The following is a 55874-nucleotide window of genomic DNA, read 5'->3' as shown; positions in this document are numbered from 1 at the left end:
CAGTAGCATCGTTTACCGTAACCGGTAATGGATTTACATGGGGGTAATTGCCTACCCAATTAATAGCGCATATCCATTGGCAAAGGAGGTAGTATTCCCGGGCATTGTTTTGGTTTATTGAATAAATCCGTTCATAGCTAAGTTAACCATTGATTTTTATTCTCCGGAAAAATGGGCTGATTCTATTTTAACCGGGTGTTTTGGCAGATCTCACCTGTTTAGGCTCCTGTGCCCACCTGGGCAAGCTCACTGAAATGGGCTCGGTGAGCTGGTGATCGAACTTCCTGAACACTGCTTCCCAAAAACTGTCCAGGGAATCCTGTTTAATGGTACGCTGGGAAGAAGCGACCAGGGTAATTTCAATATCCTTGTAGGTCGAAAAAGTAGCCGTTGGTTTGGGCATCGCGTCAAGTATTTGAAATGCCCGTGTAAAATCACCACGATCTATATTGACCCTGCGATTGTTATAAGCGCAGTCTTCCAGCAAATCGGAAAGAATAACGATCTTAACCGGTTGATCGATCTTACCTGGTCCGATATCGCGGGACATGGAATTGGCTACTTTTCCGATCGCCCTGATGATGCAGGTATTAAGGGAAGAAGGGAGGTTACAGATCCTTTCCATCCTTCGATGGAGTGTATCGCCTTTGACCGCTATTTCCTGTTCCCTTTGCCTGAGCTTCGTTCCCGTTACAAAGGAAGGTTGTACAATGCTGTAATCAAAAAAGGGCTTTTCATATTGGGCTGCACTAATATCGAAATAAATGATCCGCGCATGTTGCCGGCACATGACCTTGAACAACGAGTCGGCATTTTGTATAATTGCCTGCCGGCTTTGATTTCCCTGGCTGGCCGAGAAGTCACATAAAACATAATAAGTTGGTTCTGTTCTTTTCACCGGCTGTTGTACAAGATCATCCCCTCCACAGGCCGTTAATAAAAAGAAGGCCATAAGAAACGATAGCAGCTTAACTTTCATGGATTTATTTTTTTATGGTTAATGTTGGACAGGCCAATATGGATATTGATCCTCCTGGATACGGCCAGGCTACGCCATTCCAGTATTTTATTATAAAAGTCCTCTCCACCGGCATATTTATCGGGCTGCATACCCCCAATGGCATAACCACGTTCATAAAAGGCAACCAGGTAATCCTTGTATTCTTCTACAAAAAGGTTTTCATTGATCAGTTTTTCATCAGCCGCAAACAAGTCATAGTACTTTTTCTCCACGATGGTAAATTTCTCCACCGACCTGATCCATTTACGCCTTCTGTGCTCGCTGTTGTATTTGGCGCTCCATAACCGGGTTAGGTTTTGAATATTGTTCAATGAATGAGATAAACAAATACCACCGACGAGTGGAAACAATAAGGTAATGGCCACAAAAGCAGCTCCGCTGAAAAAGGTTACTTCAAATTGGTCTTTGGCAGCCGTTTGCAACCGGAAAAAGACAAGGCTACAATAGAAAGTATGGTAATAAAAACACGACGGTCTTCAGGATACCTTTCATACGGTGTTCTTTGAGCACGCTTTTCTCATCATCTTTGGAATCGAACCCGTTTTCCGACAAGAACCGCTTAAAGGTCATGAGCCTATTGGCATAGGGTGTACCTACAAATTCATCGTAGTATATTTTGATATAAATAGTACATAAAGCAATACCTGTAGCGGTAAAAACCGTTTCCCAATTGGCAAACAATATAGACTTGAAACTGCCCAGGAACAGGTTGGGGAACTGCAGTTCCGGCTCACCGGGGCTTTCCAGGTCAAACCCTCGCTGGATAAGTCTTAGTGCCAGGGGATATCGGCCAGGATCAGCGCTACCGCCAATAAAAAATAAAGTACAAATAGTAAAAGTGAATGGCTACGCGGAAAAACCGGTACTGGTATTTCGCATAATCATAATAAGCCTGTTCCCTTTATACAAGGTTTCGTCATACAGTTTGATATTGTTAGCGACTTCAAACTCTGCTTTTAAAGTGGCCAACTGGCCGCGTATGATCACATAAATATGCCTGAACATTTCCAGGGCATTGGCGCGTGCAATATTCAACAAATTGTCAAGTGTAACACCAAGCGATCCATCCCGCCGGCCCATTTCATACATGTATTCATGGCTGGCTGCAATTCTTTTGTGCAATCCCAGCTTTACGATCACGTCGTCGAGACCATCAATTGCCCGTATATAATTGCCATAAGAGTTATCTTCATCCAACCCCGGCTTTTTAGTATTTGTATCGTTGTCGGGCTGTCCACCACGCTTACCTCTTACGGTTTTCTTAACCAGGTACCAAATGCTTTCAGGTTGGTGGCAACCCGGGAAATCCAGGAATGAGATTGAACCTTTGACATGGTAGTTATTTATTAGAGGTGATTAATAGTGGTTGTGCAGGCTGCCCATTCGGTGCGCAATAATCATAATACCCTGGCCGGGGACCAATACCATTTTCCCGGTAATACATACCCAGGTGAAAGCCATCCTGCAGGTCGGTAATGACAGCATGGTAAGTATTCTTAATGGTGTGGCTTTGCTCCGCCTTTTCCTGTAAGGTTTTCCTGATCTGGCTGTGGTGCTCATCAATATTTTTCCTGCATTTTTCTATGTCGCTTTCATATCGCCGCTGTTCTGTAGCCCTGGCCGTTTTATGATCGTCGATATTGTCTTCTGCTTTCTGAACTTTGGCCTTTCTTTCACGGTATTCAAATTCCACTGCTTTCACTTCATCGGTAAGATGTGGGAAATACTTTTCTTCCCAGGGCAGTAAGGGAACTACCGGCGGCGGGTCCTGTACTTTTGGTTTATCCACCAGTTTAAGCGCAATAGCTACTTTCTCGAAAAAGGTGAGCGGCCTAACCCTTACCCGCTGGGCCGACGGGTTGGCAATATTCAGGGAGGCTTTGAACAGCAATTGCTTTAATACATGTTGCACTACATTACCTTGTTCTTCTGTTAGACCATTGTGCAGCGATGGTGATCTAGGTGCAGAACAGCGGGCAATGAGGTCATTGAGCCTTATCAATATTACTTCCAGCAAGCGGCTGGTTTCAATTAAACCATGACTGCGCACACTGTAAGCAAAAGCAATGCTGCCGCCCAGCGCAACACCAATGAACAACAAAATAGAAAAACGGGTGCGATGATCTACCTGAATGATGTTGAACTCCTTTTCGGGGTGATAAGGAATGGCAATAATACAGATACAGAATAAGAGGAAAATGCCAATGACCACTACCAATTCCCAATTGGCTCTGCCCCAATTGACGTGTACACCGGGATTGGCCGTGTATTTCTTTACCAGGCGGGGTTCTACAATTTTAACAATATACAGGTAAATGAGACCAGCCAGGGCGATAGCCATACTGGTTCCAGCTATTAGCCCTTCCGAACTGGCATTAATGGCGCTAATACTATCAGGATGCGCTTTTAAGGAAATGCTTAGAATGAGTAATCCCGCAATGAATACGCCGGGTATCAGCTGCAGCCAGAAGGCGTACCAGTTATTACTTTTTACTTTCGCATGAAAGTTTGCATTTTCCTCTTCTTCACTCACCTCACCACCCAGCATTACCTCACTCAATATTTCCTCCTCACTTTTCCTTTTCAGGCGGTTCAGCAGGTAATTACACCCAATACTGATAAGCGTTACCAACACGATCAACCCCAGCAGTACGGCAATTTTATAATAAAAGAGCCTTTTTGTTGAGCAGTATCAATTAAACCCTGTAAAACAAAATTCAACATACCCTGGTTGCCAAACCCCGTGGCACCGGCAAAGGTGGAAAAGAAAAAGCCAGCAGCTGCAAATGATACATTACCCACTGTAATAAGGATCCTCGTGGTTGCCGGGTTGATGCCATCCACATCCAGGGTGCTTAAATGCAGGTTGATCTTCCTATAACGCTCTTCGTAAAAAACAAGCAAGGCCTGGTAGCATTTGGACAGCCTGGCCAGGTGGTCTTTTTCGTCGATAAACTTCTTATGGTTCATTTCGTAGGTCTCGTCATAGATCGTCTTTTGAATACTCAGGGCTTTTTTACCTGTGCTTCTGCATCAGCCAGGCTCCTATCAATTATCCCCGCCTTGGCCTCTCCCAGTTTTATCCTGACATCCGTGAGCCGGTCACGCAGGGCCGACAACTCCTTCTCCTGACTATCCTTTTCGGCTATTAACTTCTTTAGTACCTCATCCTCCTCTTCCTTATACAGATCGGCCAGTTTTAGTTTCTCCTTCAGCTCATCGATCCTGGATTTGCCTATCCCGATCTGCTCATTCAGGTAATTGATATGCGCATCCGAGGCATCCGTCACCTCTTTGATCCTTACAATGGCTTCCTGTTTAAATTCTTCCAGTAAGGCAGTCATTCTTTTATGGGGCATTCGATATGGCTTACCGACTCAAAGAACCCCCTGCGCCGCATTAACTCGGAATAGGTAATCTCACGGTATTCCTTTTTAGGATCCTTGTCGACCTTCGTTTCGGGTTCCTTTGGAGGGTTCTTTTCATCTTTATCTTTGTCTTTATCAGCCGGCTCCTCATTCTTTTGACCTTCGTTTTTATCTGCAAACCCCCATTGGTTGGCGGCAGTTTTGTGTTCATCACCCATGGTAGTTATTTTAGTGGTTTATATTTTGAATGGTCTTTTTTTAACGAACTGATCGGCACCTGGTCCAAATTTGAATAGATTGGGTTTGGAGCTGGGAGGCATGTGGTTGGATATCCTATTGTGCAGCTCACGGTAGCTTTCGCAGAAATCATACTCTTTCAATACCTCTAGCAACCAGTAGGTATACAAGCTATTCTTGAGATTATAGCCTGTAAAAGCCTCCTGGTAATCCTGGCAGGCCGCCAGTAAAAGACAGGAAGCCTGTACATCGTCAGTTTTTGCTATAGGAAATTGACTGGCAGTTACAGGATTAATGGACTTACTATTTTTGGTGGAGGTACCGGAGTGGCAGCTATCGGCAATAACCAGCACCCTTACCCCGGGCCGGAACTGTTTCAACCTTTCATACAAGTCATCGTCAACGAGCATCCTGTCGTACAGGCACCAGGTTTGGTCCATTCCTCCTTTTTCATCCTTATTGTAGTCGATCACCAGGCCACCATGGCCGGAAAAGGTCAGGAAGAAGAAGTCGCCATATTCGAGGTGGGCGGCTGCAACATCCAGGTCCGCAAGCAGGTTGTTCACTGTGGCTTCCTCGTTGAGGTGGATGGCAGTATTGAATTGGAAGCGAGTGGCCAGGGCCATGTAAGCAATGGCGTCGCGGTCGCAATTGGGCAATTGACTTAAGGAAAGATCATTTTCTTTGTAAGCTGCATTGTCATAGTAATTAACCCCCTATATGTAGTGAAATTCCGTTAGGCATATGCAATTAGTTTCGGTGCCGTAAAGTTGTTTCAACAGGCCAATGCAGGCAACGGGGAATAACTTAAATCCGTTTAGGGGTTTTCCTGTATCTTAGTGAAACTCCGGCTTTATGAGGCTAGCACCTACTAATCAATCAGTTAAAGCATGCTCCTTTTTGGGTGAATTCACTATTGTAAGGGATTTACCGGGAACGTTATTTTGATCATCTAATTTTTAATCCAAAAAAACTGTTTATGTCACGTAACAGATCTGCCAAGCCTCTACCAGAGATTTTTATATCCAAGGAAGTGGTCAATGAAAGGGTACAAAACTTCGTAGATGGCAAATACGCACTGCTAAGTGCAGATATGGGAGACCCGAAACCAGGGCTGCCTGGTATTCGTTAGAGCAATTTGAACAGCTGATGCGCGAATTTTATTACCTGAATGCCGATGGGCTAAGGATCTATTTTGGAGCATATGGGAAAGAAGACCTGATGTATCCCAACCACATGACCGTTATTTTTGTTCCCACCTACCTGGATGAGGAAACGGGTAAACACAAAGACATCATAATCGATGATGATAATGATGAGGAATACCTAAAACGGGCAGCCAATAAGGTTTCCAAGATGGGCATCACTAAAAATCTTGACTCCATTGGCTTATGCCCGCCCGGTTGTGATGGTGAAGGAGATTTATCGTACCCCTATACCCAGAAATAACTCCTAACTATGAATAAATGGTTCTTATACATCTCACTATTATCCGTTTTAATAAGTTTTATATCCAGCCTGAATGCCTTCAGGCTGGATATGCCTAAACCTTTTAAGTATTTTTCCTTTTTCTCCTGTTTGTACTGTTATCAGAAATATTTGGGGTGGCCTGGGCAAAGAAATTATATCAGTACACTTCGTATTCCAGGAATAACCAATGGTTTTATAACCTGTTTCACTTTTGCAGTTACTTGTTTTACCTGTATTTCTTTTATGCGGTAATACAACTTACCACGCTTAAAAAATGGATTAAGCGGTTGGCCATTTTCTATATCCTGTTTGCCGCAACCAACCTGCTTTTTTCCAGGGTTGGCTGTACCTGAATACTTATACCGAGTTGGTAGCCTGCCTGATCATGGTATTCCTGAGCATTGCCTATTATTTTCAGTTGCTGTACGACAAAGAGATCATATCCCTGAAAAGAGATAGCGTGTTTTGGATCAGTACGGGCTTACTGGTTTATCACCTGGGAAGCACCCTGGGTCTTTTACTGATCAATGTAATGCATATCATTTCGATCGAAAAGGCCAGGAATATTCTGTTGATCATCCAGTCATCAGCGATCATTATGTACATAAACTATTCAATTGCTTTCTTATGTGGAAGGAGAAAGAAATCTGGTATGCTGTAATTTTTGGAACGGTACTGCTATTGGCATTGGGGGTGTAATCATTTCCTTTGTTTTCCTGCACCAGCGCAAAAAATACCGCCACAAACAGGAAGTAATGCAAATACAGGAAACCTTCACCCAGGAAATGCTGCATTCAAAGGCAGAGATACAGGAACAAACACTGCAACATATTGCTACTGAATTGCATGACAATTTTACGCCTACCCTTTCGGTAATCAACATCAACCTGGCCAGTGTAGCTCCTCTGACGGAGGATCCTGTCAGGGAAAAATTACGGACACCAAGGCATTGGTCAAACAATTGATGGCCGAAATGAAGGCTCTATCCATTAGCCTGAATACGGACCAGATATCCAGGATCGGGTTTTCCCGGATCTTGCAGCAACAGATTGACAACCTGCGCAAATCGGGTTTCTATAGCATTGCTTTTCATGAGGAGGGCGAAACATTCAGGTTATCACCCCATAAAGAGATCATTCTTTTGCGGATGTGCCAGGTAATACTTGACAACATCGTTAAACATGCCGAAGCCAAAAGCATCCATATCCGGCTCATTTATGAAGCCAGTACACTCAAGGTAGAGATCATTGATGACGGAAAAGGGTTTGATGTTGAAAGCATTGCCAACCATCCTCAGAAACAGGACAGTAGTGGCTTGCGGAACCTGCACAAACGGGCACTGGCCCTGAATGCAGAACTGACTATCAAAAGCCAGCCAGGCCAGGGAACCCATATTCTTATATCCACTCCAATCTAATACCAACCTTATTTATTATGCAACTACAAGAAACAAGGGTAAAGATAGCTATAGCCGACGACCATGCTTTGTTCAGGAAGGGGCTCGCGGAACTGCTGAAGCCCGACAAATATGAATTGCTGTTTGATGTAGAAAATGGCAAAAACTCGTTGATACCATACAGAGCAATGAAGCCATGGTACCCGATATTGTAATAATGGACATTGCCATGCCCGGCATGAATGGGTATGAAGCAGTAGCCTGGCTACGAGACAATTACCCCGATATCAAAACGCTGGTCGTATCCAGTGTGAATAATGACGAAGACATTGTCAGGATGTTGAAGCTGGGGGTAAAGGGCTATTTAACCAAAGAAATGGAGCCTGAAGACCTCCATGCCGCCCTACAATCCATTGCACAAAAGAGTTATTATTATACCGATTTTGTGACCAACAAGTTGATCCACTCCATTCAAAAAGAAGCAGCCGACAACAACGATACCATAATATACCACAAACTATGGGAGAGCCTGAATGTCAAACAGAAAGAATTTATCCGGTACGCCTGTACAGAATTGAACTACGTGGAAATTGCGGACAAGATGAATGTAGCGCCTAAAACGGTAGATGGTTACCGGGATGCGGTATTTGAGCGCTTTGAGATCAAAAGCAGGGTGGCCCTGGTACTGTATGCCATCAAAAATAAATTGGTTACTATTTAATCAACAGGTTTCCATTAATAAACAGCCATGTGGGAAAGCAAGTGTTAAATATAAACTACTGGCAACTGTAGTTTTCTTGCCGCATACCATAGCAGGGGAATAAAAAAGCCTTCCAGTTCAACGATCTGGAAGGCTTTTAACTAATTACACATTACCTGGCAAAAACTTTTTTTCACCTCGGCTTTTATCTCTTTATTCATTTTGTCAAGGGTAATACCGTTTAACTCGGCCACCATACGCACTTCTTTTTCATATTGCAAGTGTAGTGGCGCAGCATTCAACTTCATCGCCGGAATATGCTCCTTGAAGCGGTAGAGTGATATTTTAACCTTGGGCAGGTCCTTTCGGCAATGAGATTGCCTGGTATCCTTACATTGAAATCAAAGCTGGGAAGGATGGTAATATGGTGTCCTTTAGCGCCTTTGTCGCCAGGCATGGGAAAACTTCTTTGTTCGCCAAAATCGGGAATGGAAGCGATGTTCAGCCGGTTCTCCTGTAAGGTGGCTTCATAGGTAAGGCCGCCCTGTACAAGATCTTCATGCCTTCCAAGGTGCTATCCACTCTTTTGGCACCAGTTACTGATATTTCGCCATTCTGTACATGCATACGGAAAACCAAATAGTGTTCACCGGCAGCTTTGCGAACTGCCCTGGCTTTTTGCTCACCCGAATGGGGCTGAATACTTTTCCTGTCAATTCCGGCAAATACGGCCATCTGTTTACCTTCATCAACAGCTTTTTTAGAAGGAGCTGCCGTATTTTCTTTCACCTCCTCCATCAGTTGGAGCTTCTTTCCTTTTTCAGGTGTAGGTAACGCGGCCTTTTTAATAGCCGCATCATCCATTACAGGAAGTTTATTGTTTTCCACTATGGGATCGGTGGCTTGCTGATTCATGGTTTTACCATAAATGCCTTTTGTTGTTTTTCGTGTCATAACGTACCTCAATTATTTTTACCAATTCCTACCATGGCGGTAGTTGTGAATCCATTTATAATATAATTTCTGCAGGCTAAGAGTGGGTGTGGCTTTGATCATGCCAAACCAGTTCGTATTGTGTACAAACAGGTCGCGTTTTCCGGCGGCTCCTTCAAAGTTACAAGGTATAAACCGATCAACGCTGCCCAGGTTCCACTCTCCTACCCAATTCTCCTTCCAGGCACAGGAAAGAGCGCTACCATTGGAAATCATGGTACCCAAGTACTCGGTGCTCCAATCCAGGCAGTTGTATACAAACAGGTCGGCTTTTTTATCACCATTGATATCCCCAACAAAATGCAGATCATTTTTCCGCATTTGCCAACCAGGGGCATTGCCATCATACCGCTTCACCATGGAAAGGGCTGTGCCCGAACTACTTAGCATACCCAGGTAGGCAATACTCCAGTTTTCGCCATTGAATACATAGATATCAGCTTTTCCATCGCCATTGAAATCGCCTACATAAAATTTATCGCCTTTCGTCATTTGCCAGCCGGGCAGGTTCTTATCATACCTTTTGGCCATTTTGTATTCTGTCCCTGTACTGCGCAGCATACCAAGGTAAGGGATGGACCAGTTATCACCATTGAATACGTAGAGATCATCTTTGCCGTCGCCATTCAAATCACCTACAAAGAATTTATCCCCTTTGGTCATTTGCCATCCGGGCAGATTCTGATCATATCGCTTGATCAGCGTAAACCCGGTACCCGACGAACGCAGCATACCCAGGTAAGGTATTGACCAGCTATTACCGTTGAATACCAGCAGATCCTTTTTCCCGTCGCCGTTAAAATCGGCCACAAAGAATTGATCGTCTTTTTTAAAATCCCATCCCGGCATGGAATTGTCATAACGGGCAATCAGTTTCAGACCATTGTTGCCGTCATCGGCCAGTAAACCAAGGTATTCCATTACCCAGTCGGAGCCATTGAATACGGCCACTTCATCTTTGCCATCGCCATTAAAATCACCAATATAAAACCGGTCATTGGGTTGGAACTGCCAGGAACCCGGCACGCGTTCTACCGTACTGAATACCACATCCAATTGTGAACCATTAGAACGGTAGATCATGATGGAGTTGCCATTGTGCACCAACAGATCGGACTTACCATCGCCGTTAAAATCACCAGCATAGCATTTCAAGAAATTTCGACCGGTATAGCTGTGCATCCTGTTCTTCATTTCGGTATAGCACACCGGACAAAATTCGGGCGAGTTACCCCGCATGCGACAATTGATCACTGGCCGGTAAATACCGGAGTTCTTGGTACCACCACCTTCAAACAAACCTACATCATGGTTGGTGGACCACCCAGGAGGTTGGCTACCTGCATTATAGCCCGCACAATTACCTGTACCGGTAGGCACCGGTGTAGCAGGAGCTACAAACTTTTTCCATTTCAGGGTATTGCGGTTGGTATTGGTTGTAAGGTTTACCGAACCAGGTTCGGGCCCGGAATATACATTGGTAGTACAATATTCGTCGGCCAGCCCACCTGTACCGTGGCCAAATTCATGAGCCAGCACCGGCCAGGTCACTCCCCTTGGTATGATCTGAAAACCACCACCGCCACAACCACCATAATTGGGATTGTTGAGGATAACCACTACCAGGTCATAATCCGGCACCCAGGTAGTAAGGGCTGCATTGACCAATGCGCCGGTTTGTGCAGTACCTTCCAGCCAGCAATGCGCCCAGGAGCCGCTGAAGATATACTTCAAGGCCGTATCGCGCATGGTAGTACTGATAATGGTATCATCCGAAGCATCATCTGGTGTACCATGTTCATCATACTGACGGGTGCTTACTCCCGATTGATTGGAGATCAGGTTGACCCTGAAAACATTAAAAGCTTGCTTATCTTCATAAAAATAATCATGACCAAACACCCCGTCCATTAATAAAGATTGTACGGTATCATTATAAAGTGTTTGATCAGCCGCCGCGAAGCCATCGCCCAATATGGCGATATTCAATTTTGACCCAACCGGACCGGCTTTTTGAATTTGCGTTACACTGTCAGCCATAAAGTCATGTTGTATTCCAGCGCATCCGGCAATACATTGCCAGTACACCCTGGAGGGTTAATAAATAATAATCAGTAAGCTCTGAAAGCCTAATAGAAGGAAGAATAGTTTTGAACGATGTAACCAAAAATACTAATCAGAAGTCCGACACAAAGGTTCGGGATTAAGCGGCAGGAAACATTTAGTAACTTTTATACTAAATATGACACCAAGTTAGTTCAATGCACAGAAGAAAACAATACCACTTTAGTGGTATCTTATGATTATTGGTTTATTTACTCCCTAAACAAGCACACGCACCTCGCTGTTTCCGGTCATTCAATCAATTTTTCTCCATGTAAATGGTGCCAGCTATGGGGTTATGGCGATAGGCATCAATGGTATAAAATCCCAGAGAACGATATAGGTTATGGGCTTTTTCCTGTCCGGGTACCGTATCTAATCTAATGAACTGGTAGTGTAGCGCTGTGGATGTTACGATCGCTAGCTCTAACAATTGACGGCCAATCTTAAAACTCCGGAAGGCAGGTTTTACATACAGTCGTTTTAACTCGGCTGTAGAGGCTGCCAGTTGGCGGATACCGGCACAACCCACCGCGTCATGCCATTCATTAAAGCATAACAGCAATGCCCCCATAGGAGCCTGGTATTGCTGCTGCATCACACTCAGTTCATGCTGAAATCCCTGGAACCCAAGATCAAAATCAAGTGAAGCTGCATACTCCTCAAAAGGGCCTTACCTGCTTCAAATTCGCCGGGTGTTTGTGCAATACTAAAATTGAAACGCTCCATCTGTAATTGTTTGTCTTATCACCTTTTTCTAATAATTGCTTCACTTGAACCATCAGGCTGGCCAATTGCACACACTCCTCACCATCCAGGTGTTTCACCAGGTTCTCTACCTGCTTATCGGACTGACGGTTGATATCTGCAGCTATCTGCTTTCCCCTGGCAGTAAGGTCCAGCGCAAAGACCCGCTTATCTTCTTTGAATTGTTTTTCACCATGATCCCCTGTTTTACAAACCGGGCTACCATACGGCTCAGGTAACCCTCATCTAACTGCAATTTTTCTTTGATGGCCCTTGCTGTGATACCCGATTCGTTATACACTTCATAAATGATCCGGGCCTCAGTAAGCGAGTAATTGCTTTCCAGGATATGATTGTTCACAATACCCAGGATGGCTGTATAAAAACGGTTAAAATCGCGCAGGGTATGGATCAATTCTTTTTCATAATACAAAGATAAGGGACAATACTTGACTTGATCAAGTATTTAATCCCCATCGGTCAGCACCGCCTTTTGGGGCAATCCATCACGCCTTGATTTCCTTAGCTTTGACAAATGAAAAAGAACCAGACGGTGGAGGCGTATTACCGCGACCGGGGAATTGAGGAAGCTACGAGCGGCCAATTTAAGGTGTACGAAAGTGGTGCGTATTGCAGCAAGCCCATGCAGTTTAACAGGCGGGATTTTTACAAGATATCCTTATTACTGGGCAGCAGCCAGGTAAGCTGGCATCACCAGGATATTGTGATCGACCGGCCAGCTTTGGCCTTTTTCAATCCACTTACCCCTTATGCCTGGAATCCTGTATCTGAGCAACAAAACGGGTACTTCTGTTTGTTCAAAAAAGCGTTTTTAGGCGACCCCTCACGGAATGCAAGCTTGCAAAACTCGCCCTTATTCAAAACAGGCGGTAACCCTGTATTCTTTCTGAATAAAACGCAACAGCAATATATTGGGAGCATCTATCGCAAAATGTTAATCGAATTGAGATCGGACTATGTGTACAAATACGATCTATTACGTAACCAGTTGCACCTGATCATTCATGAAGCTATGAAAATGGAACCAGCCCTCCCGGGCATACGGCAAAAGAATGCAGCCGAGCGCATTGCCATTCAATTCCTGGAACTACTGGAAAAACAATTTCCCATTGACACCCCCGAGCATTTACTTACACTTAGAACAGCAGGGGACTACGCCAGTTCGCTGGCCACACATGTAAACCACCTGAATCATGCGGTAAAGGAGGTTACTGGCCAAACCACTTCGGAGCATATTGCGGATAGGATACTGGCCGAATCAAAAGCACTCCTCAAACATACCGACTGGCCTGTTGCTACCATTGCTTATAGTTTGGGGTTTGAAACCCCAATTATTTTTATCATTTCTTCAAAAAGAGAACCGGAAATTCCCCCAAAAACACCCGTACTGCCGCACTTTGATTTTTATAGTTTTTCCTTTGAATTGTATACTCCCTGCATTGTTTGACCCGGTAGTTTTGCTGTCTAAAGTTTTGACTATATGGCAGGAAATAATACTGAAAGCAGGGAAACTGGTTCTACAATTGTCACCGCCTTTGCGGTGAAAACACCGAAAGGCAAATTGGAAAAGTTCAAATATGAATTGCCTCCAATTGGACAGGAGCATGTAGATATCAAAGTGGCTTATTGCGGTCTTTGTTTTTCCGATATAAGCATGATCAATAATGATTGGGGGATGACTCAGTACCCCATGGTGCCTGGTCACGAAATTGTAGGCGAAGTGATCAACGTTGGCAGTCAGGTGAAGGGTATTCGCGTGGGCGACAAGGTGGGCTTAAGCTGGTTTTCCCAATCCTGCATGCATTGTGCCCAGTGTATGACGGGCAATCACCAACTCTGCGCTGATGCTGAACAAACGCAGGTAGGCCGCCATGGGGGATTTGCCGATATGGTACGCGGTCATTGGTCATGGGTAATTTCACTTCCCCAGGGCATTGATATGGCCAAAGCTGGCCCCTTGCTTTGTGGCGGCATGACGGTTTTTAATCCACTGATCATAGAAGGTGTTAAACCCACGGACAAAGTGGGCGTAATTGGCATTGGCGGTTTGGGCCATATGGCTATCAAGTTCCTGAAATACTGGGGCTGCGAAGTAGTAGCCTTCAGTTCCAATCCTTCTAAAAGGAAGAGATTATCAGTATGGGAGCCTCCCGGGTGATCGACTCTACTGATCCTGCTGCCCTGCAAACAATAGCAGGTCAACTAAACTTTATTCTCAGCACTGTAAATGTATTGTTGGATTGGGATAAATATATCGGCTGCCTGGCGCCAAAAGGTAAATTCCATACCGTGGGCATTGTACCTGAGCCCATTAGTGTTGCGGCCTTTCCTTTAATTGCAGGCCAAAAATCGGTCGGTGGCAGTCCGGGTGGTGGGCCGGCCATCATCAAGACCATGCTTGATTTTTGTGTACGGCATAACATCTATCCAACCGTGGAAGAGTTTCCAATGGAACAGGTCAATGAAGCCATCAGCCGGCTGGAAGCTGGTAAGGCGAGGTATAGGATCGTGCTGAAGAGGGTATAGAGAACTGGCCGGGATATTCACTGGACATTCACTACCTATTCACTACAATTAGTATTAGCCCAATATAGGCATCAAACTTCTACTTCGTCAGCTAAACGGTCAGTTTCAAATCCATGTGGCCGCTCAATTTTTTCTATTGCAACCACCATCTGTAAGGTCAATTTAAAAGTAACTGTAAGCCCTCCAGCTTTATAGATCCCGGCTTTTAGTATTTCAACCTCCTTCTCCCCAATAACAGCATCCAATGGACGGTACTCTTGCATGACTTCTGCCAGCGCCCAATTGATCAGGGCTAATTCACTGGCCGTTTGCAGAGGAGTTTTACAAATAGCATGACGCTGGCCATCGGGGGTAATGATACAAAAAAAGGCATTTGATGCGCTTCACAAATAACCTCACCACCCGGAGGAATGGGACAAGAACACCTGTTTCCTTGTGACATATACTACGTTTTTATAATTGTATATACATTATTGGTAACCTCTACTGTATAGGCAGGCAAAACAGTTGACAAATATGCCAATTGGGCAATGGCCTCTTCTACCGAAGTAGCCTGTACCTCCTTACCCTGCAGGGGTATCGCTAATTCTGCTGGCGTAAAGTTTTTAAATACACAGATACCACTATTAACATCTACAACCGTTTCAACCACAGCTTGGAAAGGCGTGTTATCCAGTACTTTAAAATTAATTCCTGCAGCAGGACTATCAGGCTTAGGCTCCTCTCCTTCCCCAGGCTTGGGTGGCGAAGGAAGAAAATATTCTGCGAGGTTCTCAATGGCTCTTTTAAAGAAAGTTACAATAATAGCAGCAACAGCACTTAGCACTAAGAACCATAGACCAGTACGCGCTAAACTTCCACTGATTATCTTATCGAATTGGGTAGGTATCAATTCCTGGTTTTCTACCAGGATGGAGGAAGCCTTTCCTGATCCCACTAATTTCAGTTGCCAGAACTTTGCTTCATTGTTAAAGTCAAATCCGGTAATAGCAAACTTACAACCGCCGGATTTAATTTTCACCATGATCGGCATATCCTTTGGTTGGTTGGGAGCATCCAATCCTTCAATCTTTATGATGGGGTTAATACAGGAGTTAATAGTAAATACAGAATCCGTGGGTATGTCAAAATCAACCAGGGTATGTTTTGGTGTTATATTTTGGCTGGGTAGTTTAGGATTAAAATACAACACACTCTTTTTAGGTAAAGTATCGGGTTGTGCAATAAATTGAGCATTGACAAGTCGATTGCCCGAAGGTTTTACCTGGAGTCGAAAAGTTTCTTCTTTACTAAATTTTTCAATGACCTGTTTATCCTGTATGATCAGCCTGTTTAATTCTTTAAAATTGACCTGTTCACTTACTACCTTGATCTCTGCATATAAATTCTTCTTCGTATTAATCTCAAGTGCCGGCATATTAGATTGATCCATTAAACAACCACTAAGCAATGTTCCTTCGGGCAGTATTAGGAAATTCCCTTCTCCTGTTTTCCCGGCAACCTCCGCAATCAACGAGGTTTGATCAGTATGCCTAACCTTATTGACTGATATTTCCAGTTCTTTATTACTCAATGCAAGGGAAGATTTGCCGGCTGACAAAACAGCACTTTCCAAAGGACTTACCTGTACATCAAACCCACGTGCATATAAAATCGAAATAGGAGGAAATTGAAGGCTATCTTTTTGGGGTATGCTGAAGCTTTGACAAGTACCGGAAAAGTAAACATTTTGTGTAACCCTGTAATTTGAAAGCAGGAAGAGACCCAAAACCAATAGAGTCAGAATCAACAGAAATCCTACAGGCAGCACCCAATATCGCTTGCGTGCTTGTCCTGGCGCTTTTTACCGGCATTTGGTTTATCCGTCATTCCACTACTTTAAATGGTAAACAAACATCATTTACTTGTTCATTCTTATTGCGGGCAGTGCACCGGAAGCGCACATAATAATCCCCTGGCCTGATCTTTTTCCCATTATTGCGCTGAAACATCCATTCATATATCCGGGTCCCAGCTGCCATGTCAACCTTACGATCAGTAAATACAGGGCTTGCCTCTTCAATATCCAGGGAAGTATTTCAATCTTCACGTTTGCATCTGCATCAACGCGGTATAAAAACTGCATGGCCCCTTTCTTCAGGCTGGCAGGTACGGGAATGGCTACCGACCGGGGAGTTCCAGCACCCCTTTCTTTCGGGAGGTGCCAAATTCACTGCCCCAAATATTACCACTGTCAGATACTACTCTCAATTTCACGGAAAGCTGCATAGGTGTCTTTTTCCAATTCTTCCTGTATTCCATTGAGTTCACGGGCCATAGGATCCATTGGGAGGTATCGCGAATGCGCAAACCCTCATAGGTATTTTTTTCTTCTTTAACATCCACCGCTTCGGCCGCCACTATGGAATGTAAACTATCATCTTCAATAAAAATAGTGGCAGATGCTTTAATCGGTATCCTGCAGGCTATAAGAATACTATCATTGTTTTTAACGATTTCGGATAGATCAACTTTGGGCAGGTTAATGATTCGTAACACGTGTTGGATCCTGGGGAGGTTAATTAAGGAGTCTTCTGCGATTGGATCCTGATCTTGTTGTGAAGGACTTTACAGCCCCCACCCACAACATATCCCCCCAACAATATAATGAGCGGCAGTGCGTATTTCATACACAAGGTTTAAGCGTTTGATTTACTTATACAAGTGGGATCATTGGGGCAGCAGGTACACTCTAAAAATACTTCTTTTGGCTTTATTTTCCTCAATTTCACTGGGCTGACAACAAATTCTACCCTACCCTTAGTAAGTGCGCTTTAACCCATAACCTTTAGCTTACCTTAAGGCAACCTCAACATCTAAAGGAGCCCCTATCCAGGTAATCGGTCAGCAGGAATTGGTTGTTCATGGGCCAGGCCCTAGTGTGTAAGAAACTTACCGTATATTAAGGGTATAAACTCAACACTTATGGGAAATCCCCTGCCTGCAAAGACCGGGCATTTTTGTATGCTATTGCTTTACTGGCCATTGGGGCCATCCACCTGGTCACCCAACATTTCCCTGCCGGCCTTTTACCGGTACCAGCTACCCTGCCGGGTAAAATAGTTTTAGCAAATATCAACGGCGTGGCCATGGTCCTGGCCGCCATTTGGATACTGTTAAAACCCCATGACTACCGGGGGCGCTGGCCGCCACCCTCATCTGGTTATTGTTGTTGGTATTGGTACACCTGCCCATCTTACTACCCCAATTGGACAATGGAGGCGAATGGGCTGCCGCCCTGGAAGTAATTGCCTTTTGGGCGCCGCGCTGGTTATGGTGGGTATGAATAAGCCGCAATGGGGCATCACGATCATAAAAACCGGGCAATACTTATTTGCAGCAGCACTCATGGGGTTCGGCATCCTGCATTATATATACAACAACTACATTATCACACTGATCCCCACCTGGTTGCCTGCCAAAACCTTCCTGTCATGGCTGGTGATGGTCGCTTTTTTTGCTTCAGCCATCAGCCTTTTTATTGGTAAACAAGTAAAATTGGCCATGTACCTCCTGAGTGCAATGTTCTTCCTTTGGGTATTAATATTGCATTTGCCCAGGGCCCTGAGGGAGAATGCCGAGCCCGAATATACCAGTCTTTTTGTGGCACTTGGAATGAGCGGCATGGCATTATTGATGAAAACCGTGCAGAAAGTTGATAAGTGAACAGGTTACAGCCTGTGCTTCCTGTTACTTTTGGTAAGCCTTCTTCGTATCCGGCTAAGAGATGGTTGTTTAATGCCTATATAGGCATTCGATTGGCCAATAATAGTATTACACGCTACCTATACCAAGTACCGGTAAAGGCATTCCGGCGTTCACCACTGGCTTTAATTTGGTACCGATCAGCTCAATGGCGTGCATCAGCTTTTCATGCGGCAACGAAGCAGTGTCCATCTGGAAAGTAAGCCTTGAGATACCTCCCAATGCTTCGCTGTGCCGAAGTATCTTGGCAGCCACTTCTTCCGGACTTCCAATTAACAAAGCTCCCTGGTCGCCCATTTGTGCTTCAAAACGTCCTCTGGTCATTGGAGGCCAGCCACGCTCCTGCCCAATGCGGGTCATACTGGCTGCATAACCTGGATAAAATTCTTCAATGGCTTGTTCTGTAGTACCGGCTATATAACCCAGGGAGTGTAGCCCAACCGTGAGTTGTTCTGGTGAGTAACCTGCCTTTTTACCAGCCTGTCTGTACAGGTCGATCAGCGGCCGGAAACGATGTGTTTCGCCACCTATAATGGCCACCATTAAAGGTAGTCCCAGCGTACCGGCACGTACGAATGATTCGGGTGTACCACCTACCCCCAGCCAAATGGGTAAAGACTCCTGCACCGGCCTGGGATAGATGGGTTGGTTACGTAATGCCGGGCGGAACTTTCCCGACCAGGTAACAAATTCGTTCTTGCGGATATTGAGCAAGAGGTCCAGCTTTTCCGTAAAGAGCTCGTCATAATCCCGGAGATTCAAACCAAATAAAGGGAATGCATCCGTAAATGAACCGCGTCCTACTACCATTTCGGCCCGGCCCTGTGAGATCAGGTCGAGCGTAGCATATTCCTGGAATACCCTTACCGGATCGGCAGCACTCAATACTGTGACTGCACTGGTAAGGCGGATCTTATTGGTACGGGCGGCAGCAGCAGTAAGTATCAATGCTGTCGCCGAATCTAAAAAGTCTTTGCGGTGATGCTCTCCAATACCAAATACATCCAGGCCCATTTTATCCGCATGTACCATACGCTCCAGTAATTGGGCCATCGCCGTGGCATTATCCCTGGCAATACCTTTACTACCTGCCATTTCAGCGGCAAAACTATCTATTCCTATTTCCATAATAAACACCTTTGTAATGTTGAAATGCAAAGATAATACAATGGAAAGCCGGTTCCTATTAGTAAGCAGTATACAAAAGTATAGTACCCTGAAAAAGTGAAGTATTTGTCAATGCTTTGTGAAAAACTGTTAAGGCCTATGAGTGGGCAGAAAGCTCTTCGTTGAGGCAGGAAGAATGCCGGGTATCCTTCATAAACAGATATACCAACAGCGAAATAGCAATGCACCCCGTTATATACCAGTAAAAATAGGTTTCATGGCCGCTTTTTTTCAACCAAAGGGCTATGTACTCGGCACTACCACCAAAAATAGCTACGGTGAGGGCATAAGGCAATCCTACCCCCAGCGCTCGTACTTCGGCTGGGAAAAGCTCGGCTTTCACCACGGCATTAATACTGGTGTATCCACTTACAATGATCAGCGCGGCCATGAGCAACAGAAAGGCTACCCACAAAGAGCTGGTATTGCTTAATGCGGTAAGCAGCGGTACTGTACACAACACACCCAATACACCGAATCCTATCAGCAAGGGCCTGCGACCAATCTTGTCGGACAAAGCACCCAATAGAGGTTGTATCAACGCAAAGAGCAATAAGGATATAAAGGACAGCCGGGTAGATTGTTCTTTAGTAAGGTGAACGGTATTCACCAGGAATTTCTGCATGTAGGTAGTATAGGTATAAAATGCCAGCGTTCCTCCCAACGTCAGTCCCACGACCGTAAGGATCGCTCCAGGATGTTTTAGTAATTCCCGGATCGTACCCTTTTGTGTTGTCTTTTGTTTTTGTTGTCTTTCAAATGAAGGTGTTTCCTGTAATGAACTGCGTAGGTAAAGCGCAATGATGGACAACAGGGCGCCGATCACAAAAGGAATTCGCCATCCCCAGTTATGTAATTGTGTTTCGCTTAAAATCCGTTGTAGTATTAATTGAATACCCAGGGCGATCAACTGCCCGCCGATAAGGGTTACATATTGAAAACTGGAATAAAAGCCCCGCCGGTTACGGGTAGCCATTTCACTAAGGTAGGTGGCTGATACGCCATATTCACCACCAACACTTAAGCCCTGCAGCAGGCGTGCAATCAACAAAATTACCGGTGCCAGGATACCAATGGTGGCATAGGTGGGCGTAAAAGCAATCAGCAGGGACCCAAACGACATGAGCAGTACTGACCAGGTCATTGATTTTTTTCGCCCCATCTTATCAGCAACATATCCAAACAACCAGCCTCAATGGGACGCATCAAAAGCCCAGGGCAAATACACCTGCCGTATTGAGTAATTGCGCAGTTGCATTGCTCGCCGGGAAAAAGGAAGCCGAAAAATACAAAGCAAAAGCAGAATAGGCATACCAGTCATACCATTCTACCAGGTTTCCGATAGCGCCACCAACAATGGCTTTCAGGCGGGAAATAGATATGGCTTCGGAGGGCTGTTGTATAGGTTTCATCCTGCTAATGGGTGTAGTTTTCCAAATAAATGAGCTTAATAATAAAAAGGAATAATATCCACACTTACACACTTCTATCTGGAAATGGCCCAAAAGATAAACAGAAAGTCAATAATGTTCAAAAACAGGCTATAATTGTTTGCAGAAAAAATCTATCTATGCTAAAACAACAGATCCAGGCACTGGCAGGAAAGAAAGAGGGCCCTTGTATTACCCTCGCCCTGCACACGCACCGCACCCATCCCGACAATCAGCAAGATCCTATTCAGCTGAAGAACCTGCTCACTGAAGCAACAAAACGCCTGTTGCAGGTATACGACAAAAGAACGGTAGCCAACCTGCTCCAGCATATACACGCGGTTGAACAGGACATAGACCATAATTATAACCTCGATGGGCTTTATATATTCCTTGCTAACGACACAAAAACCTATATCCGCACCATTTGGCCGCCAACAGAGAACAAGGTTTACTTAGATGATCAATTTGCCCTGCGCGACCTGGTCAAAGCTTATAACCGGACCGCAGCCTATTATATTTTATTGCTGGACCCTGACGGGGTACAGCTCTTTGAAGCCTTTGATGAAAAAGTACAGTCAGCAGTACACGATCATGGATTTCCAGCCAAAGAGAATACTCATTACCTGACGGATCAACTTAAAGCCAGTGACCCTAAGCAGGTAGACAATCAACTAAAAGAATTCCTGAACAGGATTGACAAGAATATGGTAGCCGTTCACCGTCAAACGCCTTTACCGGTGATCGTTGCCGCCAATCGTGTTAATTACGACCTGTTACTCCAGGTGGCTGATATAGCCTCTATTTATGCCGGCCACTTCCCTATTGACCATCACAACAAAGATGTTCATCACCTAGCTGAAAAAGCATGGCCCCTTATTAAAGACCTTCAAACAGCCAACAGAACTGCCGCCATCAACGAATTATTTGCCGGGGTATCCGCAGGCAAAGTAATTACCGACCTGCAGGAGATTTGGCAAGCCGCTAAAGAAGGGCGCGGCGAACTACTGATGGTAAAAACGATTATGCCCAGTCCATTGGCATTACCAATACAGGTTTTGAATTCACCAATGATGCCACTGTTCCGGGTATTACCGACGATATTGTGAATAACATTGTGTGGGAAGTGGTTGAGAAAAAAGGGCGGGCTTATTTTACTGACCAATCTTCGCTTAATGAATTGGGCGAAATAGCCTTACTTACGCGATATTAAAGGGAATTGGCTGGGTGAGGGAACCAAATCATTACCTGCAGGCGTAACCTACACAAGACGTTAAAATAGCTTACAATTTAGATTATACGCTAGCTTTTAGGGTACCGGAAAATAGGGTTATTGGTAATATTGTTAACCAAAATTTTTGCAAATGCTATACTAGCATAGCAGGGATGATAATACCCTAACCCGATCAACCTGCTATCCCAATTATCTCCATTTTTTTGATGCTAACCTGATGCATTGGGTAATCCCATTCCACGACCGGCCAGGGCGTGGGAAGAATATCCTGTAGAACAGATCAAAAATTATTTCATGTACCAGCACTATAAAAACAAGGGAGGGGATGTATGTATCCCTCCATTATTTTATATTAAACGCTACTGATCACCTCAATGATGGAATCCACCACCTTCGGCCTGGGTCAAAGGTACAGCCACCGGATGTTTCTCAAAATGTTCTACACAACGCTGATAATCTTCGATCAGCATATCTGCCATATCCCGGCTGAATCCATGACGGATCAATACCCGCTGTACTACAATATCACTGGCTGAGCCTGTTAAGGGGTAGGAAGCAATCTGCCAGCCCCGGGAGCGGATCTTTTCAGTTATATCATACAAGGTAAACCCATGTTTGCTTTTCTTTTTAAGCGTCCAGCAGGCGCCAGGCAAACCACCGCGTCCATCATACAGGATATCAAAATGGTCCATTTTACCTATGGCATCGGCAATATAAGCGGCATGATCCAGGCAAGCCTGCTGAAGCTTGGTATAGCCTTCTTTTCCATGCCGGAGCAAGTTATAGTATTGGGCCACGATCTGGCCTCCCGGGCGGGAGAAATTCAAGGCAAAAGTGGGCATATCCCCTCCCAGGTAATTTACCCGGAAGACCAACTCTTCGGGCAGATCATGTTTTTCACGCCATATTACCCAACCTACTCCCAATGGGCTAAGACCATATTTATGTCCCGAACCATTGATCGATTTCACACGAGAGATCCTGAAATCCCAGACCAGTTTGGGATCAATAAATGGAGCTATAAAACCGCCGCTGGCGGCATCCACATGGATGGGTATATCCAATCCTTTTTGCTTCTGCAATTTATCCAGGGCATCAGCAATGGCTTTTACTGGTTCATAGGTTAGCGTGAAGGTGAGGCCCAAAGTAGGCACCACGCCAATGGTATTTTCATCGACCAGCTCCAGTACTTTTTCAGGCGAAAGTTCAAGCCGTCCATGCTCCATACCCACTTCCCTTAACTCTACATCGAAATACCGGGCAAACTTATGCCAGCAAACCTGAACGGCACCACAGATCAGGTTGGGCTTGTCTACCGGTTTCCCCTCCTTTAATCGTTTCAGCCGCCATTTCCACTTCAGCGCAAGCCCGCCCAGCATAGCAGCCTCGCTGGAACCAGTAGTACTGCATCCAATAGTATCGGCACTTGCCGGTGAATTCCAAAGATCGGCCAGTATATGCACGCAGCGGTTCTCTATTTCGGCTGTTTGCGGGTACTCATCCTTATCGATCATGTTCTTGTCTAAACATTCATCCATGAGTTGGTGAACATATTCATCAAGCCAGGTTTGACAAAAAGTGGCCAGGTTCATCCGCGAATTACCATCCAGCATCAACTCATCATGCACCAGGTGGTAAATAGTACGCATGTCCTGCGCATTCTCGGGCATCCTGTATTTGGGAATACTGTGCGTTGAACTATCCATTGCATACATTCCTAGTACCGAACGGGCAGCATCCTTCTTCTTTGTGTAAAGTGGCATGGGCAAAAGTTTTATGAATAGAATATTTAACCGGCAATCCATATACGGGAGCAGGCAGGGGGAATGATCATTCAAACAACGTAGCTAACGCTGTTCTGCATTGCCTTAACTGATGGAGGAGTGAAGAGGTTGGCAGGTGTATAGTTTGAATACTAAAACTATTCAGATGGTAGACGAAAGTTACATAAAGACATGGTATTTAAAAATATTTTTATTTGCATAATATTTTAAATATTATTATTCAAAGAATTTAGAAACCGAAAAAGCTTTACCTTAATTGAATATTCAACCCACACCAGCCGGTGAAACACCCCCAGCAATCATTCACGTAAGGACTTATTGGCCCCTTTCAAACACCGATACCAACTTACTAACTACAGACTCATGCAAATAAAAGGTCAGGTGGCACAAAAAAAATACATATGCTTTCTGGGTATTACACTCTGTATTACATTATTATTACCAGCGCAGGAAAAGAAGCCCGACCAGGAAAAAGGAAAGGGCATCACCCGCAACGATATAGAAAGTGGCTCCTATGAAGGATTGGTATTTACAGATGTCAAAGGAGTTCGTTTACGTTTCAATGGTTTTGTACAGGGTGACGCCATCCATGATCTATATGATATGAGCAATAAATATGGTTTTCAACCATCCAGCATCACTATTCCCGCACTATATGACGCCAATACGGCCTTTGGCATCCGTCAGTCACGCTTTTCCTTTACAGCCCTGGGGCCTACCGACAGCAGAGCACGTATATTAAAGGCCGTTCTTGAATTTGATCTTTGGGGCAATAACAATGGTAATCCCCGTTTGCGCCACGCTTATATCCAGCATGGCAAATGGATACTGGGACAAACCTGGAGTAATTTCATGGACGCCAATATATGGCCCAATATTGTTGATTACTGGGGCCCCAATGGCAGCATCCTGGTAAGACAACCACAAATACGTTTTACCCAAACCACTCCCCACCAATACCTTCTTTCCTTTTCAATAGAACAGCCGAACGCAGATATTACCATTCCCGATACCTGGTTAAAACGATCTGTATACCCCGATCTCACCGCCGCTATCCAGAAAAACTTTGGCCATGACAGTGCGAGCCACTTGCGCCTGGGAGCTGTTTTACATCCCCTGGATTATAAGAATGCTATGGGCAATAAAAAGACCACCCTGGGTTATGCGGGCAACTTTGCAGGCAGCATCAATTTGGGAGGAAAAGATGATGTACGGTTCCAGGCAGCTTATGGCAGCGGTTATGCACGATACAGTGAAGGTATTGGTGGTCAGGGTTATGATGGATATGCAAAAGGAACAGCGCTAGAACCCGTAGATATGTTTTCTTATTGGGTATTCTTCGACCGGTACTGGAACGAAAAATGGGGATCGGCCATTGGTTGGAGTTCGGTAAGATTGTACGATACGGAGGATCGCCCAGCAAGCGTTGAAGCAAGCCAACTATGCTGCTCTTAATACGACCTATTACTTTACCAATTACTTTAAACTGGCCGCAGAACTATTGTATGGACAAAGGGAAAATGCGAATGGGGAATCAGCCAGGAATGTGCGGGTACAATTCACCTCCTTTTTCCGGTTTTGAACCGTTATGCATTAATTGCTTTGATCACATATTTGATAAAATCTTCTATCCCGCCAAAAACGATCTGTCCGCCAATACAAAGTAAAATAAAAGAAAATATCTTCATGATCACCTTGCGCATTTGCAGGGATAGGCGGCCCATCACGAAATCGGTAGAGCCATAACAAAGGTAAATGGTGAAAGCAATCAGTAAGATGGAGGTGATAGCTCCGGCATATTGCAACATGCTATGCGTGCTGTTTCCCCGGTGTACCAGCGACTCGGCACTGATGGTCAGTGCTACAGAAATAGTCCCAGGCCCTACCGTAAAAGGAAAAGTGAAAGGATAGAACAGTTTGCTTTTATAAGCTTCAAACCCACGGATACTGTTGGCCAGCTTGATCTTATCATCACTGTCATTAACATCCTCGTCTTTTTGCAGGGAACGCCATCCCATGGCCAGGATAACCATCCCTCCGCAGATCTTTACAATGGGCACCGTAATACCAAACAATTTAAGAATATAGACCCCACCCATCAATATAATGATGAGCATAACAGCGGCATTGATAGCTATCTTTTTCGCCAATCGCCTGCGCTCGTTGCCATCTGCTCCAGGTGTTATATTATAGAACAGTACACCCGATCCAATGGGGTTGATCACATGAAACAGGGCTACATACGTCAAAGGAATAATACTTACAAAATACTCCAGTTGTGTAATAAAGTTTCCCGGCATGCCCCAAACCTAACAAAAGGAGTAAACTATCCACCAATTGGTTTAAAAATTAGCAATTGGAGGACCAGTTTACTTATACAACAGTCCAACTACTTATTGCAGGAAACCTGGCTGCGCATACGCCAGGTCGGAATATTGCCTCTCCTGTAGCAATACCCGGCTTGCGCTTATGCGCTCCTATCTCACAGTTCAAGACTCTCTTCCCCATCAACCCCTTCCACAAACTATAACACATCAGGATGAGCAATATGCCAAAAGGCAATCCTGTAATGATCGTGGCCGTTTGTAATGCCTGTAAGCCCCCACCCCATAACAATACCATGGCAATGGCGCCCTGCAAAATGGCCCAGTACACACGTTGACTGGATGGTGTATTTGATGCGCCACCAGAGGTGATCCTGTCTACCACCAGGGAACCCGAATCGCAGGAGGTAACAAAGAAAAAGGCAATCAGTACGATACTCACTACCGAAACAATGATACTCAATGGAAACTGTTCCAGGAATATAAATAGACTCACTGCCACATTTCCCTCCGCTGCATTGGCGACAGCAGTATTCCCCTGCAATAGCTGGCGTAGCGCCGTGCTGCCAAAAACAGTGAACCACAAAAGGCCAATAAAGCAGGTACCAGCAATACCCCGGTTATGAATTCGCCAATGGTACGCCCCTTCGAGATAGTAGCAATGAATATACCTACAAACGGGCTCCAGGCGATCCACCAGCTCCAATAAAAGATCGTCCAGTTATTTTGCCAGCCTGTATCGCCAAAACTATCACTCCAGGTACTCAGGCTGATCAGGTCATTCAAGTAACCGCCCATGTTCTGGAAATAAGACTTGATGATAAAAGCAGTAGGTCCCAGTACAAGAACGATCAACATCAACCCCAGGGCCATCAATATATTTAGCTTGCTAAGCTGCTTAACTCCTTTATCAAGCCCACTGGCTACCGAAGCAATGGCAACAGCCGATACGACTACAATAATAACAGATTGCGTAATGGAGTTATCTGGCAATTGCGTTACCTGGTTAATACCTGCACTCATTTGCCGGGCCCCAAATCCCAACGTGGTGGCCAAACCAAACAAGGTGGCCATTGCTGCCAGTATATCTATAGAATGTCCCAGCCACCCATGCAGGCGCTCTTTCCAGAGCGGATAAAATAGCCAGCGGAAGGTTAAAGGCAATTGACGGTTGAAGCAAAAGAAAGCCAGCGCCAACGCTACCATGGCATATATAGCCCAGGCATGGATGCCCCAATGCAAAAAAGTAAATGACATGGCCTGCCGGGCCAGCGCCGCTTCACTTTCTTTGGGTAAGGGAGGATGCTTAAAATGTAGCAATGGTTCTGCTACCCCATAAAACAAAATACCAATCCCCATACCAGCACTGAATAACATCGAAAACCAGGCCCCCATACTAAAGGCTGGCCTTGCATGGGGACCGCCCAGGCGGATATGCCGGAACCTGCTTTGAACCAGGTAAATGGAAAATATTACCAGCAGGTCTACCGCAATGATCAGGATCCACCCCAACTTAGAAGTAATATACAGCTGTACCTGAGCCAGGTTCTTTTCAACAGCCGCATTGGACAGGCGGCAGATGATCAAAGCAATAATAATTACAGCTGAAACCGTCCGGAATACAGGTTTATTGATCACCCAACTTTTCATAAATGCCATAGCGGCTTATTTTGTTATGGTATAACAATACAGCAATTGGACAGGGAGGGGTGCTAATTATACATGATCGGGGGATCTTTCAGACAGGCAGGAATAAAGATACTGTTTTTCGGCCTCCCCATCGGAGGTCGATAATTATACCCCACAATGTCGCAATTCCCCTTCTTCCATCGGTGCAAGAGTTTATAAGTTTGCTAAAACATTATCACCATGTCATTCCAAGCCTATTTAGACAATATTAAAACAAAGACAGGAAAGAGCGCAACCGATTTTGTGAAGCTGGCAGAAAAGAAAAAGTTCATACAGAAGGGTGAACTGGACCCCAAAGTGAAAGCAGGGCAAATTGTAGAGTGGCTGAAAGCAGATTTTGAACTGGGCCACGGGCACGCCATGGCTGTCTATGCCTATTTTAAGGGAAAGCGTGATTGATCTCCTGGAGTTCAGGCATCTCCTCCCTACTTTCGTTGGTTCCCCAGTCACTAGGCAGAGCCCCTGGATGATAGGTACTGCACTAATAGCAAATCAACCGTTTACAGTAGGATGCAGCGTATATCCAGTGATGATCCAGCCCAGATGCAACGTTCGTATTAAGAGACGCTGCATCTAGGCTTACACATCGTTGGCCTTGCGTTTACATTATCCTTGATAAATAGACCAAGTGAATAGAAGCAAGCCTTTATCTTCCTGTCTTCCCAGGGTATGCCCGGGCACAATCTTACTGACACCCCCGGCAGCCATACCATTTCTTAATTGCCAGTATATAATTGTAAATCAATACATAATGGCCTAAAACAGCAAAGGCGACCCCAAAAGGGTCGCCTTTGCGTCTATGTTTTTTAACTTATAAGAATTTCAATACTTCATTGCCAATCGCTACCGTACCCAATATTTTATCGGCAGGCGTTTGCGCATCAGCAATATCCCTGGTGCGGAAACCTTCTTTCAGCACTTTATCAACGGCACTGATCACCAGTTCCGACTCGGCTTTCATGCCGAAGGAAATGTCCAGCAACAAGGCAGCCGACAAAATAGACGCCAAAGGATTGGCCACGCCTTTACCCGTAATATCGTGGGCCGAACCATGAATGGGTTCATATACACCTGTACCATCGCCAATAGAAGCTGAAGCCAGCATACCCATGGAGCCGGCAATTTGAGATGCCTCATCTGTAAGGATATCACCGAAGAGGTTGGCGGTAACCACCACATCAAAACGGCGGGGATCTTTGATCAGCAGCATGGCAGCCGCATCTACAAACTGGTGTTCTACTTCGATATCGGGATATTCCAGGGCTACTTTTTGTACCACTTCTCTCCAAAGCCTGGAAGTTTCTATTACATTCGCTTTATCTACTGAACACAATTTCTTTCTCCGTGTACGGGCGGCGTCAAATGCCTTGCGGGCAATGCGCTCAACTTCGTACCGGCTGTATTCCGCAATATCATAAGCCGTATCACCATTGTTTTTCCTGCCTTTTTCACCAAAGTAAATATCGCCGGTCAACTCACGGAAAAACAGGATATCGGCACCTTTTAATATTTCGGGTTTGATACTGGAAGCACCCAGCAATTCATCAAACAACTTAATCGGGCGCAGGTTGGCATATAAGCCCAGTTCTTTGCGCATCTTCAGCAACCCTTGTTCGGGTCTTACTTTAGCCGAAGGATCATTATCGTATTTCGGATGGCCTACAGCACCAAACAATACGGCATCCGACTTCCTCATTTTTTTCCAGTGACTCATCGGGCAAAGGATTGCCTGTTGCTTCAATGGCCACATGCCCTATTAATGCTTCATCATAAGTAAAGGTATGCCCGAATTTCGAAGCGATCCTATCCAATACTTGCTTACCAACTGCTGTTACTTCCTGCCCTATTCCATCGCCAGGAACGATGAGGATGTGCTTATTTGCCATGAAAGGTTATTATGATATGAATATTTTTTTGAGGCTGCAAAAATAATTACCAAATGCAGGTTCCCCATTAAATCAGATTGAGCATTTTAGCAGTAGCCTTAATAGCAGATACCGTTTGATCACTATCCAATCCCCGGGTAATAAATTCCTTGTTGTTATAACTCCAGGTAATGATCGTTTCGCACAAGGCGTCACTTTTACCGCCTGGAGGGATACGAACGGCATAATCTGTAAGGGAGGGCAGGTCCTGCTTGCGTTTCTTATACACTTTTTCAGTGCATTCATGAAGGCATCGTATTGCCCGTCGCCCTGTGCATGCTCTTCAAACAACTCCCCTTCAATAGCTATTTTAAGCGTCACAGAAGGATTGAGGTTTTTAGAATGCGTGAGCACATAGTTTTCAATGGTTACCTTTTCCTCGATGGCATTGCTGTTCAGTACATCTGAAATGATATAAGGAAGATCGGCTTGCGTAACCACTTCTTTCCGGTCGCCCAGTTCAATGATACGTTGCGTTACCTTTTTCAGATCGGGCTCCGAAAGGTGCAATCCCAATTGTTGCAGGTTATTTTCAATATTGGCCTTGCCGCTTGTTTTGCCCAACGCGTATTTGCGCTGACGACCAAAACGCTCCGGCATCAGGTCACTGAAATACAGCTTATTCTTTTTGTCCCCGTCGGCATGGATACCGGCGGTTTGCGTAAACACGTTTTCCCCTACTACCGGCTTGTTTACCGGGATACGGAAGCCCGAGAAACTTTCAACCAGCTTGCTCACTGTATACAATGATTTTTCGACTACCGAGGTTTTAACCCCTGGCATAAAATCATTCAGCACAGCTATGGCGCTGGCCAATGGAGCATTCCCCGCCCTTTCGCCCATGCCATTGATCGTAAGGTGGATTCCATGTGCGCCGGCTTTGATACCTTCCAACACATTGGCTGTACCGAGGTCATAATCATTGTGTGCATGAAAGTCGAAATGCAAGCCAGGGTATCGTTGTACAATGGAGGAAATGAATTCATACACTTCCGAAGGGATGAGCACGCCCAGTGTATCGGGCAACATCACCCTTTTACCGGCTGATCTTGCAGGAAATCGAGGTATTGAAATACATAGTCTCTCGAATGACGCATGCCATTACTCCAGTCTTCCAGGTATACATTGCATTCCAATCCTTTTTCCGGGCCAATGCTATCACAGCCGCTACTTCGGCAAAATGCTGTTCGGGTTTCTTTTTTAATTGGTGGGTAAGGTGGTTGAGCGAACCTTTGGTAAGCAGGTTCATCACCTTGGCACCTGCTTTTTGCATCCATTGTACCGACACATCGCCATCAACAAAGGTGAGTACCTCCACCTTATGCAGCAAGCCATTGCCTTTGGCCCATTTGGTAATGGCTTTTACAGCAGCAAATTCCCCGTCCGATACGCGGGCCGAGGCAATTTCAATTCGATCCACTTTTACATCTGTCAGTAAAAGCTGGGCAATGGTTAGCTTTTCCGATGCCGAAAAAGAAACACCGCTGGTTTGTTCACCATCGCGGAGCGTGGTGTCCATTATTTCAATATACCGGGAAGCAGGAGACATAACTGATAATGACGGTTTAATTAATACATGCTTTGTGCTGCAAATGTCTGGATCTCACTTTTCATAGCCTGTAAGTAATCTATATCATCATAACCATTGATCATGTTGTGCTTCTTATAGCCATTGATCTCAAATGATTCTTTTTCGCCGGTAGCCAGGATGGTAATGGATTGTTCGGGCAGGTTAATTTCCACCTGCGTATTGGGATCGGCTTCAATAGCCTTGAAGATCTTATCCAGGAAAGCGGGACTTACCTGTACCGGCAGGATGCCGATATTCAGGGAGTTGTTCTTGAAAATATCAGCAAAAAAGCTGGATACCACACAACGGAAACCATAATCATAGATGGCCCAGGCGGCATGTTCCCGGCTGCTGCCGCTTCCAAAATTGCGACCGCCTACCAGGATCTTGCCTGAGTAGATGGGGTTGTTCAACACAAAATCCTGCTTGGGGCTGCCATCTGCATTGTAACGCCAGTCGCGGAACAGGTTATCACCAAATCCTTTCCGTTCAGTGGCTTTTAAGAAACGTGCAGGAATGATCTGATCTGTATCTACGTTCTCAATCGGCATGGGAACCGCTGTACTTGTTAATACTGTAAATTTATCGTAAGCCATGTTATATTAGCTGCGAGCTACGAGCTTTGAGCCACGAGCTCTTTTTAATGAATATTGTTAATATACAGTCTTCTCTGCCCCTCTTCAATCTTCTGTATTCTGTCTGCTGTATTCTGTATTCTACTCCTTAAATCAGGTCCCTCGGATCGGTCACTACGCCTGTAACAGCAGCAGCGGCTGCCACCAGCGGACTGGCGAGGAGGGTTCTGGCACCGGGGCCTTGCCTTCCTTCAAAGTTCCGGTTACTGGTGCTCACAGCGTATTTACCGGCAGGGATCTTGTCATCATTCATGGCCAAACAGGCGGAACAACCAGGTTGACGCAATTGGAAGCCGGCTGCTGTTAAAATGTCCAGGATACCTTCTTCTTTGATCTGTTGTTCTACAATATGAGATCCGGGAACGATCCAGGCGGTAATGTGTTCGGCTTTCTTTCGTCCTTTTATGATGGAAGCAAAAGCGCGGAAATCTTCAATACGGCCATTGGTACAGCTACCGATGAAAACATAATCCACTTTTTTACCCAGCATTGCTTCATCTTCATGGAAACCCATATACTCAAGCGACTTATCATAGCTGGCTTTGCTGCCACCTGCCTGCTGGGCGGTAGGTATATGTTTGGTAATCCCCATGCCCATGCCCGGATTGGTGCCATAAGTGATCATGGGTTCTATATCAGCTGCATTGAAATTATGTTCCAGGTCGAAGGTGGCGCCTGTTTCTGTTTTCAATGTTTTCCAGTAAGCCAGTGCTTTTTCCCAGGCTTCGCCCTTGGGAGCTTTTTCACGGCCCTTGATGTAAGCAAAAGTGGTTTCATCCGAGCGATCATACCGCCACGGGCGCCCATCTCAATACTCATATTACAAACCGTCATACGACCTTCCATCGTCATATTTTCAAATACTTCGCCGGCAAATTCTACAAAGTAACCGGTAGCCCCTGCTGCGGTGAGCTTTGAAATAATGTACAACACCACATCCTTGGGGGTAATACCCTTGCCCAGCTTGCCATGCACGTTGAGACGCATTTTCCTGGGTTTGGGCTGCATGATGCATTGAGAAGAAAGCACCATTTCTACTTCGGAAGTACCAATACCAAAGGCAATAGCGCCAAAAGCGCCATGGGTAGAAGTATGTGAATCGCCGCAAACAATGGTCATACCCGGCAGGGTGATGCCATTTTCGGGGCCTACTACGTGTACAATACCATTTTTAGGATTGCCCAAACCCCAATGTGAAATACCATATTTGGAGGAATTGGATTCCAGGGCTTTCAGTTGGTTGGCCGAAAGAGGATCCGCAACCGGCAAATGCTGGTTAATGGTGGGCGTATTATGATCGGCTGTAGCAAATGTTTTTTCAGGGAATATGACCTTTAATCCCCGGGTTTCCAGGCCAAGAAAGGCCACCGGACTGGTTACTTCATGAATGAAATGGCGGTCAATAAATAATACATCAGGACCATCTTCAATTTTCCTGACCACATGGGAATCCCATACTTTGTCAAATAACGTAGCAGGCGTCTTACTCATTTTGTATAATTTAAAACAGGACTGCAAATTTCTTAAATTATATCCGGATATTCAGGTTTTTAAAGGGATTTTTTCTAATATTAGCGCTCTAAAAGTAAACAACTGTTAGTTCACTGCCGGGTCAGGCCCAACAAGGCGCCCTTAACTTTACGCCGCTTATGAACCCATTGGATAGTCCTGATCTCAACGAAGTGCAGAATGAGGCAAAGAACCTGGCCATTGAATGTAAACATGGATTTATACATATCGACATTTACTAGTGGCCATGCTCACTACAGGTTGCACCACCCCCAAATACCTGGCCCCCGGAATTGGATCGTGGGAACGCTTATGCCTATTAAGTACAAGGGTGTGATCTTCCTCGACCAGGGTAATAAGGCCCTTGCTATGCAACAATTCCAACAGGCCCTTAGATTCCGCTTTACCGAAACCTATGGCAACGAAGTAATAGAACTCCTGAAAAATACTAGCGGTGGGTTGTCCATGGAGGGTGGCTTAACCTAAAAACGCTGACGGTCATCTTAATTCAAGCACTTTTTTGTAGATTTAACCCATGAAACCACTTCCTATCCTTTTACTCCTGCTCCTGGGCTATCAGTTGGCCTCTGCCCAGCAAACCGACACCCGTTATTTTGAACTTCGGATCTACTATTGCCATCCCGGCAAGCTGAATACCTTAATAGAACGCTTTGCCAATCATACTACCAAACTTTTTGAAAAACATGGGATGACCAATATAGGTTACTGGCTGCCTGTGAGCAATCCCGACAGCGCTTTGTATTATGTGCTGGCTTTCCCCAATAAAGAAGCCCGGGATGCTTCCTGGAAAGCATTTGTAGCCGATCCCGAATGGAAAAGGGTCAGTACTGAATCTGAAAAGAATGGCAAGATCATCAATAAGATCACTTCCATATTCATGAATGCGGCTGCGATCTCCCCCATTATTAAGGCCTCCCAGCAAGATCCAACACGTACTTTTGAATTGCGCACCTACACCTGCCTGCCCGGCCGGCTGCCCAACCTGATCACCCGCTTCCGCGATCATACCCTCAAGCTATTTGAAAACCACGGTATGACCAATATTGCCTATTGGACAACCCTAGAAACAGACAGTACGCAGCCCAAACTAATCTACATACTGGCCCACAAAAGCGAAGAAGCCGGCAAAAATCCTTTGAAACATTCCGCGCCGACCCTGCCTGGATCGCCGTACGCGATGCTTCGGAAAAAGATGGCAAGATCGTAGAGAAACTGGAATCGATCATTTTGAAACCGCTCCCCTTTTCAACTATAAAATAAACAAAAGGTCTACCTTAAAACCTTCTTGCCAGCAATTATTGACTGACTCCACCAATCAATAACCAATTAACAGGCGGAATTGTGCATATTTGCAAACCTGTTATACAACAGGCATAAAGGCTACTCATTTCCTCATGAACAAATCAACGCGCTACACGTTGTATTTAGGGTAGTAAGAAGTAGTCGTATTGTACAGCCGGTCATTCAATGACCTCGATGGTCATCACTGGGAATATTTCTACATGGACATGAGCGCAATGCCACAAGGCTAAGTAGCCAGTCAGGCAACAAACAATATAGCCATTACTACAAAGGGCGGATGTGCCTGCTGGTACATCCGCCCTTTATTATTTGCGCCAAAGGCGCAACAGTCGTTTATCTCAACCTTCCTTTCGGTGGCGCCGGAATGGCCGGATTACCTACCACTGTAGCACCTGCTGGCACATCACGGGTCACTACAGCTCCCGCTCCTACAATGGCATCATCGCCAATGGTTACGCCGGGTAGGATCAATGCTCCTCCACCAATCCATACATTTCGGCCTATATGAATGGGCTTACCCGATTCAAGCCCCTCTTTGCGCACTTCCGGATCACGGGGATGATCGGCAGTAAGTATCTGTACGCCCGGACCAATCTGGGTAAAATCGCCAATATGAACCGTTGCTACATCCAATATCACACAATTATAGTTCAGGAACACGCCTTCGCCAACGGTAATATTGTAGCCATAATCAATATGAAAGGGTGGTCTGATAGTAGTGCCCACTCCCACTGCTGCAAATGCTTCTCTTAGCAGCGCTTGCCGCTCAGCACCCGTCAACGATTGTGAAGTATTGTATTTACTCATCCAATTTTTGGCTGCTACTGCATCTGCCTGCAATTCCGGACTGCCCGCATTGTATAACTCTCCGGCCAACATTTTTCTTTCTCTGATTTCATGGGAATGTATTACCTGTTTTCTATCAAACAAGACGCAAATGTCTGGCATTTATCGCTAAGGAAATGATAATTTAAAGGAGTTGTATTAAACCTGGCAGTTGTCAGCCTAAGCCTGTTGAAGGTGGGCTTCCGCACTACTGCGGGACCGCGCTGCTATGCCGGGCTGCAGGGTGACTCACCTTTTGTCTAAAGGAGCCTGTCGAAGGCGACTTCAATAAACTTAACTTGACACAGTATCTACAATGCCGTTAACTGGATGCTTTCATTTTCATGCGTGGCGAATTGTATCCGGCTGCCATTAAGCGTTTCGGCTTTTTCCCATTACGTGTTACCTGTATGGTTTTCCCTGGCCAGGGGTTTTCAAGCAAGCAGGGGCGCGCTCTTTCACTGCGCAAGTGCACGTAGGCTACCTGCCCATTTTTCAAGCTACTGCTTACCAGGAAAGCACCATAGGCCCTTAGCTGATCAAAGCGGGCTTCCCTGGCATGGTTCCAGTTGGGGAAGATCCGTATAACCCCTTCATAACTTTGCAATAGCATTTCATTGATGGTAAGCGGTACAGCCGCCAGGGTTTCAATACCACCGCCCCTTGTGTGATCCACAAATTGGGTAAGGATTGAACCGCTATTCGCTCCTTGAGGTAGCCCAGTATTTCATCGGCATCATACCCTACACGCACCGCAGCAGGAAAGCAGGTCTCGATACCATTATTCAGGGTATTGCCCCACTCGGCTGGCGACTTCATCTTGTCTTTCCAATGCGCTACATCATTCAGCAGGATATGATTAAAAGAAGAATCTGATACTGGACCAGCTACTCCTCCCGGCAGGATCAAACCATGTATAGACACACGGTTCAAACCGGCAGGTCGTTCATAACCCCAGGGCCTTTTTCCACGCTTTGCAAACTGGGTCGACCATCCGCATCCCCTACCGGGAACTTACTGAGGTGATCGAGGATATGCCGCCATTTTTCCTGCCTGCCCGCATCCCTTCCCAGGTAAGTGCTCATATCGACCATTCCCTTGAACAACATTTTTACCAGGCCAAGGGAAAGCGTGGAATTAAAATCCCCCAGCCTGTCTCGCCAGTTTCCTGTTGTACCCAGCCGGGGCATTACTTCATTAAAGTGGTCCATATAGATCACATACCGGCCATCTTCAAATTTCAAATAGTCTTCCCAGAAGTTAGCACATTCTACAATATAAGGATATACACGAGCTGCGTATTGCTGATCATAAGTACTGTAAAAACGCATCAGCATATTCCCTACACCAAATACCGCATTGATCTTTTGACCGAGGAATTTATACCCTCCATCAATGGTATTTTCACGCGTACCGTATCGTTTCTCCATTTCTTCGGGTGTTAATGGCCAGCGGGTAGTTACCAGTCCCCGTGGCCCGATGCCTACTGGGTAATAGATCCCCTCATATTCAACAGTTCCCTGGCATGCGCCTTGCCATTCGGTATATAATCCAGTAAAGGCTGATCATAATTACCCACCAGGTCAAGCTGGTTGGAAGCGTATGCCCCCAATAGGGCGCCTGGTAATTGTAATTAAGGTGGTAGTCACCACCCCAGGAGGTGGAATCTTTCGTAATAAAAGGTCCCCATATGCCGGGTGCAAATTTATTACCGCGCGAAGCGCAGGCCAGCAAGTATTGGGAAGCGTAATAGTATTTTTCGAGATAAGGATCACCAAACTGCACAGTGGACCTTGACCAAAACTGCTGCCACCAACGCTCATGAGCCATACGCTTTTTTTCAATGCCGGCAGCGGTTAAGGCACTGGCAGTCTTGATAGCCTGCGCTTTCCATTGTGGATGGTCAAAATTGGTGAAGAGCGTGAGTGTAAGTATTATCTTTTTACCTGGAAGCAACGTTACCTCATTATTAACAACCGAGGCGCCCAATACCTTCATGGCAATAGCTATATCACAGGGCCACTCCAGCAAGGCAGTATCTTTAAAGGAACGGGTTACCCATTGTACGCCATGGGAGGTACCAGCATTGTTAATCAGTATTGCCTTCGGCCCCCATAATTTCAATTGCAGTTGGCAGGGTTCACTGGCTGTAAATTCAGCCACTACTGTATTTTGTGTTGCTGCCACCCAGGTATGAAGGGATACTTTTGTTTGTCCGTTGGAGAAACTGGCCTGGATAGCGGCTTTGTCCATCACTTGTTCAGCATACCAGGATGCACCTTTCAAGGCTTTGATGTTAACCTGCAGGGCACCTGGAAAAGCAATGCCGCCGCCGGGATATACAGGCCAGGCCCGCCAGAAATCATTTTTGCCCAGGTAAAAAGACAACTGATCGGGTGTTCCGCCCAGGGTAAGACCTATATCGCCATTGCCCGCCAAGGGTGCATCGGGCACTTTGCCGGTGGGTGCCATACGTGGAGGCCCGGTAAAACTGGCCTTGTATCGACCAGCGTAAATGTTTTGTGCATTCGAGTAACCAATAGCCAGCAAACAAAATAGCATACAGAAAGTCCTAAGCATAGCAACCCGTTTCATATAGTTCATTTAAGCGTAACAAAAGCCTCTGCCCTTGCAAGCTAAGTATGAACCAGGTAAACTGTGCCACCCCAGGTTAACCTTCCTGTAAGCTATTTTGTCAATTAGGATGTCTTCCTCTATCCATCTATCCACTTTTCACCCCTTCAACTTTAGTAAATTCTATAAAACAAAGCTCCCCCATTACCGGTGCCGCCGCTTCCTGTAGTGGTAATATGACCGGTATTGCCATTGCCATCATAACCACTTGCCTTGTTATAGCTGGACGTACAATTGGTAACCGTGTGGGCTACATTTTGACCGGCACTCCCCAATTTAAATCCATTGCCATCGCCATTGGTACCATAGCCATTATTGGTAGCCGTACAATTGGTAATTGTTACAGTAGAAGGTTGGCCATACAGGTCCCAACCATCATCGGAGTTGTGATTGGCCGTACAATGGTCAAATTTATTGCCGGCGCCGGCAGATAATTTACAGGCAAAACCATCGGCATTTTCCCCACCATTCTGCGTATCATAGTTTTCGTTTGATTTGCAATAGCTGACATTGTTGTGGTGAGAACCATTGTAAATTTGCAATCCCGAATCATGGTTGCCGGTTGTGGTTACGTTGTACACATAGTTGTAGCCACCCGTTTGAAACACCAAACCACAATCGGGTCCATTCTTGATGGTCATATTGGTAATATTCCAATAACTGCCATTGCATTTAACACCCCAGCCTGATGCTATACCCGAACAGTTTAGTACACCGCCCGTGATATTGATCTTGGAACTGGCAGTGCCGCTGGCCAACAACTGCAAGGTACTCGTAAGGTTAATCGTTCCGCTAATGGTGATGATATCGCCAGGTACCGCTGCCGCTACGGCCGCCTTCAAGGCAGCTTCGGTAGTAACCGTTACACTGCGAATCCCGCTTGGAAGATTGGGCGGCGGAAGGGTTTCTTCTTCTTCGGCAAGCGGTTCAGGGATTGACTCTTTTGATTTCTGGCAGGACAAGATGATTACGCATAGCATCAGCATGCTAAGATAACTTTTCATAAATAAGGCTTTTAATCGTTAGGAGATAAAATAGATTACCAACCTAAATTCAATAAATAAACGAAGATTCATACAAGCATCCATACATTTTATTTACGCAATCGATGCCGGCAACGATTGCGTTTCCCCGCCCGCTACCACAACCATTCAATTCCCCACCCACGCTGCCTGTTTCTTCTTCTCACCATTTCAACTTGTCAACAATTTCAACCTATCAAACTTTCCAACTTTCGGACTTTCCCGACTTCCGGTCTTGCCGACCTTCCAAACACAATCGTTTGCTTAAAATAATTGCTGCATAAGTTCAAACACAAGGGCGTTCTGACGCCGTTTCTTTTCAGGAAATAACTACTTTGCAATTGTTTATGAGGTCCCCGGAACGATTGGATGAAGCAACCATATTGAGCGAAGTAGCAAAAGGCAATGAAACTGCCTTTCGGCTACTCTTTGAACAATGGCATCCGCTCCTCGCCGATTATATCTACCGCCTAACCAGGTCAAAAGAACTGGCAGCAGAAACAGTCCAGGATGTGTTCCTCAAAATATGGGTAGGCCGCGCATCATTGGCCGAGATCAGGAACTTCAAGCCCTACCTCTGGGTGATCAGTCGCAACCATGTTATCAACCTTTTAAAGAAAGCCATGCGGGAATTGCAACAGGCCGAAGCCTGGGAAAAAGAGCATGCCCTGGCAGCGTCCGAACCGGAGGAAGCCGTTGATATGTACAACTTGCTCGATGAGGCTATTGATAAATTGCCTGCCAGGCAACAGGAGGTATACAGGTTGCACCGACACGAACAGTTAACCTATCAGCAAATTGCCCTGAAACTGGGCATTGGAAAAGAATCGGTCAAAACACATCTCAAACTGGCTTCACAGGCCATCAGCCGGTACCTGCACGACCGGCGGGCATTCATTTTATTACTGGCAGGAATAATTTCAAAAAAATTCTAACTCCCTTTCCCCCTTTTGTATCACCCCATTGTCCTTACTATAGAATGGCCGAACATCAACGATTAACCACCTTGTTTGAAAGGTATATGGCTGGATTAGCCAGTTCCGAAGAAAAGGAGGAATTGGCTGCGCTGGTGGGCACTGCCGATACCAACACCTTATCCGGAATGCTCGATGACTCCTGGCAGGGTTTCGATACCCCTTCCGCCATCCTGGATGCGGAGGAGGCCGAAAAGATCCTGCAGCAGGTACTTCAAGAAGAAAACAAAGTAGCAACCCTTCATCCTTACGAAAATAAAAGAGGCCATCCCCTCGCTGGTATTATACTGCCGTAGCAGCGGCTATACTCCTGCTGATGACAGGTGGCTATTGGTTGTTGAACAAAAACACCACCCCGCCTGCAGCAAAAGTAAGCCCCGGGAATACCAGCCAGGATGCGCTACCTGGCAAAAACAAAGCCGTACTGGTATTGGCCGATGGCACCAAGATTGTAATAGACAGTGCCTCCATGGGCCTGCTGGCCAGCCAGGGCAAAGCGCAGGTAGTTTATAAAGACGGGAAGGTTATGTATGAAACGCTCCAGGCAAAAGACAATACCCTGCCACTCTTTAATACCTTGTCCACTGTCAATGGAGAAAGCTTTTCACTCACCCTATCCGATGGTACCCGTTTGTGGCTGAATGCAGCCTCGTCGGCCCGCTTTCCGGTAACCTTTAACGGCCCGGAACGAAAAGTAGAAATAACCGGAGAAGTATACTTTGAAGTGGCAAAAATAAAGCAAAGCCCTTTATTGTATCGGCCAATGGTATGGAAGTGCAGGCATTGGGAACAGCTTTCAATGTCAACACATATATAGATGAGCGGGCCATCAAAACAACCCTGGTGGAAGGAGCTGTAAAAGTGAGCCACCATAGTCAGCAAGTATTGTTGCAGCCTGGTGAGCAATCCATACTACAGCAGGATGGCAAGCTGACCCCAGGTAAAACAATCAATGTTCAGGAAGTAGTAGCCTGGAAAGAAGGTGTATTTTATTTCGATAATGCGACCCTTGAAACCATCCTGCGACAATTTGCACGCTGGTATGATGTAAAGGTTAGTTATGAAGGCAATATAAAAGACAGGAAATTCTTCGGAATTATAGGCCGCAATAGCCCCTTATCCGGTGTGCTGAAATTGCTTCAGGCCAATGACATCAGCTACCGTATTGAAGGGAAAGAGCTGGTGGTTACCTCCATGTAGCAAGTATTCGATGCAATATAATCGACCAATAGGAATAGGCTCCTGCTGGTACCAGGAGCCTATGGTCCAGGTCGACAGTTGACAGGTGACGAACCCATTATTGTAAACCTAAACATGACAAAGTTATGCAATTACCCAAACTGCTGCGTATTATGAAAATCACCGCTTTTTTGCTACTCACCGTCTGTCTGCAGGTGGCCGCCCGGACAGAGGGACAAACACTAACGCTGTCGATGAAGCAGGCGCCTGTAAAACAGGTACTGCGCGAAATTCAAAAACAAACCGGCCTGAATATCCTGGTCGATGAAGCCCTGCTGCAACACAACAGCCTGGTCACTCTACAAGGACGCAACCTGTCCTTGCAGGAAGTGCTGGAACGCTGTTTCGACAAACAACCCTTCAGCTATGCCATTGATAATGGCGCGCTGACCATTAAACCCAAAAGCCCCGGGCTACCGGCTCCAGCCATTGCACCGCAATTCAGGATCCAGGGGCGCGTAACAGACGAACAAGGCCAGCCCTTGTCTTCCGCTTCTGTACGGCTGAAAGGTTCCGACAAAGGTGCCGCTACTGATGCCAATGGTAATTTTGCATTGGACGCGCCCGGAGAAATCGCCGTATTGGTCATTTCTTTCGTTGGTTATCAAACACAGGAGATAACCGTATCCAATTCCAATCAACTCAACATTATTTTAAAACGAGCCGCAACCACGGGTGAAGAAGTGGTAATCATTGGGTATGGTACCCGTAAAAATCCCAATTGATCGGTTCCGTTTCACAGATCAATGCCGAAAAGGTCAATAACCGGGCTGTTCCTCAATTGTCCAATGCACTAACAGGGCAAATGCCAGGTGTTACAGTCATACAGCGTTCTGGTCAGCCAGGTGCTAGTGGTGGCAATATCCAGATCAGGGGTGTTGGCTCTTTCGGCGCTTCTACGGGAGCCCTGATATTGGTAGATGGTATACCCGCCAATTCATTCAATGATGTTGACCCCAATGACGTAGAAAATATATCGGTACTAAAAGATGCATCTTCAGCTGCCATCTATGGTGCCCGTGCAGCCAATGGTGTAATCCTGGTAACCACCAAAACAGGCAAGGGTGAAAAACTGAAAGTAAGTTACAATGGATATGTAGGCACTCAAAAAGCCACTGCCTATCCCGAATTTGTACGGTCATGGGAATATGCCACTTTACTCAATGAAGCACAGCCTGGGGCTTATACTGCCGAACAGATCCAAAAATACAAGGATGGCAGTGATCCGGACAGTTACCCGGACATGGACTATATCGACCTCGTTTTCAAGAAATCGACCTTACAAACCGGGCATAATATTTCCTTCTCCAACAACAACCGCAATACCGCCTACCAGTTGTCATTTGGCTATCTGTCACAAAATGGTATCGTAGCCAGGAACAATTACAACCGCTACAATATCCGGTTGAATATTACCAATACCCTGGCACCCAACCTCAAACTCACCACTCGTTTATCAGCCATCCAAACGAAAAATGATGAGCCGGCGCCTCCTGCCACACTCGACTTTGATGACATGCTCAATGCCATCAGCAACGTGATCCGCACGCCTGCTATTTATGCCAATAAACTAAGCAACGGCGACTGGGGTCCAGGCGTTGTTGGAAAAGGAACACCTGTTTCCTACCTCGACAATGCTTCTTTTATAAATACAAAGGGACCGATCTGGCAGCCAACCTGCGACTCGATTGGAATGTGATTCCCGACCTGAAGTTGTCGCTCATTGGAGGATATACCGCTTTATTTGAAAACTCAAAACGCTTCCTGGCTTCTCAGCGCATCAATGCCAATGTAACTTTGGGGCCTTCCACCCTTAATCAGTCAAGCGCCAACTCCAATTATAAAACCTTTCAGCAACTGGCCGAATACCGCAAGCAGATCAACAGGCATGAGTTCAGCCTGCTGGCAGGCCATTCATTTGAAGCAGCTTATAGTGAATCCATGGGGGCCTTCCGGAATGATTTCCCCGGCAACGACCTTACACAACTCAATGCAGGTGGAGTACCAGGCATGACCAATACCGGCACAGCCACTGAATGGGCACTCGACTCCTATTTCGGCCGCTTGCAATATAACTATGCCAATAAATACCTGGCAGAAGGGGTATTGCGCTACGATGGCTCTTCCCGCTTTCCGAAAAATGAAAAGTATGCCCTCTTCCCATCTGCCGCCATTGGTTGGCGCATTGGCGAAGAACCCTTTATTAAAAATAACCTGCTCTTCCTGGACGACCTCAAGCTGAAAGCATCTTATGGCATTTTGGGTAATCAAAATATTGGCAACTACCCCTATCAAAATATCCTCGCTGCCGGTTATAACTATGCCTTTGGCAACGTTATTTCTACCGGCGTAGCCCGTACCACGATCACCGATACAACCCTGCGTTGGGAATCAACCCGCACCAGCGATATAGGCATTGAAGCTTCCTTGCTGAAAGGTTTGATCTCGTTCAGTGTTACCTATTTCGACAAATACACCTATGATATCCTGGTGAGCCCTTCGGCCAGCGTATCGAATGTACTGGGCTTTGGCATTGGTGCGCAGAATACGGGTAAACTAAAAATACCGGTTGGGAATTTACCGTCGCCCACAAGAAAAGCATTGGCAAATTCAGTTATTCAGTTGATGCCAACCTATCCATCATCAACAATAAAGTAATCGACCTGGGTGTAGGCAATGTAAAACAACCCAATGGAATGGTGGGTAATGGCAGCTCCTTATTTATCGGCCATCCCATGAATCTCTATTATGGTTACCTCACAGATGGATTGTTTACCAATCAGGGCGAAATAACCGACTGGGCAAATATGGCTGCCATCTTTGGCGGCACTGTCAACTCAATGTAAAGCCCGGAGACGCACGCTACCTTGATATCAGCGGTCCTGATGGCAAACCCGATGGAATCGTCAATGCAGCTTATGACCGCGTGGTACTAGGCACCACCATTCCCAAATACACGTATGGCATTAACCTCGGTGCCAATTACAGGGGTTTTGATTTCTCTGTATTGTTACAAGGAGTAGCAGGCGTAAAGGGTAACCTGAACAATTATGCAGGATGGGCTTTCTATCAAAACGGCAGTATACAAAAATGGCAAGTGGATGAAAGGTGGACTGCCGCCAATCCACGCCGGGATGCCAAATACCCCCGCCTGGAAGTGATCACCAACCAGGGTACGCCCAATACACAGTTGAGTTCTTACTGGATGCTTAACAGTGCCTACCTCCGCATCAAAAATATCCAACTGGGTTATAACCTGCCCAAGGAATGGCTTAAAAAAGCGCATATCGGCTCCCTGCGCATTTATGCCAATGCCGAAAACTTGTTCACTTTCAGCAAGTACCGCAAAGGCTGGGATCCCGAGATCAATACAGGCGGCTCCTATTACCCCATCCTGGCTAATTATACACTGGGAGTAAACGTTAATTTTTAATGCTAAATCACGGCTATCATGAAAAAACTCATCCATATACCCGTTCTGCTATCGGTGCTTTATCAGTCTGCCTCCTGCTATTATCATCCTGCCGCAAAGAGCTGGATAAAACACCCCTTTCGCAATTTGCCAATGAAACCTTCTGGACCTCCGAAACCAATGCTTTGCTGGCTTTGACCGGTGTATACAGGGGCAATATTCAAATGAATGGGCTGGCCGAATTTTCGGCCACCGACTGGTGGTCGTACCACGGGCTCTTGTACCTCGAATTTGCCACCGACAATGCTTATGACAGACGAGGAGATAACTCGGCCATGAACCGGATGTCGAATGGTACACTGACTGCCGACAACGGTTATCTGGGTAATTACTGGAGCGCCAGCTACAGTAGGATTGCCCGCTGTAATTACTTCATAGAAAATGTAGGTAAAACACCGGTAAGTGACGCTAAACAAGAACGGATGATGGCCGAAGCCAGGTTTATCAGGGCCTGCCAGTATTTCTACATGAGTCAATACTGGCAATCGGTACCACTGGTTACCCAAACCCTCAGCCTGACAGAAGCCAATAACGTGAGCAAAGCCACCAAACAGGAGTTGGTTGATTTTGTGATGGCTGAACTTAAAGCAGTAGCCAACGATTTGCCCCAGTTTAAAGATGTACCCTCCTCTGAAAGAGGCCGCGCTTCCAAACAGGCTGCCCTGGCTTTTTTAGGAAGACTACAACTGGCCGAAAAAAAGTATGCTGCTGCTGCCGCCACCTATAAAACCATCATCGATTTCAATGACAATACTATTGATCCCGATTTTGAAGGTTTGTTCAATAGCACCAATGAAAGCAGCAAGGAGATCATTTTTGCCACTCAGTATATTCAGGACCTGGCAGGCAATGGTATGTTGCAACACGATTACCCTGCGATGGCAGGTGGCTGGCATTTGTATTGTCCGCTGGGCAATCTGGTAGAATCCTTTGAATTCAACGACGGCAGCTCCTTCTCTTTTACCGACCCGCGTTACAATGCCGTTGACCTGGGTGCCAATCGCGACCCCCGCTTACGATACACGGTGCTGTACAACCAGCAATCCTTCCGCGCCTTAAAATACCTTACCCATCCCGACTCCTCCAGGTCGGCCGATCAACTTACCACTACCAAACAAGCTACCCGGACCGGATTTGGTTTGAAGAAATACAACTATGAAGGTTTTGCCGGCGGCAACCTCCAAAACTCTGGTATCGACCTGCCCATTATACGGTATGCCGAAGTATTGTTGAGTTACCTCGAAGCAAAACTGGAAAATGGGGATGCCATTGATCTGGTCCTCCTCGATGCTACCATCAATAAAGTACGGGGAAGAGCCTCCGTGAACATGCCTAAAATAACAGAAACCAATACAGCCGCCCTGCGCACGGTATTGCGCCGTGAACGCAGGAATGAACTGGCTTGCGAAGGTATCCGGTATTGGGACCTGTTGCGTTGGGGAATAGCAGGCACCGTTTTAAATGGCGACTTTTATGGCGCCCCCTATCCTACCGCCATCAACCTTCGTAAAAAGGGAGTATTGTTGATCCTTATAAACGCTGGTATGTAACCTCCAAAGCATTCCGTACAGGAACTGATGAAAAATGGCCCATACCATTAAGCGAGCAAAATATTAATCCTAAATTGAAATAGTCAATGGAAGGATTACAAAGGGTGAGCCGCCCTTATCCCAATCCTAGCAGTAGTTTTTCATAAAGGACCCGCCGGCGCTTTGGCAATGACGGGCCTTTCCTATCACTAAATATAAAAGAACGACTTTGAAACAGGCAACGAAACATTTATTGGCAGTCATTGCGTTCCACCTAGCCGGCATGCTGGTCATGGCGCAACAGAAGCCCAATATCATTTTTATCCTTACCGACGATCTTGGTTATGGCGACTTGAGTTGTTATGGAGCAACCAAATTGCATACCCCGCATATTGATCAACTGGCCCGGCAGGGTATCCGGTTTACCAATGGCCATACCACCTCGGCCACTTGTACCCCTTCGCGGTATGGCCTCATGACAGGGCAATATCCCTGGCGCAAAAACGGTACGGGTGTTTTGCCCGGCGATGCAGCTTTGATCATAGCTCCAGGCACCACTACCCTGCCTTCACTCCTGAAAAAGCGGGTTACCAAACAGGCGTAGTAGGCAAATGGCACCTGGGTCTGGGCGATGCAGTAGAAAAGAACTGGAATGGCGAAATTAAACCCGGCCCCAATGAAACTGGTTTTGATTACTCCTTTATTTTTCCCGCTACTGCCGACCGCGTGCCCACAGTATTTTTAGAGAACCACCAGGTGGTAGCACTGGATTCGGCCGATCCCATTGCCGTCAATTACAAAACCAAGGTAGGCAATGACCCCACCGGCAAAGAGCATCCCGAACTGTTGAAAATGCTTTCGTCAAAAGGGCAAGGTCATGATCAAACGATTGTAAACGGTATTGGCCGCATTGGCTATATGAGCGGAGGCACCAAAGCCAGGTGGGTGGACGAAGAGTTATCGCTTACCTTTTAGCACAGGCCAAAGCCTACATTGAAAGAAACAAACGCAATCCCTTCTTCCTCTATTTTACATTGACCGAACCCCATGTGCCCCGTATGCCGGCTACAATGTTCAAAGGCAAAAGCGGCCTGGGCTACCGGGGTGATGCGATCCTTCAACTGGATTGGACCGTAGGGCAGGTAATGCAACAACTGGAACAATTGGGAATTGCTCAAAATACCATTCTCATTTTTAGCAGCGACAATGGTCCTGTGCTGGATGATGGCTACCAGGATGAAGCTGTAACCAGGCTCAATGGCCACACACCTGCAGGCCCCTTGCGGGGAGGCAAATACAGCGCTTTTGAAGCAGGTACACGTGTTCCCTTTATTATCAGTTGGCCCGGTAAGATCAAACCTACTGTATCGGATGCCTTGATCTGCCAGGTAGACCTGCTGGCCTCATTTGCAAAATTTACCAAACAGCCACTGGCCCCTGCCGATGCACCCGATAGCCATGATACCTGGGATGCCTTCACCGGCAAGTCTACAACAGGCAGAGCGGTATTGGTACAACAAGGTGGCGCCTTATCCATTGTGCAAAACAACTGGAAATACATAGAACCGCACAAAGGTGAAAAGTTAATGGTCGCTGTTAACATTGAATCAGGCAATGATACCGAACCTCAATTGTACAATTTAAAGGAGGACATTGGCGAACAGCACAACCTGGCCAAAAACTATCCCGATAAAGTGAAAGCATTACAGGAATTATTACAACAAATAAAAGACGCAGGGCGTAGCCGCAAATAATCAATGGCAGCCTTCCTATTTACCGGCGCGGTGCTGATTCCATCAGCACCGCTGCTATTTGCCTGGAGATAGCATGATGGCATAGTTTATCCAACCAAAAATATTCACCGGCCGCATTTATTTCCAGGAAATAATATTCTTCTTCGGGAGTAAGGATCAGGTCAATGGCGCCATAGTTCAATCCATAGCTGTCCATAAAAGCCAATAACCTGGATTGCATGTAGTCTGGAAGCAAATAAGGTTGCCAGTCGTTCACCATACCGGCCCCTTCCTTACGCCAGTCAACTTTCGCATCGCGGGTTTGCTGCGAATCAATACTGAAGGCAAAGATGGCCTGCCCCACAATGGTTACCCGCAGTTCTAGTTTCTTTTCCAGTTGCTGTTGAAATACCATGGGACAATAACGCAGTGCATCCAGCTGTTCCAAATGCGCTGCGTTTACCGTATTGGTAAATACAACCTCTTCCTCCCCTTCCCGGTAAATAGCGAAAGAACTCTGCATTTTACTTACCACCCGTTCATGCTTATCAATAAACCTGCTTACCTGTTGCGGATCATTGCTGATGCAAGTGGGTGGTACAAGCAGGCCATTGCGTACCGCCACCTTTAGCTGTTCCTCCTTACTATCCAGCCGCCGGTATACACTGTTCCGGCCCAGGTGAAAGGCATTCAATCCTTCTACCATACCCAACAACGTGCGTTTTACTTCTTCTATCGTAGCCGGCAGGTAAGGCGCTTCCACCACCGTTTGCAATCCCTTGCCCAGGTTATACCCCCTGCGGTACCATACAGCGGTTACGTCCTCCAATTCGTGTACCATGCCATCCGTTGTTAATTGTATACGCCAGCCCTCCGCGCTATATAAAGTAGTAAGCCCCGTTTCCAACGGATACCGGTCTACATCCAAACGGATGGCCTCAGCCCCGGCCTCTCTGATATGATCAATCACTATTTGCGTGCTGCTATTATCAGCACTATGCGTAACTATTAATATTTTTTGTTTAGCCATTGTTGATGCGGTTTATGAGTTTATCAGCAATCGTGTCGGCAATGGGATAGCACAGGTATTTTTGCAGCATGCCCCATTCGCCTTGTGGGTTTACTTCCAGGAAAACATAATCGCCATTGGGTTGCCTGATCATATCAATGGCGCCAAACAATAGTCCCAGGTTGTTCATTAATACCTGCAACTGCTGTTGCACCTCCACAGGCAGTTCATAATACTGCCACTGAAAGGCATTGCCCGTCTGCGTTCGCCAATCTACAGGTGCACCATTTTCTCCATGCGTTATTTTACCGGCAAAACAAACCCCGTCTACATAAGCGATGCGCAATTCATACGCCTTGGGAATATATTCCTGGAAGATCATGGGACAATAAGCCAGTTGTTCGAGGTTGATCAATTGCTCCTCACTTATCCGCGTGGTGGGAAAGAAAGGCCCATCGCCTGCCATGCTTTTGACAAGGCATGGTGCAGTTTCATCACCATATTTCCATTACACTGATGATAAAACGCCTTCACTACAGCCGGGTCGTTGGAGAAAATACTGGCAGGCACCTGCATCCCTACGACTTGCGCCATGCGCAGCTGCAGCAATTTATCGCCCAATACCGCATGATCGGCAGGCATAGCATTCATCCAGGGCAGGTGTTGCAGGGCATTGAAAAACAACTGGCGATAAGTAGTATACTCCTTAATAAAGTGGGATTGGTAAGCCGGGTCAAGATCGGCCGGCACGTTCATATCCCATAGCTTCCTGTACCATACCGCACTGACCTGTTCGCTGGTGATGCTTTGCACCTGATCATACAAACGCAGTTGCTCCGTTGAATAATGCAGTTGATATCCGGTAGCAAACAGATCGGTATTTAATCGAAAAGAAGCGACTCCTCTTTTTCCAGTGCCTGCTGTACCAGGTCGATGGTATAATAATCATTGGAATGTGTAATACATAAAACCATAGCCATGGTAAAAACAAGCAATAGCCGATGAGCTATTGCTTGCCAGATTTAGTGAATTCAATCAGTTTAACTCAAAGCCTAGGTTTCATCTCCATCTGAAGGGTACTTCAGGGTGACTTCCATATCAACAAAAGGCTTTGAGGTAAATACAGGCTCAATAATGCCTGTATAATTTTCACCGGTTTCCGGTGTACGTTTTGCGCTTCGAGGAATTGCGCAAAAAAAGGCTGCTTTAAGGCATCCTGTTTCATAAGAATAAAATTTAGGTAAATAAGAAAATACCATCTTCAATTTACCTCAATTTAGCGCCTGCCCCAAACGGTAATATCCACACCCATCCTTTGTTCCTGCTGTTTGTTGGAATATATAAACAGGTTAACTACCACACATGATAACAATATCTTAACACCAACTGTCTCCTCCATTTTTGTACAGGGCAAATAGTATATGGGCATTTCCAAATAGAAGTTCATAGGGCAGAATGTGCAGCTAGGGTAAACCCTTACATGGACACCCATTTGCGTACTGCTTTCAACCTTGTTTGAATTTTGTAAGTAATTGTTTGAATTATGCTAGGGCTATGCTAAACATACTTTCGCCGCCTGCTGTTATTTTACCTGGAACCAATTAAACACAATAAGATGAGTACAACAACTAGTGCACAAACAACCTGGAAACTGGGTGGCGATATAGTAATCAACAGATTGGGATATGGCGCTATGCAATTGGCAGGTAAGGGAGCATTTGGCGAAGGGAAGGACCGCGAAACCGCTAAAAAGTATTACAAGCTGCCGTAGCAGCTGGTGTTAACTTTATTGATACCGCCGAAGCATATGGCCCTAAACTCAACGAATCCTTAATTGCAGATGCTTTGCACCCTTATCAAAAGGCCTCGTTATAGCCACTAAAGGAGGCTTTATACGTCCTAATGCCGATCAGTGGATACCCAATGGCAAGCCTGATCATATCCGGGAAAATATCGAAGGCAGTTTAAAACGACTAAAGGTAGATACCATTGACCTATGGCAGTTGCACCGCATTGATCCCCATACGCCGGTAGAAGAAACCCTGGTGCCCGTGGCAGCGGCGGTTAAAGCCGGCAAGATCCGTCATGTAGGCTTATCGGAAGTAACAGTAGAACAAATAGAGCGGGCCGAAAAAGTAGTACCCATTGCTTCTGTACAAAACCTGTACAACCTGGGCAACCGCCAATGGGAAACGGTGTTGGATTATACCGTAAAACGTCAGATCGCATTCATTCCCTGGTATCCGCTGGCATCGGGCCCTCAAAGCCTGGCCGATAAGATCAGTGGTATTGCGGCAGCTCACAATGCCACCATCGCGCAGATTGCCCTGGCCTGGCTGCTGCGCCGCGCCAATAATATCCTGCTGATACCCGGCACCAGCTCCCTGGCTCACCTGCAGGAGAACCTGGATGCTGGCGATATTGTATTGAGTGACAAAGACTTTGAAGCATTGTCTAAATAAGCTAGAAAGGTGTATTAGGTTGAAGGGCTGCCTGCTTGGGTAGCCCTTCTTTTGAAAATACACACAAAAAGTACTTCAACCAGGTTTTTACCCGTCGTGATCTCCTTGATAAACAGGCGCTTACTCCTAGTGAAATAGCCTGAATACCCTATCCGAATTGCACTGAATGCCTCTACGACTTGCACTGGCTCCTAGGTAACAGTGCAATTCCCTAGGGAGTTAGTGCAATTATTAGGGGGTAAATAGAGGGGATCACTAGAATGATCCATGGATTAACCCAGACCACCAAAGCAATCCAATGGGGCCCCTTCAAAAGATATGTTCCAGTTGATTATGCAAATCGTCCGGGCTGGGCATCAACCTACTGTACCGCCTCTAAAACATGCCAGGAATGAAAAAAATGTACTTACCAAAGGAGTTACTTTGCTGGGCTTTGTTCTTTTAATTTCGGCTTTTTTGCTCTACAGGGCACAGGTAATCGACCCCTTCCCCACCAATGCCCGGTTAATAGCTGGCAACAGCCTGCCGGCCGATACCACCAAACTGCCCGCCCTGGATTCACTGAAACGTCCCTCCCCTGAGGGCAAGCGGCAACTGCTGATGTCGTCCTCCAAAAGTATCGTCGTGATGAAAGAAGACCGGCGTTTGCTGGACTCTGTCTTCCCTAAGCGAAAAACAGGTTCCTCTGTATTGCCAACAACTACTATGATGAGCAGCTCAAAATCCAGCCAGATCTTTTCACCAGCAGCTTTGCAAAGGCTTATAGACAGTATGCGGATAGACAGTGCTGTCAAAAAAACTCATTACGCTTCCGTTTCGATATCATTAAAATAAAACGTTTAAAACACTGATCACATGAACTGGCAATACCTGTTGCTGGCTACGGGTGCCAGCTTTCTTTCCTGGCACTGGTATTCATTCCTATGGAAAAGGTGTTCCCCGCCCAAAAGGTCAAACGATTTTTCGCCGCCACTGGCTATTAGACCTGTGTTATTTCCTGGGACAATATTTGCTATGGAATGGAGTGATACTGTGGTTGTTCAATCATTTTGGCGCCTGGCTCGATGGGATAGTGCCCGGGAAATTCAGGACTGCCATTGGCAGTCAGCCCTCTGGCTGCAGGCCCTGGAAGTACTGTTCTTGAGCGACCTGTTGATCTATTGGGGGCACCGGATCCAGCATAAGGTCAATTTCCTGTGGCGATTTCATAAAGTACACCATAGTGCGGAGCAATTGGATTGGCTGGCAGCCCACCGGGAACATCCGCTGGACTCTATTTTTACGATCGGATTGATCAACCTGCCAGCTTTTATTATGGGATTTGAATTGGGCTCATTGGCTGCTATCGTGGCTTTCAGGGGCATCTGGGCCATCTACATTCATTCCAATGTTCGACTGCCTTTAGGGCCTTTAAAGGTTTTGATCGGATCGCCGGACCTGCACCATTGGCACCATGCTATTGACCGCAACGCCGGCAATTACGCCAACATCTCGCCACTGATGGATAAACTTTTTGGCACCTATACCTGTCCACCCCATGAGCCCGAACAATATGGCATTAATGAAGATTTTCCGCAGCACTATGTAGGCCAGTTATTACAACCAATGATACCCCAAGTGCGCAAAAAGGATCAGACCCGAACGATCACCCCAAAAATGCAGCGCCTTCCAATGAAAGAAGTAGAGTTTGCGGAATAAGGTCTTGATCAAGGGATCATCCAGCCGGCTGCTACCTTCGGCGGGCGCCGCCGGCAGTCCATATTGTTGAAAGAAACCAGCATCCAGCTCTACATGAAATCCCTGTACATAGCCCTTGCCTTTTACGTTGTAATGCGCGTCCTGCCAATGGTGGTACAGGAGCGTGCCGGCACTGCATTCATAGGCCCTGCTTTTATTCACTTCCAGCATGGAACCTTGTAATAAAAACCTAAACTACAACATTTTATGCCCATTTTATCGTTGGTATGCCGGGGGTAAAAAGGTAATTTTCACAAGAATTTCCCGGAGGGTTGAGCAGGCGTAAACAAAAAAGCAGCGCAGTTTGTTGTAAGCGGATACCTGCAAAAAGGGCCACCACGCAGCGCGGAACACAATTATCATTTAGTTGCAAAGCATGAAGAGGAGCTTTTGGTATTTTATTATATGGCTAGCCGGCCTGCCATCATTAAGCGTTCTTGCCCAGGAACAGGCGGGTTATAAGTATATGTTCAAGGTTTATGAAGACAATGACCTCTTCAATTTCTACAATATCGGCGCCGATGGGGGCTATACCAATGGAACCAGGTTGGAGTTTTCCTGGCTGCAACAAAAACCATCCTTCACCACCCGTTTAATGCCCAAGGCCGGCATAGGCAGTATCAATACCACAGCAGTGGGTCTGATGCAGATCATCATTACCCCCGATAACATTGTTCGCTATAGGCCCGACCCTGCAGATTATCCTTATTCAGGAGCACTTTTTATAACCCATAGCCTGCACTCCTCCAACCCAACTAAGAAAATATCCCTGCAAACAGAATGGTTATTGGGTGTCATGGGGCCGCCATCATTGGCCCAGGAAACACAGGAGTTGATGCACCGGATCATACAAGGTCAAAAACCCCGGGGCTGGTCATACCAACAACCTACCGATCTGTTATTAAACTATCAATTTACTGTTAATAAAGGGCTGGCGCATGTGCAGCAATGGGCCGAACTGATTGGCAGTGGACAGGTATATGCTGGCACCATGACCAATGGTGCGGCATTGTATGCGACCCTGCGGTTGGGCAAAATGCAACCTTACTTCAATGGGTACAACGACCAATTTACCAAGGGCAAAGGTGCAACAGGCAACAAATGGCAATTGTATTTTATGGTACAACCCGGCATTGCCCTGGTATTGAATAATGCCTTACTAGAAGGAGGAGTGTTTAACCACAATACAAAACACCCCGGCTATAGTGAAACACAGTATGTAAGAGTTGCTGAAAAACAACAACTCATCACCAGCATTGATATAGGCTTCGTTGTATCAAGAGGCAATATAGGATTGTCTTTTACACAAAAAGCGCTACCTCACCCATCAAAGGCCTGCCTCATATGGAAGTGGGTAATATCTCCCTCTATATTGCTTGGTAAATGGCTAAATACCAGCATTGGGAATAATAGCACGCATTAATACGACGCTATTTTCTAATATTATTCTAAGATGCACCCCCACCCTGCCAGCGTATCTTTGCACTTTTATTTTGTAATGCATTAATACACGGCATGGAGCTATACTATTCGTTTTCTATTTTAATTGTACTGGCCTCCTTCTTTTCGTATATCAACCTGCGGGTGTTGAAATTACCCTCTACCATTGGTGTTATGATCATTGCCATGCTGTCGTCTATCTTATTGGTAGTTGGCGGCAGCCTGTTCCCTAAATCCTTTACACATTTTTCCACCCTGTTGATGGATGTTGATTTTACCGAGGTGCTGATGGGCGCCATGCTCAACTTCCTGCTATTTGCCGGGGCCATTCATATTAACCTGAAAGACCTGCGTGAGCAGAAATGGCCCATCATGGTATTCTCAACAGTCAGCGTATTGATCTCCACCTTCGTTATAGGTTTCATCCTGTACTATGTGTTTGCCTTAATCCATGTTGACCTGCCTTTTATTTACTGCCTCTTGTTTGGTGCTTTGATCTCTCCTACCGATCCCATTGCAGTTATGGGTATCCTGAAAAAAGCAAATGTGCGGAAATCACTGGAAACCAAGGTAGCCGGAGAATCGCTGTTCAATGACGGGGTGGCAGTAGTGGTGTTTTCAGTGATCCTGCAATTGGCACAGGGTTCGGATATCGACACCTCCTTTGGCAGCATCAGCTGGCTGCTGATCAAAGAAGCATTAGGAGGATTCCTATTGGGCGCTTTACTGGGCCTGGGAGCTTCTAATGCCATGCGTAAGATTGACGATTACAATGTTTCCGTACTCATTACCCTATCGGTGGTAATGGGTGGCTACCTCATAGCCCATACCCTGCACATGTCGGGCCCTCTTACTATGGTGGCTGCCGGTATTGTTATTGGC

72 protein-coding genes and 7 pseudogenes (2 of these 79 only partly in view) are annotated in these 55874 nt (G+C 46.0%); 38 read left to right on the top strand and 41 right to left on the bottom strand.

What is annotated here, in order from left to right:
• The 10 genes and pseudogenes from RS881_RS26780 to RS881_RS26735 form a co-directional block, all read right to left on the bottom strand.
• Positions 1-64: the 5' portion of a caspase family protein gene (locus RS881_RS26780; RefSeq protein ID WP_315824628.1), read on the bottom strand. 278 nt of this gene lie to the left of the window's left edge; the window shows 64 of its 342 coding nt (coding positions 1-64); the start codon lies at positions 62-64; its stop codon lies beyond the left edge, outside the window.
• Between the two features lie 123 nt (positions 65-187).
• The gene (locus tag RS881_RS26775) at positions 188-979 is read right to left on the bottom strand and encodes a hypothetical protein (RefSeq protein WP_315823903.1); all 792 of its coding nucleotides are present in this window, start codon (positions 977-979) and stop codon (positions 188-190) included.
• Complete coding sequence (locus tag RS881_RS26770; protein WP_315823902.1) at positions 976-1443, bottom strand: hypothetical protein; 468 nt, start codon at positions 1441-1443, stop codon at positions 976-978. The genes RS881_RS26775 and RS881_RS26770 overlap by 4 nt, the downstream gene beginning before the upstream one ends.
• Positions 1444-1459: 16 nt before the next feature.
• The gene (locus tag RS881_RS26765) at positions 1460-1702 is read right to left on the bottom strand and encodes a hypothetical protein (protein ID WP_315823901.1); all 243 of its coding nucleotides are present in this window, start codon (positions 1700-1702) and stop codon (positions 1460-1462) included.
• Between the two features lie 165 nt (positions 1703-1867).
• On the bottom strand, positions 1868-2218 hold the full coding sequence (locus RS881_RS26760) for a hypothetical protein (RefSeq protein WP_315823900.1): 351 nt from the start codon (positions 2216-2218) through the stop codon (positions 1868-1870).
• A gap of 142 nt (positions 2219-2360) precedes the next feature.
• A complete protein-coding gene (locus RS881_RS26755) occupies positions 2361-3662 on the bottom strand; it encodes a hypothetical protein (protein ID WP_315823899.1) in 1302 nt (433 codons plus the stop codon).
• Complete coding sequence (locus tag RS881_RS26750; protein ID WP_315823898.1) at positions 3659-3991, bottom strand: hypothetical protein; 333 nt, start codon at positions 3989-3991, stop codon at positions 3659-3661. The genes RS881_RS26755 and RS881_RS26750 overlap by 4 nt, the downstream gene beginning before the upstream one ends.
• 35 nt (positions 3992-4026) lie before the next feature.
• On the bottom strand, positions 4027-4365 hold the full coding sequence (locus tag RS881_RS26745; RefSeq protein ID WP_315823897.1) for a hypothetical protein: 339 nt from the start codon (positions 4363-4365) through the stop codon (positions 4027-4029).
• Complete coding sequence (locus tag RS881_RS26740; RefSeq protein ID WP_315823896.1) at positions 4362-4607, bottom strand: hypothetical protein; 246 nt, start codon at positions 4605-4607, stop codon at positions 4362-4364. Before RS881_RS26740 ends, RS881_RS26745 begins: the two co-directional genes overlap by 4 nt.
• An 18-nt stretch (positions 4608-4625) precedes the next feature.
• Positions 4626-5312: pseudogene (locus RS881_RS26735) on the bottom strand (caspase family protein); the annotation flags it as partial.
• Positions 5313-5605: 293 nt separating this feature from the next.
• Here RS881_RS26735 and RS881_RS26730 point away from each other — a divergent pair.
• The 7 genes from RS881_RS26730 to RS881_RS26700 all read left to right on the top strand — a co-directional run bounded on the left by RS881_RS26730 (position 5606) and on the right by RS881_RS26700 (position 8213).
• A complete protein-coding gene (locus RS881_RS26730; protein ID WP_315823895.1) occupies positions 5606-5758 on the top strand; it encodes a hypothetical protein in 153 nt (50 codons plus the stop codon).
• A gap of 17 nt (positions 5759-5775) precedes the next feature.
• The gene (locus tag RS881_RS26725) at positions 5776-6075 is read left to right on the top strand and encodes a hypothetical protein (protein WP_315823894.1); all 300 of its coding nucleotides are present in this window, start codon (positions 5776-5778) and stop codon (positions 6073-6075) included.
• 388 nt (positions 6076-6463) lie between these two features.
• Positions 6464-6757 (top strand): hypothetical protein, encoded by a 294-nt coding sequence (locus tag RS881_RS26720; RefSeq protein ID WP_315823893.1) that lies wholly within the window; start codon positions 6464-6466, stop codon positions 6755-6757.
• Entirely contained in the window at positions 6726-7061 is a 336-nt protein-coding gene (locus tag RS881_RS26715; protein WP_315823892.1) for a sensor histidine kinase, read from the top strand. Before RS881_RS26720 ends, RS881_RS26715 begins: the two co-directional genes overlap by 32 nt.
• Positions 7046-7513 (top strand): sensor histidine kinase, encoded by a 468-nt coding sequence (locus tag RS881_RS26710; RefSeq protein ID WP_315823891.1) that lies wholly within the window; start codon positions 7046-7048, stop codon positions 7511-7513. Before RS881_RS26715 ends, RS881_RS26710 begins: the two co-directional genes overlap by 16 nt.
• Positions 7514-7530: 17 nt before the next feature.
• Positions 7531-7707 (top strand): helix-turn-helix domain-containing protein, encoded by a 177-nt coding sequence (locus RS881_RS26705; RefSeq protein ID WP_315823890.1) that lies wholly within the window; start codon positions 7531-7533, stop codon positions 7705-7707.
• On the top strand, positions 7689-8213 hold the full coding sequence (locus RS881_RS26700) for a response regulator (protein WP_315823889.1): 525 nt from the start codon (positions 7689-7691) through the stop codon (positions 8211-8213). The genes RS881_RS26705 and RS881_RS26700 overlap by 19 nt, the downstream gene beginning before the upstream one ends.
• A gap of 140 nt (positions 8214-8353) precedes the next feature.
• On the opposite strand, the gene RS881_RS26695 is transcribed toward RS881_RS26700, so the two are convergent.
• From RS881_RS26695 to RS881_RS26675, 5 genes are all read right to left on the bottom strand, one after another.
• Positions 8354-8500 (bottom strand): hypothetical protein, encoded by a 147-nt coding sequence (locus RS881_RS26695; protein ID WP_315823888.1) that lies wholly within the window; start codon positions 8498-8500, stop codon positions 8354-8356.
• A 193-nt stretch (positions 8501-8693) separates the two neighbouring features.
• The gene (locus tag RS881_RS26690; RefSeq protein ID WP_315823887.1) at positions 8694-9146 is read right to left on the bottom strand and encodes a hypothetical protein; all 453 of its coding nucleotides are present in this window, start codon (positions 9144-9146) and stop codon (positions 8694-8696) included.
• An 18-nt stretch (positions 9147-9164) separates the two neighbouring features.
• A complete protein-coding gene (locus RS881_RS26685) occupies positions 9165-11225 on the bottom strand; it encodes a M64 family metallopeptidase (RefSeq protein ID WP_315823886.1) in 2061 nt (686 codons plus the stop codon).
• Between the two features lie 322 nt (positions 11226-11547).
• Positions 11548-11886, bottom strand: a complete 339-nt coding sequence (locus RS881_RS26680; protein ID WP_315824627.1) for a GNAT family N-acetyltransferase — start codon at positions 11884-11886, stop codon at positions 11548-11550.
• Positions 11887-12159: 273 nt separating this feature from the next.
• Positions 12160-12468, bottom strand: a complete 309-nt coding sequence (locus RS881_RS26675) for a MarR family transcriptional regulator (RefSeq protein WP_315823885.1) — start codon at positions 12466-12468, stop codon at positions 12160-12162.
• A 102-nt stretch (positions 12469-12570) separates the two neighbouring features.
• Here RS881_RS26675 and RS881_RS26670 point away from each other — a divergent pair, with 102 nt between their 5' ends.
• Genes RS881_RS26670 through RS881_RS26660 form a run of 3 tightly spaced genes read left to right on the top strand, consistent with a single transcriptional unit; the run spans position 12571 to position 14582 of the window.
• A complete protein-coding gene (locus RS881_RS26670; RefSeq protein WP_315823884.1) occupies positions 12571-13503 on the top strand; it encodes a helix-turn-helix domain-containing protein in 933 nt (310 codons plus the stop codon).
• A 33-nt stretch (positions 13504-13536) separates the two neighbouring features.
• Positions 13537-14214, top strand: coding sequence for an alcohol dehydrogenase catalytic domain-containing protein (locus RS881_RS26665; RefSeq protein ID WP_315823883.1), 678 nt, complete (start codon positions 13537-13539; stop codon positions 14212-14214).
• Positions 14196-14582 (top strand): zinc-binding dehydrogenase, encoded by a 387-nt coding sequence (locus tag RS881_RS26660; protein ID WP_315823882.1) that lies wholly within the window; start codon positions 14196-14198, stop codon positions 14580-14582. The genes RS881_RS26665 and RS881_RS26660 overlap by 19 nt, the downstream gene beginning before the upstream one ends.
• 71 nt (positions 14583-14653) lie before the next feature.
• On the opposite strand, the gene RS881_RS26655 is transcribed toward RS881_RS26660, so the two are convergent.
• The 4 genes from RS881_RS26655 to RS881_RS26640 form a co-directional block, all read right to left on the bottom strand.
• The gene (locus tag RS881_RS26655) at positions 14654-14827 is read right to left on the bottom strand and encodes a hypothetical protein (RefSeq protein WP_315823881.1); all 174 of its coding nucleotides are present in this window, start codon (positions 14825-14827) and stop codon (positions 14654-14656) included.
• Positions 14828-15027: 200 nt separating this feature from the next.
• Positions 15028-16182 carry a hypothetical protein gene (locus RS881_RS26650; RefSeq protein ID WP_315823880.1) on the bottom strand — a complete coding sequence of 385 codons (1155 nt, stop codon included), beginning with the start codon at positions 16180-16182 and terminating at the stop codon, positions 15028-15030.
• A gap of 265 nt (positions 16183-16447) precedes the next feature.
• On the bottom strand, positions 16448-16603 hold the full coding sequence (locus tag RS881_RS26645; protein WP_315823879.1) for a hypothetical protein: 156 nt from the start codon (positions 16601-16603) through the stop codon (positions 16448-16450).
• Between the two features lie 139 nt (positions 16604-16742).
• Positions 16743-17120 (bottom strand): hypothetical protein, encoded by a 378-nt coding sequence (locus RS881_RS26640; RefSeq protein ID WP_315823878.1) that lies wholly within the window; start codon positions 17118-17120, stop codon positions 16743-16745.
• A gap of 461 nt (positions 17121-17581) precedes the next feature.
• On the opposite strand from RS881_RS26640, the gene RS881_RS26635 reads away from it, so the two are divergent.
• A complete protein-coding gene (locus tag RS881_RS26635) occupies positions 17582-17869 on the top strand; it encodes a hypothetical protein (protein ID WP_315823877.1) in 288 nt (95 codons plus the stop codon).
• A 7-nt stretch (positions 17870-17876) separates the two neighbouring features.
• The gene (locus tag RS881_RS26630) at positions 17877-18287 is read left to right on the top strand and encodes a hypothetical protein (RefSeq protein ID WP_315823876.1); all 411 of its coding nucleotides are present in this window, start codon (positions 17877-17879) and stop codon (positions 18285-18287) included.
• 108 nt (positions 18288-18395) lie between these two features.
• Here the strand turns inward: RS881_RS26630 and RS881_RS26625 are convergent, their stop codons facing one another.
• The 3 genes from RS881_RS26625 to RS881_RS26615 form a co-directional block, all read right to left on the bottom strand.
• The gene (locus tag RS881_RS26625) at positions 18396-19454 is read right to left on the bottom strand and encodes an LLM class flavin-dependent oxidoreductase (RefSeq protein ID WP_315823875.1); all 1059 of its coding nucleotides are present in this window, start codon (positions 19452-19454) and stop codon (positions 18396-18398) included.
• 136 nt (positions 19455-19590) lie between these two features.
• The gene (locus tag RS881_RS26620; RefSeq protein ID WP_315823874.1) at positions 19591-20637 is read right to left on the bottom strand and encodes an MFS transporter; all 1047 of its coding nucleotides are present in this window, start codon (positions 20635-20637) and stop codon (positions 19591-19593) included.
• Between the two features lie 61 nt (positions 20638-20698).
• Positions 20699-20905: a hypothetical protein gene (locus RS881_RS26615; RefSeq protein WP_315823873.1), complete on the bottom strand. Its 207-nt coding sequence runs from the start codon at positions 20903-20905 to the stop codon at positions 20699-20701.
• 158 nt (positions 20906-21063) lie between these two features.
• Between RS881_RS26615 and RS881_RS26610 the strand changes: the two genes are divergently transcribed.
• On the top strand, positions 21064-22032 hold the full coding sequence (locus RS881_RS26610; protein WP_315823872.1) for a baeRF3 domain-containing protein: 969 nt from the start codon (positions 21064-21066) through the stop codon (positions 22030-22032).
• A 496-nt stretch (positions 22033-22528) separates the two neighbouring features.
• On the opposite strand, the gene gad is transcribed toward RS881_RS26610, so the two are convergent.
• On the bottom strand, positions 22529-23920 hold the full coding sequence (gad, locus tag RS881_RS26605; protein WP_315823871.1) for a glutamate decarboxylase: 1392 nt from the start codon (positions 23918-23920) through the stop codon (positions 22529-22531).
• Positions 23921-24322: 402 nt separating this feature from the next.
• On the opposite strand from gad, the gene RS881_RS26600 reads away from it, so the two are divergent.
• Positions 24323-25396 (top strand): DcaP family trimeric outer membrane transporter, encoded by a 1074-nt coding sequence (locus tag RS881_RS26600; protein ID WP_315823870.1) that lies wholly within the window; start codon positions 24323-24325, stop codon positions 25394-25396.
• Entirely contained in the window at positions 25368-25523 is a 156-nt protein-coding gene (locus RS881_RS26595) for a hypothetical protein (protein ID WP_315823869.1), read from the top strand. The genes RS881_RS26600 and RS881_RS26595 overlap by 29 nt, the downstream gene beginning before the upstream one ends.
• A gap of 4 nt (positions 25524-25527) precedes the next feature.
• Here the strand turns inward: RS881_RS26595 and RS881_RS26590 are convergent, their stop codons facing one another.
• On the bottom strand, positions 25528-26241 hold the full coding sequence (locus RS881_RS26590; RefSeq protein WP_315823868.1) for a MarC family protein: 714 nt from the start codon (positions 26239-26241) through the stop codon (positions 25528-25530).
• A 73-nt stretch (positions 26242-26314) separates the two neighbouring features.
• Positions 26315-27915 (bottom strand): annotated as a pseudogene (locus tag RS881_RS26585) (BCCT family transporter).
• A gap of 219 nt (positions 27916-28134) precedes the next feature.
• Between RS881_RS26585 and RS881_RS26580 the strand changes: the two are divergent.
• Complete coding sequence (locus tag RS881_RS26580) at positions 28135-28353, top strand: DUF4287 domain-containing protein (RefSeq protein WP_315823867.1); 219 nt, start codon at positions 28135-28137, stop codon at positions 28351-28353.
• A 412-nt stretch (positions 28354-28765) separates the two neighbouring features.
• Here RS881_RS26580 and leuB read toward each other — a convergent pair whose 3' ends face one another.
• From leuB to leuC, 6 genes and pseudogenes are all read right to left on the bottom strand, one after another.
• Positions 28766-29650 (bottom strand): 3-isopropylmalate dehydrogenase, encoded by an 885-nt coding sequence (gene leuB, locus RS881_RS26575; protein WP_315823866.1) that lies wholly within the window; start codon positions 29648-29650, stop codon positions 28766-28768.
• Positions 29595-29840 (bottom strand): isocitrate/isopropylmalate family dehydrogenase, encoded by a 246-nt coding sequence (locus RS881_RS26570; RefSeq protein WP_315823865.1) that lies wholly within the window; start codon positions 29838-29840, stop codon positions 29595-29597. Before RS881_RS26570 ends, leuB begins: the two co-directional genes overlap by 56 nt.
• A 67-nt stretch (positions 29841-29907) precedes the next feature.
• A pseudogene (locus RS881_RS26565) lies at positions 29908-30908 on the bottom strand (LeuA family protein).
• Between the two features lie 7 nt (positions 30909-30915).
• Complete coding sequence (locus RS881_RS26560; RefSeq protein WP_315823864.1) at positions 30916-31428, bottom strand: hydroxymethylglutaryl-CoA lyase-like TIM-barrel protein; 513 nt, start codon at positions 31426-31428, stop codon at positions 30916-30918.
• A gap of 20 nt (positions 31429-31448) precedes the next feature.
• Positions 31449-32045, bottom strand: a complete 597-nt coding sequence (gene leuD, locus RS881_RS26555; protein WP_315823863.1) for a 3-isopropylmalate dehydratase small subunit — start codon at positions 32043-32045, stop codon at positions 31449-31451.
• Positions 32046-32172: 127 nt separating this feature from the next.
• Positions 32173-33575: pseudogene (gene leuC / locus RS881_RS26550) on the bottom strand (3-isopropylmalate dehydratase large subunit).
• Between the two features lie 198 nt (positions 33576-33773).
• Here leuC and RS881_RS26545 point away from each other — a divergent pair.
• Together RS881_RS26545 and RS881_RS26540 are read left to right on the top strand one after the other, a co-directional pair.
• Positions 33774-34079, top strand: a complete 306-nt coding sequence (locus RS881_RS26545; RefSeq protein WP_315823862.1) for a hypothetical protein — start codon at positions 33774-33776, stop codon at positions 34077-34079.
• Positions 34080-34128: 49 nt separating this feature from the next.
• A complete protein-coding gene (locus RS881_RS26540) occupies positions 34129-34821 on the top strand; it encodes an NIPSNAP family protein (protein WP_315823861.1) in 693 nt (230 codons plus the stop codon).
• A 461-nt stretch (positions 34822-35282) separates the two neighbouring features.
• On the opposite strand, the pseudogene RS881_RS61710 reads toward RS881_RS26540, so the two are convergent.
• The 6 genes and pseudogenes from RS881_RS61710 to RS881_RS26515 form a co-directional block, all read right to left on the bottom strand.
• Positions 35283-35423, bottom strand: a pseudogene (locus RS881_RS61710) (DapH/DapD/GlmU-related protein); the annotation flags it as partial.
• Between the two features lie 231 nt (positions 35424-35654).
• A pseudogene (locus RS881_RS61705) lies at positions 35655-35795 on the bottom strand (maltose acetyltransferase domain-containing protein); the annotation flags it as partial.
• 268 nt (positions 35796-36063) lie between these two features.
• Complete coding sequence (locus RS881_RS26530; RefSeq protein WP_315823859.1) at positions 36064-36417, bottom strand: hypothetical protein; 354 nt, start codon at positions 36415-36417, stop codon at positions 36064-36066.
• 253 nt (positions 36418-36670) lie between these two features.
• Positions 36671-37171 carry a glycosyl hydrolase family 95 catalytic domain-containing protein gene (locus RS881_RS26525; RefSeq protein WP_315823858.1) on the bottom strand — a complete coding sequence of 167 codons (501 nt, stop codon included), beginning with the start codon at positions 37169-37171 and terminating at the stop codon, positions 36671-36673.
• 79 nt (positions 37172-37250) lie between these two features.
• Positions 37251-38336, bottom strand: coding sequence for a glycosyl hydrolase family 95 catalytic domain-containing protein (locus tag RS881_RS26520; protein WP_315823857.1), 1086 nt, complete (start codon positions 38334-38336; stop codon positions 37251-37253).
• Positions 38337-38488: 152 nt separating this feature from the next.
• Positions 38489-39379, bottom strand: a complete 891-nt coding sequence (locus RS881_RS26515; RefSeq protein ID WP_315823856.1) for a right-handed parallel beta-helix repeat-containing protein — start codon at positions 39377-39379, stop codon at positions 38489-38491.
• Between the two features lie 365 nt (positions 39380-39744).
• Here RS881_RS26515 and RS881_RS26510 point away from each other — a divergent pair, with 365 nt between their 5' ends.
• The 13 genes from RS881_RS26510 to RS881_RS26450 all read left to right on the top strand — a co-directional run bounded on the left by RS881_RS26510 (position 39745) and on the right by RS881_RS26450 (position 48365).
• Entirely contained in the window at positions 39745-40332 is a 588-nt protein-coding gene (locus RS881_RS26510) for an RNA polymerase sigma factor (RefSeq protein WP_315823855.1), read from the top strand.
• Positions 40333-40418: 86 nt separating this feature from the next.
• A complete protein-coding gene (locus RS881_RS26505; RefSeq protein ID WP_315823854.1) occupies positions 40419-40667 on the top strand; it encodes a hypothetical protein in 249 nt (82 codons plus the stop codon).
• A gap of 20 nt (positions 40668-40687) precedes the next feature.
• Positions 40688-41188: a FecR domain-containing protein gene (locus RS881_RS26500; RefSeq protein WP_315823853.1), complete on the top strand. Its 501-nt coding sequence runs from the start codon at positions 40688-40690 to the stop codon at positions 41186-41188.
• The gene (locus tag RS881_RS26495; RefSeq protein ID WP_315823852.1) at positions 41146-41571 is read left to right on the top strand and encodes a FecR family protein; all 426 of its coding nucleotides are present in this window, start codon (positions 41146-41148) and stop codon (positions 41569-41571) included. Before RS881_RS26500 ends, RS881_RS26495 begins: the two co-directional genes overlap by 43 nt.
• Before the next feature lie 125 nt (positions 41572-41696).
• Positions 41697-42335, top strand: a complete 639-nt coding sequence (locus RS881_RS26490; RefSeq protein ID WP_315823851.1) for an STN domain-containing protein — start codon at positions 41697-41699, stop codon at positions 42333-42335.
• Positions 42332-43309, top strand: coding sequence for a TonB-dependent receptor plug domain-containing protein (locus RS881_RS26485; protein WP_315823850.1), 978 nt, complete (start codon positions 42332-42334; stop codon positions 43307-43309). Before RS881_RS26490 ends, RS881_RS26485 begins: the two co-directional genes overlap by 4 nt.
• Positions 43306-44268, top strand: coding sequence for a SusC/RagA family TonB-linked outer membrane protein (locus RS881_RS26480; RefSeq protein ID WP_315823849.1), 963 nt, complete (start codon positions 43306-43308; stop codon positions 44266-44268). Before RS881_RS26485 ends, RS881_RS26480 begins: the two co-directional genes overlap by 4 nt.
• Before the next feature lie 38 nt (positions 44269-44306).
• Positions 44307-44456: a hypothetical protein gene (locus RS881_RS26475; RefSeq protein WP_315823848.1), complete on the top strand. Its 150-nt coding sequence runs from the start codon at positions 44307-44309 to the stop codon at positions 44454-44456.
• 80 nt (positions 44457-44536) lie between these two features.
• Positions 44537-45043, top strand: a complete 507-nt coding sequence (locus tag RS881_RS26470) for a hypothetical protein (protein ID WP_315823847.1) — start codon at positions 44537-44539, stop codon at positions 45041-45043.
• Complete coding sequence (locus RS881_RS26465) at positions 45043-46632, top strand: RagB/SusD family nutrient uptake outer membrane protein (protein WP_315823846.1); 1590 nt, start codon at positions 45043-45045, stop codon at positions 46630-46632. The genes RS881_RS26470 and RS881_RS26465 overlap by 1 nt, the downstream gene beginning before the upstream one ends.
• Positions 46633-46840: 208 nt before the next feature.
• Positions 46841-47215, top strand: a complete 375-nt coding sequence (locus RS881_RS26460; protein WP_315823845.1) for a sulfatase-like hydrolase/transferase — start codon at positions 46841-46843, stop codon at positions 47213-47215.
• A 122-nt stretch (positions 47216-47337) separates the two neighbouring features.
• The gene (locus RS881_RS26455) at positions 47338-47586 is read left to right on the top strand and encodes a hypothetical protein (protein ID WP_315823844.1); all 249 of its coding nucleotides are present in this window, start codon (positions 47338-47340) and stop codon (positions 47584-47586) included.
• The gene (locus RS881_RS26450; RefSeq protein WP_315823843.1) at positions 47553-48365 is read left to right on the top strand and encodes a sulfatase-like hydrolase/transferase; all 813 of its coding nucleotides are present in this window, start codon (positions 47553-47555) and stop codon (positions 48363-48365) included. Before RS881_RS26455 ends, RS881_RS26450 begins: the two co-directional genes overlap by 34 nt.
• Before the next feature lie 19 nt (positions 48366-48384).
• On the opposite strand, the gene RS881_RS26445 is transcribed toward RS881_RS26450, so the two are convergent.
• From RS881_RS26445 to RS881_RS26430, 4 genes and pseudogenes are all read right to left on the bottom strand, one after another.
• Positions 48385-49374, bottom strand: coding sequence for an MvdC/MvdD family ATP grasp protein (locus RS881_RS26445; RefSeq protein WP_315823842.1), 990 nt, complete (start codon positions 49372-49374; stop codon positions 48385-48387).
• Positions 49367-49819, bottom strand: a complete 453-nt coding sequence (locus RS881_RS26440; RefSeq protein WP_315823841.1) for a hypothetical protein — start codon at positions 49817-49819, stop codon at positions 49367-49369. The genes RS881_RS26445 and RS881_RS26440 overlap by 8 nt, the downstream gene beginning before the upstream one ends.
• Positions 49780-50327: pseudogene (locus tag RS881_RS26435) on the bottom strand (MvdC/MvdD family ATP grasp protein). The gene RS881_RS26440 and the pseudogene RS881_RS26435 overlap by 40 nt, the downstream one beginning before the upstream one ends.
• A 78-nt stretch (positions 50328-50405) precedes the next feature.
• Positions 50406-50612 carry a microviridin/marinostatin family tricyclic proteinase inhibitor gene (locus tag RS881_RS26430; RefSeq protein WP_315824626.1) on the bottom strand — a complete coding sequence of 69 codons (207 nt, stop codon included), beginning with the start codon at positions 50610-50612 and terminating at the stop codon, positions 50406-50408.
• A gap of 356 nt (positions 50613-50968) precedes the next feature.
• Between RS881_RS26430 and RS881_RS26425 the strand changes: the two genes are divergently transcribed.
• From RS881_RS26425 to RS881_RS26395, 7 genes are all read left to right on the top strand, one after another.
• Positions 50969-51124, top strand: coding sequence for a hypothetical protein (locus RS881_RS26425; protein ID WP_315823839.1), 156 nt, complete (start codon positions 50969-50971; stop codon positions 51122-51124).
• A gap of 17 nt (positions 51125-51141) precedes the next feature.
• Entirely contained in the window at positions 51142-51228 is an 87-nt protein-coding gene (locus RS881_RS26420) for a hypothetical protein (RefSeq protein ID WP_315824625.1), read from the top strand.
• Positions 51225-51815, top strand: coding sequence for an aldo/keto reductase (locus RS881_RS26415; RefSeq protein ID WP_315824624.1), 591 nt, complete (start codon positions 51225-51227; stop codon positions 51813-51815). The genes RS881_RS26420 and RS881_RS26415 overlap by 4 nt, the downstream gene beginning before the upstream one ends.
• A gap of 318 nt (positions 51816-52133) precedes the next feature.
• Positions 52134-52649 carry a hypothetical protein gene (locus tag RS881_RS26410; RefSeq protein ID WP_315823838.1) on the top strand — a complete coding sequence of 172 codons (516 nt, stop codon included), beginning with the start codon at positions 52134-52136 and terminating at the stop codon, positions 52647-52649.
• Between the two features lie 21 nt (positions 52650-52670).
• Positions 52671-53513 (top strand): sterol desaturase family protein, encoded by an 843-nt coding sequence (locus tag RS881_RS26405; protein WP_315823837.1) that lies wholly within the window; start codon positions 52671-52673, stop codon positions 53511-53513.
• A gap of 505 nt (positions 53514-54018) precedes the next feature.
• Positions 54019-54975, top strand: a complete 957-nt coding sequence (locus tag RS881_RS26400) for a lipid A-modifier LpxR family protein (protein ID WP_315823836.1) — start codon at positions 54019-54021, stop codon at positions 54973-54975.
• 92 nt (positions 54976-55067) lie between these two features.
• Positions 55068-55874, top strand: the 5' portion of a protein-coding gene (locus RS881_RS26395) for a cation:proton antiporter (protein WP_315823835.1). It continues 441 nt past the right edge of the window; 807 of the gene's 1248 nt are visible here — the first part of the coding sequence; its start codon is at positions 55068-55070; its stop codon lies off the right edge, out of view.

Origin of the sequence: Paraflavitalea speifideaquila (genome assembly GCF_032395985.1) — a bacterium.
GTDB classification, from domain to species: domain Bacteria; phylum Bacteroidota; class Bacteroidia; order Chitinophagales; family Chitinophagaceae; genus Paraflavitalea; species Paraflavitalea speifideaquila.
This window is presented reverse-complemented; position numbering and strand designations above follow the sequence as displayed.

Bases quoted from the DNA above. Each gene is read 5' to 3' on its own strand.
- RS881_RS26775 (WP_315823903.1), bottom strand. From the start codon at position 979: ATGAAAGTTAAGCTGCTATCGTTTCTTATGGCCTTCTTTTTATTAACG.
- RS881_RS26750 (WP_315823898.1), bottom strand. From the start codon at position 3,991: ATGAACCATAAGAAGTTTATCGACGAAAAAGACCACCTGGCCAGGCTG.
- RS881_RS26745 (WP_315823897.1), bottom strand. From the start codon at position 4,365: ATGACTGCCTTACTGGAAGAATTTAAACAGGAAGCCATTGTAAGGATC.
- RS881_RS26740 (WP_315823896.1), bottom strand. From the start codon at position 4,607: ATGGGTGATGAACACAAAACTGCCGCCAACCAATGGGGGTTTGCAGAT.
- RS881_RS26730 (WP_315823895.1), top strand. From the start codon at position 5,606: ATGTCACGTAACAGATCTGCCAAGCCTCTACCAGAGATTTTTATATCC.
- RS881_RS26725 (WP_315823894.1), top strand. From the start codon at position 5,776: ATGCGCGAATTTTATTACCTGAATGCCGATGGGCTAAGGATCTATTTT.
- RS881_RS26705 (WP_315823890.1), top strand. From the start codon at position 7,531: ATGCAACTACAAGAAACAAGGGTAAAGATAGCTATAGCCGACGACCAT.
- RS881_RS26700 (WP_315823889.1), top strand. From the start codon at position 7,689: ATGGTACCCGATATTGTAATAATGGACATTGCCATGCCCGGCATGAAT.
- RS881_RS26695 (WP_315823888.1), bottom strand. From the start codon at position 8,500: ATGAAGTTGAATGCTGCGCCACTACACTTGCAATATGAAAAAGAAGTG.
- RS881_RS26690 (WP_315823887.1), bottom strand. From the start codon at position 9,146: ATGACACGAAAAACAACAAAAGGCATTTATGGTAAAACCATGAATCAG.
- RS881_RS26685 (WP_315823886.1), bottom strand. From the start codon at position 11,225: ATGGCTGACAGTGTAACGCAAATTCAAAAAGCCGGTCCGGTTGGGTCA.
- RS881_RS26680 (WP_315824627.1), bottom strand. From the start codon at position 11,886: ATGCAGCAGCAATACCAGGCTCCTATGGGGGCATTGCTGTTATGCTTT.
- RS881_RS26670 (WP_315823884.1), top strand. From the start codon at position 12,571: ATGAAAAAGAACCAGACGGTGGAGGCGTATTACCGCGACCGGGGAATT.
- RS881_RS26665 (WP_315823883.1), top strand. From the start codon at position 13,537: ATGGCAGGAAATAATACTGAAAGCAGGGAAACTGGTTCTACAATTGTC.
- RS881_RS26660 (WP_315823882.1), top strand. From the start codon at position 14,196: ATGGGAGCCTCCCGGGTGATCGACTCTACTGATCCTGCTGCCCTGCAA.
- RS881_RS26645 (WP_315823879.1), bottom strand. From the start codon at position 16,603: ATGGCAGCTGGGACCCGGATATATGAATGGATGTTTCAGCGCAATAAT.
- RS881_RS26625 (WP_315823875.1), bottom strand. From the start codon at position 19,454: ATGGAAATAGGAATAGATAGTTTTGCCGCTGAAATGGCAGGTAGTAAA.
- RS881_RS26620 (WP_315823874.1), bottom strand. From the start codon at position 20,637: ATGACCTGGTCAGTACTGCTCATGTCGTTTGGGTCCCTGCTGATTGCT.
- RS881_RS26615 (WP_315823873.1), bottom strand. From the start codon at position 20,905: ATGAAACCTATACAACAGCCCTCCGAAGCCATATCTATTTCCCGCCTG.
- RS881_RS26610 (WP_315823872.1), top strand. From the start codon at position 21,064: ATGCTAAAACAACAGATCCAGGCACTGGCAGGAAAGAAAGAGGGCCCT.
- gad (WP_315823871.1), bottom strand. From the start codon at position 23,920: ATGCCACTTTACACAAAGAAGAAGGATGCTGCCCGTTCGGTACTAGGA.
- RS881_RS26590 (WP_315823868.1), bottom strand. From the start codon at position 26,241: ATGCCGGGAAACTTTATTACACAACTGGAGTATTTTGTAAGTATTATT.
- RS881_RS26580 (WP_315823867.1), top strand. From the start codon at position 28,135: ATGTCATTCCAAGCCTATTTAGACAATATTAAAACAAAGACAGGAAAG.
- leuB (WP_315823866.1), bottom strand. From the start codon at position 29,650: ATGAGGAAGTCGGATGCCGTATTGTTTGGTGCTGTAGGCCATCCGAAA.
- RS881_RS26570 (WP_315823865.1), bottom strand. From the start codon at position 29,840: ATGGCAAATAAGCACATCCTCATCGTTCCTGGCGATGGAATAGGGCAG.
- RS881_RS26560 (WP_315823864.1), bottom strand. From the start codon at position 31,428: ATGTCTCCTGCTTCCCGGTATATTGAAATAATGGACACCACGCTCCGC.
- leuD (WP_315823863.1), bottom strand. From the start codon at position 32,045: ATGGCTTACGATAAATTTACAGTATTAACAAGTACAGCGGTTCCCATG.
- RS881_RS26545 (WP_315823862.1), top strand. From the start codon at position 33,774: ATGAGGCAAAGAACCTGGCCATTGAATGTAAACATGGATTTATACATA.
- RS881_RS26540 (WP_315823861.1), top strand. From the start codon at position 34,129: ATGAAACCACTTCCTATCCTTTTACTCCTGCTCCTGGGCTATCAGTTG.
- RS881_RS26525 (WP_315823858.1), bottom strand. From the start codon at position 37,171: ATGGAGAAACGATACGGTACGCGTGAAAATACCATTGATGGAGGGTAT.
- RS881_RS26520 (WP_315823857.1), bottom strand. From the start codon at position 38,336: ATGAAACGGGTTGCTATGCTTAGGACTTTCTGTATGCTATTTTGTTTG.
- RS881_RS26515 (WP_315823856.1), bottom strand. From the start codon at position 39,379: ATGAAAAGTTATCTTAGCATGCTGATGCTATGCGTAATCATCTTGTCC.
- RS881_RS26510 (WP_315823855.1), top strand. From the start codon at position 39,745: ATGAGGTCCCCGGAACGATTGGATGAAGCAACCATATTGAGCGAAGTA.
- RS881_RS26505 (WP_315823854.1), top strand. From the start codon at position 40,419: ATGGCTGGATTAGCCAGTTCCGAAGAAAAGGAGGAATTGGCTGCGCTG.
- RS881_RS26500 (WP_315823853.1), top strand. From the start codon at position 40,688: ATGACAGGTGGCTATTGGTTGTTGAACAAAAACACCACCCCGCCTGCA.
- RS881_RS26490 (WP_315823851.1), top strand. From the start codon at position 41,697: ATGCAATTACCCAAACTGCTGCGTATTATGAAAATCACCGCTTTTTTG.
- RS881_RS26475 (WP_315823848.1), top strand. From the start codon at position 44,307: ATGGTGGGTAATGGCAGCTCCTTATTTATCGGCCATCCCATGAATCTC.
- RS881_RS26465 (WP_315823846.1), top strand. From the start codon at position 45,043: ATGCTAAATCACGGCTATCATGAAAAAACTCATCCATATACCCGTTCT.
- RS881_RS26445 (WP_315823842.1), bottom strand. From the start codon at position 49,374: ATGGCTAAACAAAAAATATTAATAGTTACGCATAGTGCTGATAATAGC.
- RS881_RS26440 (WP_315823841.1), bottom strand. From the start codon at position 49,819: ATGGCAGGCGATGGGCCTTTCTTTCCCACCACGCGGATAAGTGAGGAG.
- RS881_RS26430 (WP_315824626.1), bottom strand. From the start codon at position 50,612: ATGGTATTTTCTTATTTACCTAAATTTTATTCTTATGAAACAGGATGC.
- RS881_RS26425 (WP_315823839.1), top strand. From the start codon at position 50,969: ATGAGTACAACAACTAGTGCACAAACAACCTGGAAACTGGGTGGCGAT.
- RS881_RS26410 (WP_315823838.1), top strand. From the start codon at position 52,134: ATGTTCCAGTTGATTATGCAAATCGTCCGGGCTGGGCATCAACCTACT.
- RS881_RS26405 (WP_315823837.1), top strand. From the start codon at position 52,671: ATGAACTGGCAATACCTGTTGCTGGCTACGGGTGCCAGCTTTCTTTCC.
- RS881_RS26400 (WP_315823836.1), top strand. From the start codon at position 54,019: ATGTTCAAGGTTTATGAAGACAATGACCTCTTCAATTTCTACAATATC.